At 61.5% G+C, this 54,861-nt stretch carries 55 protein-coding genes and 2 pseudogenes (2 of these 57 only partly in view); 30 read left to right on the top strand and 27 right to left on the bottom strand.

The window, feature by feature from the left end; genetic code table 11:
- The 11 genes from hiuH to ACK3SD_RS19890 all read left to right on the top strand — a co-directional run.
- Positions 1-131: the 3' portion of a hydroxyisourate hydrolase gene (gene hiuH, locus ACK3SD_RS19840; protein WP_481128037.1), read on the top strand. 280 nt of this gene lie to the left of the window's left edge; the window shows 131 of its 411 coding nt (coding positions 281-411); the start codon falls outside the window, past its left edge; the stop codon is at positions 129-131.
- A gap of 398 nt (positions 132-529) precedes the next feature.
- Positions 530-994, top strand: a complete 465-nt coding sequence (locus ACK3SD_RS19845; RefSeq protein ID WP_481128038.1) for a PTS sugar transporter subunit IIA — start codon at positions 530-532, stop codon at positions 992-994.
- A gap of 49 nt (positions 995-1,043) precedes the next feature.
- Positions 1,044-1,325, top strand: a complete 282-nt coding sequence (locus tag ACK3SD_RS19850; RefSeq protein ID WP_481128039.1) for a PTS sugar transporter subunit IIB — start codon at positions 1,044-1,046, stop codon at positions 1,323-1,325.
- A 13-nt stretch (positions 1,326-1,338) separates the two neighbouring features.
- Positions 1,339-2,730, top strand: a complete 1,392-nt coding sequence (locus ACK3SD_RS19855; protein ID WP_481128040.1) for a PTS galactitol transporter subunit IIC — start codon at positions 1,339-1,341, stop codon at positions 2,728-2,730.
- A gap of 67 nt (positions 2,731-2,797) precedes the next feature.
- Entirely contained in the window at positions 2,798-4,315 is a 1,518-nt protein-coding gene (locus ACK3SD_RS19860) for an FGGY-family carbohydrate kinase (protein ID WP_481128041.1), read from the top strand.
- A complete protein-coding gene (locus ACK3SD_RS19865) occupies positions 4,290-5,321 on the top strand; it encodes a zinc-dependent dehydrogenase (RefSeq protein ID WP_481128042.1) in 1,032 nt (343 codons plus the stop codon). The genes ACK3SD_RS19860 and ACK3SD_RS19865 overlap by 26 nt, the downstream gene beginning before the upstream one ends.
- 173 nt (positions 5,322-5,494) lie before the next feature.
- Positions 5,495-6,238: a GntR family transcriptional regulator gene (locus tag ACK3SD_RS19870; protein ID WP_481128043.1), complete on the top strand. Its 744-nt coding sequence runs from the start codon at positions 5,495-5,497 to the stop codon at positions 6,236-6,238.
- Positions 6,239-6,243: 5 nt separating this feature from the next.
- Positions 6,244-7,083, top strand: a complete 840-nt coding sequence (locus ACK3SD_RS19875; protein ID WP_137765197.1) for a class II aldolase — start codon at positions 6,244-6,246, stop codon at positions 7,081-7,083.
- A gap of 29 nt (positions 7,084-7,112) precedes the next feature.
- Positions 7,113-7,382: an HPr family phosphocarrier protein gene (locus ACK3SD_RS19880; RefSeq protein WP_481128044.1), complete on the top strand. Its 270-nt coding sequence runs from the start codon at positions 7,113-7,115 to the stop codon at positions 7,380-7,382.
- A gap of 70 nt (positions 7,383-7,452) precedes the next feature.
- A complete protein-coding gene (gene surE, locus ACK3SD_RS19885; RefSeq protein ID WP_481128045.1) occupies positions 7,453-8,130 on the top strand; it encodes a 5'/3'-nucleotidase SurE in 678 nt (225 codons plus the stop codon).
- On the top strand, positions 8,087-8,224 hold the full coding sequence (locus tag ACK3SD_RS19890; protein WP_481128046.1) for a hypothetical protein: 138 nt from the start codon (positions 8,087-8,089) through the stop codon (positions 8,222-8,224). The genes surE and ACK3SD_RS19890 overlap by 44 nt, the downstream gene beginning before the upstream one ends.
- Before the next feature lie 45 nt (positions 8,225-8,269).
- Here ACK3SD_RS19890 and ACK3SD_RS19895 read toward each other — a convergent pair whose 3' ends face one another.
- From ACK3SD_RS19895 to glnT, 4 genes are read right to left on the bottom strand one after another with little or no spacing between them, the layout of a single operon-like run.
- Positions 8,270-9,595: an FMN-binding glutamate synthase family protein gene (locus ACK3SD_RS19895; protein WP_137765200.1), complete on the bottom strand. Its 1,326-nt coding sequence runs from the start codon at positions 9,593-9,595 to the stop codon at positions 8,270-8,272.
- 16 nt (positions 9,596-9,611) lie between these two features.
- Positions 9,612-10,295, bottom strand: coding sequence for a GltB/FmdC/FwdC-like GXGXG domain-containing protein (locus ACK3SD_RS19900; protein WP_137765201.1), 684 nt, complete (start codon positions 10,293-10,295; stop codon positions 9,612-9,614).
- Positions 10,295-11,218, bottom strand: a complete 924-nt coding sequence (locus tag ACK3SD_RS19905; protein WP_481128047.1) for a class II glutamine amidotransferase — start codon at positions 11,216-11,218, stop codon at positions 10,295-10,297. Before ACK3SD_RS19905 ends, ACK3SD_RS19900 begins: the two co-directional genes overlap by 1 nt.
- Before the next feature lie 29 nt (positions 11,219-11,247).
- Positions 11,248-12,582: a type III glutamate--ammonia ligase gene (gene glnT, locus ACK3SD_RS19910; protein ID WP_481128048.1), complete on the bottom strand. Its 1,335-nt coding sequence runs from the start codon at positions 12,580-12,582 to the stop codon at positions 11,248-11,250.
- 521 nt (positions 12,583-13,103) lie between these two features.
- On the opposite strand from glnT, the gene purU reads away from it, so the two are divergent.
- Genes purU through ACK3SD_RS19950 form a run of 8 tightly spaced genes read left to right on the top strand, consistent with a single transcriptional unit; the run spans position 13,104 to position 21,454 of the window.
- Positions 13,104-13,970 carry a formyltetrahydrofolate deformylase gene (purU, locus tag ACK3SD_RS19915; RefSeq protein ID WP_481127845.1) on the top strand — a complete coding sequence of 289 codons (867 nt, stop codon included), beginning with the start codon at positions 13,104-13,106 and terminating at the stop codon, positions 13,968-13,970.
- The gene (folD, locus tag ACK3SD_RS19920) at positions 13,967-14,869 is read left to right on the top strand and encodes a bifunctional methylenetetrahydrofolate dehydrogenase/methenyltetrahydrofolate cyclohydrolase FolD (RefSeq protein ID WP_481127846.1); all 903 of its coding nucleotides are present in this window, start codon (positions 13,967-13,969) and stop codon (positions 14,867-14,869) included. Before purU ends, folD begins: the two co-directional genes overlap by 4 nt.
- A gap of 10 nt (positions 14,870-14,879) precedes the next feature.
- Positions 14,880-16,121 carry an FAD-dependent oxidoreductase gene (locus tag ACK3SD_RS19925; RefSeq protein WP_481127847.1) on the top strand — a complete coding sequence of 414 codons (1,242 nt, stop codon included), beginning with the start codon at positions 14,880-14,882 and terminating at the stop codon, positions 16,119-16,121.
- Positions 16,122-16,131: 10 nt separating this feature from the next.
- Entirely contained in the window at positions 16,132-16,455 is a 324-nt protein-coding gene (locus tag ACK3SD_RS19930; RefSeq protein WP_481127848.1) for a sarcosine oxidase subunit delta, read from the top strand.
- Positions 16,452-19,403 (top strand): 2Fe-2S iron-sulfur cluster-binding protein, encoded by a 2,952-nt coding sequence (locus ACK3SD_RS19935; protein WP_481127849.1) that lies wholly within the window; start codon positions 16,452-16,454, stop codon positions 19,401-19,403. Before ACK3SD_RS19930 ends, ACK3SD_RS19935 begins: the two co-directional genes overlap by 4 nt.
- Before the next feature lie 2 nt (positions 19,404-19,405).
- A complete protein-coding gene (locus tag ACK3SD_RS19940) occupies positions 19,406-20,008 on the top strand; it encodes a sarcosine oxidase subunit gamma (RefSeq protein ID WP_481127850.1) in 603 nt (200 codons plus the stop codon).
- Positions 20,009-20,030: 22 nt separating this feature from the next.
- Entirely contained in the window at positions 20,031-20,834 is an 804-nt protein-coding gene (locus ACK3SD_RS19945; protein ID WP_481127851.1) for an IclR family transcriptional regulator, read from the top strand.
- Positions 20,831-21,454 (top strand): helix-turn-helix domain-containing protein, encoded by a 624-nt coding sequence (locus ACK3SD_RS19950; RefSeq protein WP_481127852.1) that lies wholly within the window; start codon positions 20,831-20,833, stop codon positions 21,452-21,454. Before ACK3SD_RS19945 ends, ACK3SD_RS19950 begins: the two co-directional genes overlap by 4 nt.
- 149 nt (positions 21,455-21,603) lie before the next feature.
- On the opposite strand, the pseudogene ACK3SD_RS19955 reads toward ACK3SD_RS19950, so the two are convergent.
- From ACK3SD_RS19955 to ACK3SD_RS19975, 5 genes and pseudogenes are all read right to left on the bottom strand, one after another.
- Positions 21,604-21,702: pseudogene (locus tag ACK3SD_RS19955) on the bottom strand (DUF202 domain-containing protein); the annotation flags it as partial.
- The gene (locus ACK3SD_RS19960) at positions 21,699-22,076 is read right to left on the bottom strand and encodes a YidH family protein (RefSeq protein WP_481127853.1); all 378 of its coding nucleotides are present in this window, start codon (positions 22,074-22,076) and stop codon (positions 21,699-21,701) included. The gene ACK3SD_RS19960 and the pseudogene ACK3SD_RS19955, both read right to left, overlap by 4 nt.
- On the bottom strand, positions 22,060-22,941 hold the full coding sequence (locus tag ACK3SD_RS19965) for a MurR/RpiR family transcriptional regulator (protein WP_137765213.1): 882 nt from the start codon (positions 22,939-22,941) through the stop codon (positions 22,060-22,062). Before ACK3SD_RS19965 ends, ACK3SD_RS19960 begins: the two co-directional genes overlap by 17 nt.
- 143 nt (positions 22,942-23,084) lie before the next feature.
- Entirely contained in the window at positions 23,085-23,855 is a 771-nt protein-coding gene (locus ACK3SD_RS19970) for an aldose epimerase family protein (RefSeq protein ID WP_481128054.1), read from the bottom strand.
- Positions 23,856-23,897: 42 nt separating this feature from the next.
- A pseudogene (locus ACK3SD_RS19975) lies at positions 23,898-24,170 on the bottom strand (PTS transporter subunit EIIC); the annotation flags it as partial.
- 336 nt (positions 24,171-24,506) lie between these two features.
- On the opposite strand from ACK3SD_RS19975, the gene ACK3SD_RS19980 reads away from it, so the two are divergent.
- Both ACK3SD_RS19980 and ACK3SD_RS19985 read left to right on the top strand, forming a co-directional pair.
- Complete coding sequence (locus tag ACK3SD_RS19980; protein WP_481127854.1) at positions 24,507-24,761, top strand: biofilm development regulator YmgB/AriR family protein; 255 nt, start codon at positions 24,507-24,509, stop codon at positions 24,759-24,761.
- A gap of 221 nt (positions 24,762-24,982) precedes the next feature.
- On the top strand, positions 24,983-25,285 hold the full coding sequence (locus ACK3SD_RS19985; RefSeq protein ID WP_481127855.1) for a hypothetical protein: 303 nt from the start codon (positions 24,983-24,985) through the stop codon (positions 25,283-25,285).
- 79 nt (positions 25,286-25,364) lie between these two features.
- Here ACK3SD_RS19985 and ACK3SD_RS19990 read toward each other — a convergent pair whose 3' ends face one another.
- Positions 25,365-25,598, bottom strand: coding sequence for a YgdI/YgdR family lipoprotein (locus tag ACK3SD_RS19990; protein ID WP_481127856.1), 234 nt, complete (start codon positions 25,596-25,598; stop codon positions 25,365-25,367).
- A gap of 450 nt (positions 25,599-26,048) precedes the next feature.
- Here ACK3SD_RS19990 and ACK3SD_RS19995 point away from each other — a divergent pair, with 450 nt between their 5' ends.
- Entirely contained in the window at positions 26,049-26,780 is a 732-nt protein-coding gene (locus tag ACK3SD_RS19995; RefSeq protein ID WP_481127857.1) for a YoaK family protein, read from the top strand.
- 59 nt (positions 26,781-26,839) lie between these two features.
- Here ACK3SD_RS19995 and ACK3SD_RS20000 read toward each other — a convergent pair whose 3' ends face one another.
- The 5 genes from ACK3SD_RS20000 to ACK3SD_RS20020 all read right to left on the bottom strand — a co-directional run bounded on the left by ACK3SD_RS20000 (position 26,840) and on the right by ACK3SD_RS20020 (position 33,346).
- The gene (locus ACK3SD_RS20000) at positions 26,840-27,928 is read right to left on the bottom strand and encodes an acyltransferase family protein (protein ID WP_481127858.1); all 1,089 of its coding nucleotides are present in this window, start codon (positions 27,926-27,928) and stop codon (positions 26,840-26,842) included.
- Between the two features lie 376 nt (positions 27,929-28,304).
- Positions 28,305-29,771 (bottom strand): pyridoxal phosphate-dependent decarboxylase family protein, encoded by a 1,467-nt coding sequence (locus ACK3SD_RS20005; RefSeq protein ID WP_481127859.1) that lies wholly within the window; start codon positions 29,769-29,771, stop codon positions 28,305-28,307.
- Positions 29,772-29,789: 18 nt separating this feature from the next.
- On the bottom strand, positions 29,790-31,172 hold the full coding sequence (locus tag ACK3SD_RS20010) for a diaminobutyrate--2-oxoglutarate transaminase (protein ID WP_137765334.1): 1,383 nt from the start codon (positions 31,170-31,172) through the stop codon (positions 29,790-29,792).
- Positions 31,173-31,816: 644 nt separating this feature from the next.
- Positions 31,817-32,362, bottom strand: coding sequence for a YfaZ family outer membrane protein (locus ACK3SD_RS20015; RefSeq protein WP_137765223.1), 546 nt, complete (start codon positions 32,360-32,362; stop codon positions 31,817-31,819).
- A 120-nt stretch (positions 32,363-32,482) separates the two neighbouring features.
- Positions 32,483-33,346 carry a DMT family transporter gene (locus ACK3SD_RS20020; RefSeq protein ID WP_481127860.1) on the bottom strand — a complete coding sequence of 288 codons (864 nt, stop codon included), beginning with the start codon at positions 33,344-33,346 and terminating at the stop codon, positions 32,483-32,485.
- A 123-nt stretch (positions 33,347-33,469) separates the two neighbouring features.
- Between ACK3SD_RS20020 and ACK3SD_RS20025 the strand changes: the two genes are divergently transcribed.
- From ACK3SD_RS20025 to ACK3SD_RS20040, 4 genes are all read left to right on the top strand, one after another.
- On the top strand, positions 33,470-34,855 hold the full coding sequence (locus tag ACK3SD_RS20025) for an aminotransferase-like domain-containing protein (RefSeq protein ID WP_481127861.1): 1,386 nt from the start codon (positions 33,470-33,472) through the stop codon (positions 34,853-34,855).
- 233 nt (positions 34,856-35,088) lie between these two features.
- The gene (locus ACK3SD_RS20030; RefSeq protein ID WP_481127862.1) at positions 35,089-36,297 is read left to right on the top strand and encodes an aldose 1-epimerase family protein; all 1,209 of its coding nucleotides are present in this window, start codon (positions 35,089-35,091) and stop codon (positions 36,295-36,297) included.
- Positions 36,272-36,502, top strand: coding sequence for a hypothetical protein (locus tag ACK3SD_RS20035; RefSeq protein ID WP_481127863.1), 231 nt, complete (start codon positions 36,272-36,274; stop codon positions 36,500-36,502). The genes ACK3SD_RS20030 and ACK3SD_RS20035 overlap by 26 nt, the downstream gene beginning before the upstream one ends.
- Positions 36,503-36,612: 110 nt before the next feature.
- A complete protein-coding gene (locus ACK3SD_RS20040; RefSeq protein ID WP_481127864.1) occupies positions 36,613-37,305 on the top strand; it encodes a MerR family transcriptional regulator in 693 nt (230 codons plus the stop codon).
- Between the two features lie 190 nt (positions 37,306-37,495).
- Here the strand turns inward: ACK3SD_RS20040 and ACK3SD_RS20045 are convergent, their stop codons facing one another.
- Positions 37,496-38,458 carry an apurinic/apyrimidinic endonuclease family protein gene (locus tag ACK3SD_RS20045; protein ID WP_137765228.1) on the bottom strand — a complete coding sequence of 321 codons (963 nt, stop codon included), beginning with the start codon at positions 38,456-38,458 and terminating at the stop codon, positions 37,496-37,498.
- A gap of 188 nt (positions 38,459-38,646) precedes the next feature.
- Between ACK3SD_RS20045 and ACK3SD_RS20050 the strand changes: the two genes are divergently transcribed.
- Positions 38,647-39,846, top strand: a complete 1,200-nt coding sequence (locus ACK3SD_RS20050) for a multidrug efflux MFS transporter (protein ID WP_481127865.1) — start codon at positions 38,647-38,649, stop codon at positions 39,844-39,846.
- 47 nt (positions 39,847-39,893) lie between these two features.
- Here the strand turns inward: ACK3SD_RS20050 and ACK3SD_RS20055 are convergent, their stop codons facing one another.
- The 6 genes from ACK3SD_RS20055 to ACK3SD_RS20080 form a co-directional block, all read right to left on the bottom strand.
- Positions 39,894-41,288, bottom strand: a complete 1,395-nt coding sequence (locus ACK3SD_RS20055; RefSeq protein ID WP_481127866.1) for a purine-cytosine permease family protein — start codon at positions 41,286-41,288, stop codon at positions 39,894-39,896.
- 154 nt (positions 41,289-41,442) lie between these two features.
- On the bottom strand, positions 41,443-42,909 hold the full coding sequence (locus tag ACK3SD_RS20060; protein ID WP_481127867.1) for an aldehyde dehydrogenase: 1,467 nt from the start codon (positions 42,907-42,909) through the stop codon (positions 41,443-41,445).
- Positions 42,910-42,917: 8 nt separating this feature from the next.
- Positions 42,918-43,958 carry an LLM class flavin-dependent oxidoreductase gene (locus tag ACK3SD_RS20065; RefSeq protein WP_481127868.1) on the bottom strand — a complete coding sequence of 347 codons (1,041 nt, stop codon included), beginning with the start codon at positions 43,956-43,958 and terminating at the stop codon, positions 42,918-42,920.
- Between the two features lie 17 nt (positions 43,959-43,975).
- Complete coding sequence (locus tag ACK3SD_RS20070) at positions 43,976-44,905, bottom strand: flavin reductase family protein (RefSeq protein WP_481127869.1); 930 nt, start codon at positions 44,903-44,905, stop codon at positions 43,976-43,978.
- Positions 44,892-45,737 (bottom strand): alpha/beta fold hydrolase, encoded by an 846-nt coding sequence (locus ACK3SD_RS20075; protein ID WP_481127870.1) that lies wholly within the window; start codon positions 45,735-45,737, stop codon positions 44,892-44,894. Before ACK3SD_RS20075 ends, ACK3SD_RS20070 begins: the two co-directional genes overlap by 14 nt.
- A complete protein-coding gene (locus ACK3SD_RS20080; protein ID WP_481127871.1) occupies positions 45,709-46,311 on the bottom strand; it encodes an amino acid synthesis family protein in 603 nt (200 codons plus the stop codon). The genes ACK3SD_RS20075 and ACK3SD_RS20080 overlap by 29 nt, the downstream gene beginning before the upstream one ends.
- A 499-nt stretch (positions 46,312-46,810) precedes the next feature.
- Here ACK3SD_RS20080 and ACK3SD_RS20085 point away from each other — a divergent pair, with 499 nt between their 5' ends.
- Both ACK3SD_RS20085 and ACK3SD_RS20090 read left to right on the top strand, forming a co-directional pair.
- Positions 46,811-47,488: a GntR family transcriptional regulator gene (locus ACK3SD_RS20085; RefSeq protein ID WP_137765236.1), complete on the top strand. Its 678-nt coding sequence runs from the start codon at positions 46,811-46,813 to the stop codon at positions 47,486-47,488.
- A gap of 3 nt (positions 47,489-47,491) precedes the next feature.
- Positions 47,492-47,782, top strand: a complete 291-nt coding sequence (locus tag ACK3SD_RS20090) for a DUF1330 domain-containing protein (RefSeq protein ID WP_481127872.1) — start codon at positions 47,492-47,494, stop codon at positions 47,780-47,782.
- Positions 47,783-47,875: 93 nt separating this feature from the next.
- On the opposite strand, the gene ACK3SD_RS20095 is transcribed toward ACK3SD_RS20090, so the two are convergent.
- The 5 genes from ACK3SD_RS20095 to ACK3SD_RS20115 are packed head-to-tail and all read right to left on the bottom strand — an operon-like array spanning position 47,876 to position 53,527.
- Entirely contained in the window at positions 47,876-49,483 is a 1,608-nt protein-coding gene (locus tag ACK3SD_RS20095) for a dipeptide ABC transporter ATP-binding protein (protein WP_481127873.1), read from the bottom strand.
- Positions 49,480-50,313 (bottom strand): ABC transporter permease, encoded by an 834-nt coding sequence (locus tag ACK3SD_RS20100; protein WP_481127874.1) that lies wholly within the window; start codon positions 50,311-50,313, stop codon positions 49,480-49,482. The genes ACK3SD_RS20095 and ACK3SD_RS20100 overlap by 4 nt, the downstream gene beginning before the upstream one ends.
- Positions 50,310-51,311 carry an ABC transporter permease gene (locus ACK3SD_RS20105; protein ID WP_481127875.1) on the bottom strand — a complete coding sequence of 334 codons (1,002 nt, stop codon included), beginning with the start codon at positions 51,309-51,311 and terminating at the stop codon, positions 50,310-50,312. Before ACK3SD_RS20105 ends, ACK3SD_RS20100 begins: the two co-directional genes overlap by 4 nt.
- Before the next feature lie 10 nt (positions 51,312-51,321).
- Positions 51,322-52,932 carry an ABC transporter substrate-binding protein gene (locus ACK3SD_RS20110; protein ID WP_481127876.1) on the bottom strand — a complete coding sequence of 537 codons (1,611 nt, stop codon included), beginning with the start codon at positions 52,930-52,932 and terminating at the stop codon, positions 51,322-51,324.
- 31 nt (positions 52,933-52,963) lie between these two features.
- Positions 52,964-53,527, bottom strand: a complete 564-nt coding sequence (locus ACK3SD_RS20115; RefSeq protein WP_481127877.1) for a GNAT family N-acetyltransferase — start codon at positions 53,525-53,527, stop codon at positions 52,964-52,966.
- Between the two features lie 231 nt (positions 53,528-53,758).
- On the opposite strand from ACK3SD_RS20115, the gene ACK3SD_RS20120 reads away from it, so the two are divergent.
- Positions 53,759-54,861, top strand: the 5' portion of a protein-coding gene (locus ACK3SD_RS20120; RefSeq protein WP_481127878.1) for an NtaA/DmoA family FMN-dependent monooxygenase. Its footprint extends 169 nt past the window's final position; 1,103 of the gene's 1,272 nt are visible here — the first part of the coding sequence; its start codon is at positions 53,759-53,761; its stop codon lies beyond the right edge, outside the window.

The raw sequence follows: 54,861 nt of genomic DNA on the forward strand, positions 1-54,861 counted from the left end.
TCAGTGAGCAAAAGCAGGAGAGCTTCTTCCCCGAGATCCCGGTGGAGTTCCACATCAGCAATACGCACGAGCATTATCATGTGCCGCTGCTGCTGAGCCAGTACGGCTATTCAACCTATCGCGGCAGCTAACCGCGTCAGAATCGGTGCCTTGCACTGCACAGGCACCGTAACAGATGCGCCACAGCCTGTGGCGGCATCTTCTCCCATCTCAACGTGATCTGCCTTCTCGCTCCCCCTGCCTCGCTTTTCGCTTTCCGTGGCAGCACTCCGCTCATCTCGAATAAACCGTTTACTAAACAGTGAATTAATACGAACGACTGGCTGACTCAAGCATGGCAAACGCTGGCTGCGCTAATAATTTTATGTGAAGCCAAACACAATTCCCGCCAACAGAAATTGCCCTTGGCAAGGTTTGAAGAGTAGTTTTTGTACAAGTTGGACATGGTTGTATATAGACAACTATGCCTGATTCTAACTCGGTAGGCAGGTCTGCCGAATAATCACTACGGAGAATTGGGGAAAACAAGATGGCATTAAATAACACCCTGGAGCCGGGGCTGATCTGGCTCAACCCAACGGCCGCCGATCGCAACGCTCTGTTTGACCAAATCAGTGAGGCGCTGCTGGCAAAGGGCATCGTTGAGCCGAGCTACCTGCAAGCGCTGCTGTTGCGCGAGCAAAATCACCCCACCGCAATGCAACTGGAGAGATTGGGCGTGGCGATCCCGCATGTGGACATTGAGCATGTGCGTGAGGAGCGGCTGGCGGTGGTGACCTGCCCGGAAGGCATGGTGTTCAATCAGGCGGAAGATCCTGATTTGACCATGAAGGTGCATGTCATCTTCTTCCTGTTGCTGAAGGAGAAGGATGCCCACCTTGAGTTCCTGATGAAACTGATCGCCCTGTTCCAGCAGAGCGACGACATGGAAAAGATCCTACATGCCGCCTCGCCAGAGGAGGTGATACAGGTGCTGGCCGCCCACCTCGACTAACCGTGCCCCAACGCGTTCCACCATCCGATTACACCTTGTGGAGTCTGAAATGAATAAGAAAATTATCTTTGCCTGTACCAGCGGAATCGCCACCTCAGCCGTCGCCACAGAAAAAGTGGTCAACTACTGCAAAGAGCAGGGCATCAATGTGGAGGCCATCCAGTCCAACATCGGCACCATCGCCAGCCAAGATGGGATAGCGGACATCATCATCGTCACCTCGGCGGTAAAAATGAACCTGCAAACCCCGGTCATGAACGGCCTGCCGCTGCTGACCGGGTTTGGGGAAGAGGCGCTGCTGGAAAAAATTGTCGCCACGCTCAAGGGCTGATGAGGATACGACCATGCTCGAAAAATTCTATGGCGGGGTACAGTATCTGCTGGGGCTTGGCCCCACCATCATGTTGCCCATCATTATCTTTATCATGGCGCTCTGCCTGCGCACCGGCTTTAGCCGGGCGCTGCGCTCGGCGCTGACCATTGGCATGGGGTTCATCGGCATCTTTCTGGTGTTTGGGCTGCTGCTGGACAACCTCGGCCCGGCCGCCAAGGATATGGTGCGCCATACCGGCATTAACCTGCCGGTGGTGGATCTGGGCTGGACACCGCTGGCTGCTATCGCATGGGCCTCGCAGGTGGCGCCCTTCGTGGTGCCGCTAACGCTTGGCATCAACGTGCTGATGCTGACACTGCGCTGGACGCGCACCGTCAATATTGACGTCTGGAACTTCTGGCACTTCTCGATGGTCGGCGCGATGGTCTACAACGTGACCGGCAATTTCCTGCTGGGACTGCTGATCGCGGGTATCACCTGCGTCATCACCCTGCTGCTGGCGGACTGGTGCGCGCCGATGATCCAGAAGTACTTCAACCTGCCCGGTATCTCGCTGCCGACGCTCTCCTCAGCGATCTTTTTCCCGATTGGCCTGCTAGGGAACCTGATCCTGGACAAAGTGCCCGGCATCAACCGGCTACATGCGGAGCCGGAGAGTATCCAGAAGCGGTTTGGCATCTTTGGGGAGCCGATGATGCTCGGCGTGATCTTGGGTGCTGGCATCGGCTTGCTGGCCCGCTATGACGTCAAGGGCGTACTGACGCTGGCGATGAGCCTCGGGGCAGTGATGCTGATTATGCCGCGCATGGTCAAGCTGCTGATGGAAGGGCTGCTGCCGCTCTCGGACGCAGTGCGCTCCTATCTGCGCAAGCGTTACCCAGACCGGGATGACCTCTACATCGGGCTGGATATCGCCGTGGCGGTCGGCCACCCCTCGGTGCTCTCCACCGCGTTGCTGCTGATCCCGGTTGGCGTGCTGCTGGCGGTGATCCTGCCGGGCAACCGCCTGCTGCCACTCGGCGATCTGGCGAATATCTGGGTGCCGATCTCAATGGTGGTGCTGGCCTGCAAGGGCAACATTGCGCGGGCGTTCATCATCGGCATCCCTTGTCTGGCGATGAACCTCTATGTGGCTTCGGCAGCGGCCCCCATCCTGACCGCCGTGGCGAAGAGTATCCACTTCCCGATGAACACCGACAGCGAAATCTCCAGCCTGCTGGATGGCGGCAACCCCTTCCGCTTCTGGGCCGTCAAGGTGTTTGAGGGCAATGCCATCGCGCTGATCCTGATCCCGATTGTCGCCATCACCTGCCTGCTGCTCTACCGCATGACGCGGAAACAGCTGCAACAGGAGGAGCAGGAAGAGGTGCGTGCCGCGCAACAGAGCGTGGTGACCAAATAACCCATACCTGCCACGGAGGGGGGGCCGCGCTGGCTCTCCCAGGTGATGTGCCCTGACGGGGGGAGCTATGTACTCAATTGGTATTGATGTCGGGACGACAAATTGCAAAGTCTGTGTATACCGCCTGCCGGACTTCGCGCTGGTGGATAAACAGAGCTTTCCCACGCCGAAAATAGAGACGGAGTATGGCGCTGACTTTGACATCCACGCCCTCTGGCAGGGTGTGGTCGCGAGTCTGGCCGCGGTGGCCGCCGCCGTCGATGCGCCGCAGGAGATTGCCTCGATAGCCGTCGCCAGCGTCGGTGAGGCGGGGGTGCTGTTGGATGCAGAGGATCAGATCATCGGCCCAGTGATGACCTGGTATGACAGCCGTACCCAGCCGCAGCATGAGGCGGTGGTCAATCGCCTCGGCGAGGCCAATCTGTATGAGGTGACGGGCATCCCGGCGCACAGCAACTACAGCCTGAACAAGATCCTGTGGCTGCTGGCGCATACGCAGACCACGTCGGCGGCGAGCTGGCTCTGTCTGGCGGAGTATCTGGCATTCCGCCTTAGCGGGGTGAAGCGCGCGGAGTACTCGCTCGCCTCGCGCACGCTGGCCTTTGATATGCAGGCTGGCGAGTGGTCAGAGAAGATCTGCCACGCGCTGTCGCTGCCGATGGGGCTGTTCAGCCCACTGGTCAACGCCGGTGAGCCAATGGGCACCCTGCTGGCGGGACTGGCGGAACAAACGGGCATCCCGGCTACGGCGAAAATTGCCATCGCGGGCCATGACCACATGTGTGGCTCGGTGGCGGCCGGTATTCGTGATGAGGGGCAGATCCTCAACTCCACCGGCACCACCGAGGGGCTTCTGGTGGTGCGTAGCCAGCCCGCCACCACGCCCGACTACTTCCGCGCGAGGGTGTCGAATGGCCGCCATGTGCTGCCCGGCGCCTACACCTTCTACGCCTCGCTGCCGTCGGCCGGGTATGCGATCGAGTGGTTTCGCACGCTGTTCGGCCTGAGCGCGGCGGAGTTCAGCGCCATGACCCAGCGGCTAGTGCAGGCAGGGGCGGCGGAGCGGCCGCAGGAGCGTTTCCTGATCCCGCACCTGCGTGGCAGTGGGCCACCGAAACGCAGCATTTTTGCGCGCGGCATGATCTACGGCATTGATGAGCACAGCGGGCCAGAGGCGCTGCTCAGCGCTCTGTTCCACGGCCTCTGCTTTGAGCTGAAGCTGCTGCTGGAGACCTATGAGTCGCTGACCGGCCACCACTGGCCAGCCATCATGGTGATTGGCGCAGCCTGCCAGAACCCCTACTGGCTCCAGTTAAAGGCCAATATCCTCAACCGGGAGATTGTGGCCTGCTCCCTGCCGGAGGCGGTCAGCCTCGGGGCGGCGATCATCGGCGCCCGCGGTGCCGGGCTATGGGCGGGGGAGCACCACCTACCGGAGGGGGCGCTGATCCGCTACCGGCCAGACAGCAGCGTCTCGCGTTTCCAGGCGATCTACACGCGCCTCTATCTGCCGCTGTATAACGCAAAAAGCCATATTGAAACCCCAACAGGACAAGATGATGAAATCCAGCGTCTATTACCGTAAAGATGTGATCCGCTATGAAGAGGTGCCACTCCCTGAGCTGGGGGAGGGCGACATTCTGGTGGAGATGAAGAGTTGCGGCCTGTGCGGGACGGACATCCACAAGGCACAACACCAGACCGTCACTGGCCCGGTGGTATTGGGGCATGAGGTGGCGGCAGAAGTGGTGAAGGTGGGCCGCCGCGTGACCCGTTTCCGGCCGGGCGACCGCGTGGTGACCGCCATCCACGTCCCCTGCTTTACCTGCCACGACTGCAACCGTGGTCACTTCACGCTGTGTGAGCAGTTCAAGCGCACCCACATTGAGCCGGGCGGCTTTGCCCAGTACATCCGGCTGCCGGAGCTGCACGTCAACCACCTGACGCACCTGATCCCGGAGGGCATCTCCTGGGAGAAAGCGGCGATGGTGGAGCCTATCGGCTGCTGCCTGCACGGCCTGAAACGGGCGGCCATCACACCGGGGTGCAGCGTGCTGGTGATGGGGTCGGGCACCATTGGCCTGCTGAGCGCGCAACTGGCGGCGATGATGGGGGCCGGGCAGGTGATGGTCTCCGATCTTTCGCCCTTCAAGCTAGATTTAGCGCTGCAACTGGGCATTGACCACGCCATCAACCCGGCGGAAGAGGATCTGGAGGCGCGTGTCCGTGAGGTGACTGGCGGGCTGGGGGTGGATGTGGTGGTGATCGCCGCCGGGGTCTCCGCGCTGCTGCCACAGGCCATCTCTTTGCTGCGGCGCGGTGGGCGGGTGGTGGTCTTCTCACCGTTCGATCACCTGCCGATGGTCAACATTGATGCCGGCCGTTTCTTCCGCGATGAAATCTCGGTCATCGGCACCTACTCCCTCTCGCCCTATGAGATGCCCGAGGCAGTGGAGATCATCCGGCGCAACCGCATCAACGTTGAGGCGATGATCACCCACAGCTATCCGCTGTCGCAGCTGGAGGAGGCGATTGCGTTCGCCGCCAACCCCCAAAATAACGTGCTGAAAGTCATCATAAAAATGGAGTGAACACGGCGGGTTTTTCTGCATGACCATCCCCGGCGTACCGTCGCTGGACAGGGAAAAGTTGCACGGGAATTGTGAGGCAGATCGTTTGTGAATGGCAGGAAATCGGGGTATGTTCGGGCGATACTTGTGCATAGTCGTACATAGACGATCTTAACTACCGAGGGAGTATGGGGATGAATACCGTTTTGAAAGATTCTGAAGTGCCGCTCTATCTACAGGTGTCCGAATGGATCCGGGGCAACATCTATAAAGGCGACCTCACCACCGGCGATCGTGTGCCGTCCGAGAACCAGATCATGGAGATGCTGGGTGTCAGCCGCGGCACGGTCAAAAAGGCGGTGACCATGCTGGTCAAAGAGGGGCTGTTGGTGCAGGTGCAGGGGAAAGGCACCTTCGTGAAGAGTGAAAACATCTCCTATGCGCTGGGCGAGGGGCTGCTGTCGTTTGCCGAGTCGCTGGAGAGCCAGCACCTGAAGTTCAGCACTGAGGTGATTGAGTGCCAGACCGAGGCCGCCTCCAAGCGGGTGGCGTCCAAGCTGAACATTGCGGTGGGCGCGCCCATCCTCTACCTGAAACGGGTGCGCAGCGTGGAGGGAGAGAAGGTGATGCTGATTGAGAACCGCATCAACCTGGAGCACTGCCCCGGCATTACCGAAGTGGATTTTAACCATCACAACCTGTTTCCTACTATTGAAAAGCTGTCCGGTAAAAAGATCAGTTTTTCGGAGAGCCGCTACGCCGCCAAAATTATTGGGGCCGAGCGTGGGCACTATTTGGATGTGTATGAAGATGCGCCAGTGCTCCATCTTGAACAGCTGGTGTTCTTTAAGCAGGACATGCCGGTGGAATTTGGCAATGTCTGGCTTAAGTCAGATAAATACTATTTAGGTACTGTACTTCAACGAAGAGAGAGATAACCATCATGCCATTAGTCAACGGTAATATCCTGCTTGACCGCATCCGTGAAAAGCGTGTTTTGGCCGGGGCATTTAATACCACCAATCTGGAAACCACCCTCTCTATTTTGGACGCCATTGAGCGTTCAGGGTTGCCGAATTTTATCCAGATCGCCCCCACCAACGCGACGCTGTCGGGTTATGACTATATTTACGAGATTGTGAAAAAGCGCGCCGCCGTCATGGATGTGCCGGTCAGCCTGCATTTGGATCACGGCAAAAAGCTGGAGGATGTAAAAAACGCCGTCCGGGCTGGCTTTACCTCGGTGATGATTGATGGCGCGGAATTACCGTTTGAAGAGAACATCGCCTTTACCAAGGCGGCGGTGGACTTCTGCAAATCCTATGGCGTGCCGGTGGAGGCGGAGCTGGGGGCGATACTGGGCAAGGAGGATGACCACGTCAGCGAGGCAGACTGCAAAACCGATCCCCGGCAGGTGCTGCGTTTTGTCCAAGAGACCGGGTGCAGCATGTTGGCGGTCTCCGTTGGCAACGTACATGGCCTGGAGGATGTGCCGCGCATTGACATCCCGCTGCTTCAGGACATTGCCGCAATCTGCCCGGTGCCGCTGGTGATCCACGGCGGCTCTGGCATTGATGAGGCGATTATCCGCAGCTTTGTGAAATATAACGTCGTGAAAGTGAATATTGCCAGTGACCTGCGCAAAGCCTTTATTACCGCCGTCGGCCGGGCGTGGACGGAAAATAATAATGAGGCCAACCTGGCGCGCGTCATGACCAGCGCCAAAGCGGCCGTGGAGGAGGATGTTTTCAGCAAAATCCAGATGATGAATCGCGCCTCTTAATCAATACCGCCTGCCAATTGGGATGAAAAATGATTCGAGAAAGCATACGTGTGGTTAATAGCACGGGGCTACACGCACGCCCGGCCGCCACCCTGATTAAAACGCTGAAGAAATATGAATCCTCTATGACGGTGGTTAATAACGGCAAGGAGGTGGTAATAAAAGGGCTGATGAGCGTCCTGGGCGCGGGGGTAAAAGGTCACTCCCATATCGACATTATTTGCGATGGCGTGGATGAGCAGGATCTGATGAGCGAAATAAAAGGATTGTTTGCCGACGGGTTCGGCGAAAAAGAGTAATTCACCCCTTTTCATTAATCATGAAGCCTATGCTTCAGGATGCCCCGCACCCTGAATAAGGAGAAACCGAGTGAGTGAAAAACCATTGCGCCGCGTCCTACTCTCCAATGATGACGGCATTGATGCCCCCGGCATGGCGCTGCTGGCAGAAATTGCCGCCCTCCTGGCCGATGAGGTCTGGATTGTCGCCCCCGCCACCGACAAGAGCGGCGTCTCCAATTCGGTGAGCCTGCGCGAGCCGGTGCGGGTGGAGCGGCGCGGCCCGCACCGCTATGCCGTGCATGGCACGCCCGCGGACTGCGTGACGCTGGCCGTCAGGCACCTGATGAAAGACACCCCGCCTGATGTGCTGCTCTCCGGCATCAACAGCGGTTCGAACATCGGCTTTGAGACGGTGCTCTCCGGCACGGTCGGCGCGGCCATCACCGGCGTGCTGCTCGGCATTCCCTCGGTGGCACTGAGCCAGGACAAGCCACAGGACGTCGCGCCGGAGTGGCAGGTGGCCGAGCAGTTCTGCCTGCCGGTGCTGGCGCGGCTGCTGGAGGGTGGGCTGCCTGAACGTCAATTTCCCCCGCCTGCCGGTGGAGGCGATCAAGGGGGGCAAGGTGAGTCGGCAGGGAATTGGCAAGGTCAAAGGGCTGTTCGTCACGCCCACCACCGACCCGCACGGAGAGGAGTACTTCTGGATCCGCGTGGAGCACGGTGTGACGGCATTGCCAGCGCACAGCGAGGTGGCGGCCGTCGCTGACGGTTACATCTCCGTCACGCCGCTGACCTTCGAGCGCACTGACCGTGACGCGTGGAACAAACTGGCGTCGCGTTTCACTCAGGGAGAGCCATAAAAAAAGCCGCCACTTGGCGGCTTATCACTGGATGGCAGGGATGGCCTATTTCAATCCTTGGCCGGGGATCCACTGGGTGCCAGCCAGTGGCACGCGAGCCATTGCCGCCGCCTCGACGGTCAGGGCCACCAGATCCTCTGGCTCCAGATTGTGCAGGTGGGACTTGCCACAGGCGCGTGCCAGCGTCTGCGCCTCCAGCGTCAGCACCCGTAGGTAGTTGGCCAGCCGCTTGCCAGCGGCCACCGGATCAAGGCGCTGGCTCAGCTCTGGGTCTTGGGTGGTAATGCCCGCCGGATCTTTCCCCTCCTGGAAGTCATCATAGAAACCGGCGGCGGAGCCAAGCTTCTCATATTCGGCCTGATAGCGCGGGTGGTTGTCGCCCAGCGCAATCAGCGCCGCCGTGCCGATTGCCACCGCATCCGCGCCCAGCGCAATCGCCTTCGCCACGTCCGCGCCGTTGCGGATGCCGCCGGAGACAATCAGCTGCACCTCGCGGTGCACGCCCAGCTCCTGCAACGCCTGCACCGCCTGCGGAATGGCCGCCATGGTCGGGATGCCCACGTGCTCAATAAACACATCCTGGGTGGCGGCGGTGCCGCCCTGCATCCCGTCCACCACCACCACGTCTGCCCCGGCGTGCACCGCCAGCTTCACGTCGTAGTAGGTGCGGGTCGCGCCCACCTTCACGTAGATCGGCACCTGCCAGTCGGTGATCTCACGCAGCTCGGCAATCTTGATTGCCAGATCGTCCGGGCCTGTCCAGTCCGGATGGCGGCAGGCGCTGCGCTGGTCAATGCCCTGCGGCAGACAGCGCATCTTGGCGACGCGCTCGGAGATCTTCTGCCCCAGCAGCATCCCGCCGCCGCCTGGTTTTGCGCCCTGTCCCAGCACCACCTCAATGGCATCCGCCTTGCGCAGGTCATCCGGGTTCATGCCGTAGCGGGAGGGCAAATATTGGTAGACCAGCTTGCTGGACTGGCCGCGCTCCTCGGGCGTCATGCCGCCGTCACCGGTGGTGGTGGAGGTGCCGACCGCCGAGGCACCGCGGCCCAACGCCTCCTTGGCCTGTGCGGAGAGCGCGCCGAAGCTCATGCCCGCGATGGTCACCGGTGTGCTAAGCACCAGTGGCTTCTTAGCGAAGCGGGTGCCAAGCACGACTTCCGTGCTGCACTTCTCGCGGTAACCCTCCAGCGGGTAGCGCGACATGCTGGCCCCCAGAAACAGCAGGTCATCAAAGTGCGGCACTTTGCGCTTGGCACCCCAGCCACGGATGTCATAGATGCCGGTTTCGGCGGCGCGCTGGATCTCGGCGATGGCCGCGCGGTCATAGGTGGCTGACTCTCTCAGCGTCGGGTTGTATTTTTCGCTCATATTCTGCTCCTGTGCCTTAGTACGCTGAGGCGTTATCCACTTTGAAGTTATACAGCGTGCGTGCCGAGCCGTAGCGGGTGAATGCCTCCGGCGACTCGTCGGTGAAACCGGCCTGCTCCAGCAGGGCGGCCAGCTCGCTCAGGTGCTCTGGCCGCATCTCTTTCTGCACGCAGTCCGCGCCCAGCGAGGCCACTTGCCCCTTAACGTAGATGTGCGCCTCATAGAGCGAGTCGCCCAGCGCCTCACCGGCGTCGCCGCACACCACCAGACAACCGGCCTGCGCCATAAAGGCACTCATCGCGCCAATATTGCCCTTCACCACGATGTTGATGCCCTTCATTGAGATGCCACAGCGCGCCGAGGCGTTGCCCTCAATCACCAGCAGGCCGCCGTTGCCGGTCGCCCCGGCAGACTGGGAGGCATCACCCTTCACCCGCACGCTGCCGGACATCATGTTCTCCGCCACCCCTACACCGGCATTGCCGTGGATGGTGATGTCGGCGCGCTGGTTCATGCCAGCGCAGTAGTAACCGGCATGGCCGTCGATGTCGATGGTCACCGCCTCATTCACGCCGCAGGCGATGTTGTGCTGCCCCTGCGGGTTGACCACCCGCCAGGCGTTGATCTCGCGGCACTGCGCCGGGTCATGCAGCGCTTGGTTGAGTTCGCGCACCCCGGCGCTCAGATCGTAGGTTTTCATCAGCGCTGGCTCCCCGTGGCTGGTTGGTTAAGGCGTTCCCATACATAAATTTTGGCTGGCTCCGGCTCCCAGACCCGCGCGTCATTGATGCCCGGCAGGTGGGCGAGGGCGCGGTACTCCGAGGCCATCGCCACGTAGTCGTCGGTTTCGGCGATCACCGCCGGTTTGCAGGAGATAGGGTCACGCACCACGGCAAAGCCGTCATGGGTGCCGATGGTGAAGGTAAAAAAGCCATCCAGATCCTTCAGCGCGTTCTGCAACGCCGTGGTGAGGCTGTCGCCCTGACGCATCCGCCAGGCGAGGTAGCCCGCCGCCACCTCGGAGTCATTGTCGGTTTTGAAGCTGATACCGGCGCGCTTGAGCTTCTCGCGCAGGCGGTTGTGGTTGGAGAGTGAGCCGTTATGCACCAGACAGAGATCCATCCCGGTGGAGAATGGGTGGCTCCCTTGCAGCGTTACCGCACTTTCGGTCGCCATGCGGGTGTGGCCGATGGCGTGGCTACCGGCCATCTTCTCCAGCCCAAAGTGGGCGGCCACCTCGCCCGGCAGCCCGACCCCCTTCAGGATCTCGATGCTATGGCCCGCGCTCAGCACGTCCACTTCCGGTGCCTCGCTGGACAGCCACTCCAGCGCCAACGCCTCGGTGGTGGGCAGCTTGAACACTGTGGCATCGGCCAGTGGGAACCACTCATCCACCCGGCCAAAGGCAACGCCAAAGCGCTCCGCCAGCGCTGGCCAGTTGTAATTCTCCTGATCGCTGCGCAGGGTCAGCTTGATGCCGTCATGGTACTCATCGCCATAGACGGCAAAACCCGCGCTATCCGGGCCACGGTCGGTCATCGCCATCAGCATCGGGGTGAACAGTGCGCCCAACTGCGGCTCCAGCGCGGCATTTTTAAAGTAAAGTCCAACGATCCCACACATAAGTATCCTCGTGATTCAGCAGCTGGTAGTTAAAAGAATTCGAGATAGCGACGGGTTTCCCATTCGCTGACGTGGCGGTGGTACTCGTGCCACTCCTGACGCTTGACGCGGATGAACTCATCCACCAGCGCCACGCCCAGACTCTCGCGCAGCAGCGCATCGGCCTCCAGCGCATCGACCGCCTCTTTCAGGTTTTGCGGCAGCAGGGAGATGCCCTCCTGCTGGCACATCGCGGGCGTCATGGCGTAGAGGTTGCGGTTCTGCGCCTTGCCCGGATCGAGCTTGCGGGTGATGCCATCCAGCCCGGCGGCGATGATCGCCGCGTGCACCAGATAGGGGTTGGCGCCGGTATCGGGCAGGCGTAGCTCAAGGCGGCCATAGGGTACGCGAACCATTGCCGAGCGGTTGTTATCGCCATAGGTGATGAACACCGGTGCCCAGGTCGCGCCGCTGTGGGAGCCGCCGCTCACCAGCCGCTTGTAGGAGTTGACGGTCGGGGCGGCCAGTGCGCACAGCGCGCCCGCGTGGTGTAGCAGCCCGGCGAGGAAGTGGTAGGCGGTGGCCGACAGCCCCAGCCCCTGCGCATCCTGATCGTCGAAGAACAGGTTTTTGCCCTGCCCATCGGCCATGGAGAGGTGGAAGTGCATACCGTTGCCGGGCTTGTCGGCGCAGGGCTTGGGCATAAAGGAGCAGAGCAGCCCACGTTCGTGGGCAATCTCCCCGGCGGCCATGCGCACAAAGGTGAAGCGATCGGCAGAGGTGAGGGCGTCGCTGTAGCTGTAGTTGATCTCAAACTGGCCGTTGGCGTCCTCGTGGTCAATCTGGTAGACGTCAAAACCCACCGCTTGCAGCGACTCGGTCAGCTGTTCAAGGAAGCCACGCGCCCGCGACAGCCCCTTGTAGTCATAGCAGGGCTTGGCCAGCGTATCGCTGGGATCGGCGGGCAACGCTTCGCCCCCCGGCCCGCGGCTGAAGAGGGAAAACTCCGGCTCCAGCCCGCTGTTCAGCACCCAGCCGCGCTCTGCCAGCCGGGCGACCTGCTTTTGCAGCACCACCCGGCTGTCATAGGGGTGGGGCGCACTGTTGACATAACCGCTACAGACAATGCGGGCGTAGCCGGGCTGCCAGGGCACCAGCGACAGGGTGCTGAGATCGCCCCGGGCGTAGAAGTCTGGCCCCTGCGGCTCCATCCCCATGCCGGAGATGGCAAAACCGGCAAAGCCCGCGCCCTTCTCGACGATATCCATCAGGCACTTGGCCGGCACGGCTTTGGTCTTAGCCGCCCCGTGGATATCAACAAACTGCGCCAGCACGTAACGGATCTGGTTCTCTTGTAAAAACTGTTCGGCTTGTTCAGGTGACATAGTTTTCTCTCAACAGCGATGGAAGGGCGATGTCAGCACTGTCAGGTGGTCGGGGCCGTTCCTGACAGGAATAAATTTTTACTGTTGGGCAAAAGCAGGTTCCGTGCCAATTTCCTGCATTTATCAGGATGAATAGCATTTTCAATGGCTTAAAAAAGCGAGTGGCGAATATCGGGCGGAGTTTGCCCACAAAATAGGGCCGGGCAGCGACAAATAACGCTGGAATTAATGAATCATTCCCTAAGATGGTGCCCCAAAATAACCATCATCCTCACGTAATAAATACGGGCTTGCGCGGGTGAAGATATTTGCGGAAAATGTTTGCCGGTAAACCGTTTTCTTCATCTGCCAAATAAAATAGCGCCAGAAAGCGGAATGAATAAAATTTTAATTTATCTATCGACACGGCGATTTTTTTGAATTAAAAGTTTTAAGCACCAGCCTGTCTAAATGAAAATCAGCGTTGCGCCGGCCATTTATATTTGCCGGCAAACCTTTTACTTTATCTGTGTGGAGACGCCATGTCTGCGAATACTCATGATTACGTTATGATGGCCAGCTGCCCTGCGCGCTCAGGGATTATTGCTGCCGTTGCCGGGTTCCTCAGCAATAACCAGTGCTATATCAGTGAGCTGTCACAATATGATGATGAGCATTTGGGGCACTTCTTTCTACGCGCCCGTTTCCGTTTTAATGAGCAGGTAACGCCAGATATTGCCTCGCTGAAACGGGACTTTTCCGCCGTAGCGGAGGGGCTGTCGATGCAGTGGCAGGTATTTGACCGCGCAGTGCCAATGCGCGTGATATTGATGGTCAGTAAATTCGACCATTGCCTGCTGGATCTGCTCTACCGGAAAAATAAGGGCGAATTGCCGATTACCATCAGCGCAATTGTTTCCAACCACCTTGATTTACGCTCGATCGCCGAGCGTGACGGCATCCGCTTTATTTACCTGCCAGTGACCAAAGAGAATAAGGCGCAGCAGGAGGCGGAATTAATGAAGGTGGTGGAGGAGACGCAGGCAGAATTGGTAGTGCTGGCGCGCTATATGCAAATTCTCTCCGATACCCTGTGCCGCAAGCTGGCCGGGCGCGCCATCAATATCCACCACTCCTTCCTGCCGGGCTTCAAGGGGGCGATGCCCTACCATCAGGCCTACCACCGCGGCGTCAAACTGATTGGCGCGACAGCGCACTACGTCACCTCCGATCTGGATGAAGGCCCGATCATTGAGCAGGAGGTGCAGCGCGTAGACCACACCTACCGCCCTGAGGATCTGGTGGCCGTGGGCCGCAACACCGAAACCATCGCGCTGTCGCGTGCCGTGAAACTGCACGCCGAGCACCGCATCTTCCTCGACGAAAACAAAACGGTGATCTTCCGATGACGGCACAACCCCACACTGCCCGCCTGATTGATGGCAAACAGAGCGCGCAGCGGCTGCTGGCCGAGGTGGCGCAGCAGGTGCAGGCCAGCCGTGCCGAAGGCGTGACGCCCGTGCTGGCCGTGGTGCTGGTGGGCGATGACCCGGCCAGCCAGGTCTATGTGCGCAACAAACTGCGCGCCGCCGAACAGGTCGGCATCCTCTCCCATGAGTACCGCTTCCCGGCCACCCTCAGCGAGCAGCAATTGCTGGCGACCATCGACAACCTGAACCGGGATGAGGCGGTGAACGGCATTCTGGTGCAGCTCCCGCTGCCCGCGCACATTGATGAGGGGCGGGTGGTGCGTGCCATCTCCCCACTGAAGGATGTGGATGGCTTCCACCCGGAGAACGCCGGTGGGCTGGTGCAGGGGCAGCGCGTGCTGACGCCCTGTACGCCGCTCGGCTGTATGCGTCTGCTGGCGGAGTATGGCGGCGATCTGGCCGGTAAACACGCGGTGGTGGTGGGGCGCTCCAACATTGTTGGCAAGCCGATGGCCGCGCTGCTGTTGCAGGCGCACTGCTCCGTCACCACGCTGCACTCGCGTAGCCAAGACGCCGCCCGGCTGGCGCGACAGGCGGACATCCTGATCGCCGCCGTCGGGCGGCCAGGGATGATTGATGCCAGCTGGATCAAGCCGGGCGCGGTGGTGATTGACGTCGGCATCAACCGGATCACGCAGGACGAGGGACGCAGCCAGCTGGTGGGGGATGTGGACATTGCCAGCGTCAGCGCGGTGGCCGCTGCCCTGACGCCGGTGCCGGGCGGCGTCGGGCCGATGACCATCGCCTGCCTGATGCAAAACACCGTCACCGCCACCCAGTTGCAGCAACAGGCCGCCGCGCTCCAGTGCGCTGGCTAAGGGGAAGATCATGCCGTTTGCCTTGCTGAAGTATGGATTGTCGTCGCGCTACCCGGCGGAGGTGGACATCCCGCCGCCGCGCGATTTGAAAGCACACTATGACGTAGTGATCATCGGCGGCGGCGGCCACGGGCTGGCTACCGCCTACTATCTGGCGAAGTACCACGGCATCACCAACGTCGCGGTGCTGGAGAAAGCCTATCTGGGCGGCGGCAACACCGCGCGCAACACCGCGGTGATCCGCTCCAACTACCTCACCTCCGAAGGGGTGCGCTTCTACAGCGAATCGGTGAAGCTGTTTCAGGGGCTGTCGAATGAGTTCGACTTCAACATCATGTACTCAGAACGCGGCCAGTTGACGCTGGCCCACACTGACGCCACGGTGCGCGCCTTCCGCCAGCGGGCGGAGGTCAACAAACACTTTGGCGGCCGTACCGAGATGATCGATCGCCAGCAGATCCGCGAGCTGGTGCCGACCCTCAACCTCGACCCGGCCAATTTGCCAGTGCTGGCCGGGCTGTGGCATATCGACGGTGCCACCGCCCGCCATGATGCGGTGGCGTGGGGCTATGCCAAGGAGGCGGCCAAACGCGGCGTGGAGATCCACCAGCTTACCGAGGTGCAGGATCTGGTGGTGACCGAGGGGCGCATCACGGCGGTGAAGACCAACCGTGGCACCATCCGCTGTGGCTGCGCGGTGCAGGCGGTGGCGGGCTACAGCTCGCAGCTGGCGCAGAAGGCCGGTTTCCGCCTGCCGGTGGTGAGCTACCCATTGCAGGCGATGGTTACCCAGCCGGTGAAACCGTTCCTTGACCCGCTGGTCAGCTCCTCGGCGCTGCACTGCTACGTGCAGCAGACCAGCCGGGGCGAGGTGGTGTTCGGCGGCGGCTCCGATCCCTATCCGCTCTACAGCACCCGCTCGACCCTCGACCTGAAGGAGAGCCTGATCGCCCACGGCATTGAGATGTTCCCCTTCCTCGCACAGGCCAAATTGATGCGGCAGTGGGCGGGCATCACCGACATGACGCCGGACTACAGCCCGATCATGGGCGAAAGCCCGGTGAAGAACTACTACCTGGACGCCGGTTGGGGCACCTGGGGCTTCAAGGCGACGCCGATCTGCGGCAAGACGATGGCGGAACTGGTCGCCAGCGGCGGCAAGACGCCGGATCTGATCGCACCATTCCGTCTGGAGCGTTTCATGCAGTTCCGGCAGGTCAATGAAATGGGCGCCACGGCGGCCAGCCATTAGGGGATAACCGATGAAAGTGATGAACTGCCCGCTCAACGGGCCACGCAATATCAGCGAATTTGCCTACGGCGGCGAACTGAAGGCGATCCCCGACCAGGTGGGGTGCAGCGACCGCGACTGGGCGGATTACGTCTTCTACAGCGACAACACCGCCGGGGTGGTCACCGAGTGGTGGTTTCACCAGCCCTCCAGCTACTGGTTTTTGGCGGAGCGCCACACGGTGACCGACGAGATCCTGCGCACCTTTGATCCCGCCGAGCGCTTCCCGCACCCGGCGCGCCAGAGCCGCCCGGCAACCGCCCCGCAGCCTGACAGCCTGGAGGTGGCGTCATGAATGAGATCATCCTGGGGGAGCTGGACAGCCCGGCCAGCGCGGCGGAGGCGGCCCGCCTGCCGGCGCCGATGGGGCGGCTGATTGACCGTGGTCAGGCCATCACTTTTCACTTCGAGGGCACCGCCTACCGTGGCTACGCCGGTGACACCCTCGCCAGCGCGCTGCTGGCCCACGGGCGGCTGATCCTCTCGCGCTCCTTCAAATACCACCGCCCGCGCGGCGCGCTGACGCTGGCAGGGCAGGACGCCAACACGCTGGTGCAACTGCCGGAGGAGCCGAATGTGCTGGCGGACACCTTGCCGATCGCCGGTGGACTGCGCGCCAGCGGGCAGAACTACAGCGGCTCGCTGGAGAACGACCGCGACGAGAAGCTGCAACTCTTCTCGCGCTTTATGCCGGTCGGCTTCTACTACCGCGCCTTCTACAAGCCCAAGGGGATGTGGAAGCGCTGGGAGCCGCTTATCCGCCGCAAGGCTGGGCTGGGGGTGCTGAATCTGGCGGTTAAGCCGGGCTATTTTGACAAGGCTTATCTGTTCTGCGACCTAATGGTGATCGGCAGCGGGCCAGCCGGGTTGCAGGCGGCGCTGACGGCGGCGGATGCCGGTGCGGAGGTGCTATTGGTGGAGCAGCAACCGCTGCTGGGCGGCGCGCTGAACTGGGCGCGCTTCGGCACCGACACCCAACCGGCGGAGGAGGCGCTGCTGGCGCTAACCCAGCGTGCCAACCGCCACCCGCGCATCCGCGTAATGATAGGGGCCACCTGTAGCGGCTGGTTCCAGGATCACTACCTGCCGGTGATTCAGGGCGCGCGGATGTTTAAGGTGCGCGCCGGGGCCTGCGTGGTGGCGGCCGGTGCCTATGACCAGCCGGTGATCTTCCGCAACAATGACCTGCCGGGGGTGATGCTGACCAGCGCGCTCCAGCGGCTGATGGCGCTCTACGGGGTGCGGCCCGGCCGCCGGGCGCTGCTGCTGGCTGGCAATGATGACGCCTATCTGGCGGCACTGACCCTGCTGGAGCAGGGCGTGCAGGTGGCGGGAGTGGTGGATCTGCGCCCCGGCCCGAGCGATGCGCAGTTGGCGGCACGCCTGAAACAGGCCGGGGTGCCGCTCTGGCGGAACGCGACGGTCTGGGAGGCGCAGGCCGATAACCGTGGCTGCCTGCGACAGGTACAGGTGCACCGCATCACCGCGCCGGGCGAGGTGGCCCCGCAGGGCGAGGCCGTGACGTGCGACGTGCTCGGCATGTCCGCTGGCTACATGCCCGCCTGGCAGTTGCCGTGTCAGGCGGGCGGCAAATTGCACTACGACGACCAGACGGCCAACTTCTCCCTGAGCCACCTGCCAACCGGGTTGTTCACCGCCGGTTCGATCAACGGCTGGCACTCGCTGGAGGCGGTGCAGGAGGATGGGCGGCGGGCCGCGCTTCTGGCGTTGCGGCAACTGGGCATTGACGCGCCCGCGCCGCTGCCCGCCAGCCGTCCGCTGCCGCAGGTGAACCACCCCTGGCCGATGTTCCCGCACCCCAAGGGCAAGGAGTTCGTGGACTTCGATGAGGATCTGCAAATCAAGGACATCATCAACGCCACCCGCCACGGCTACCGCGACGTGCAGTTGGTGAAGCGCTTCTCCACCGTTGGCATGGGGCCATCACAGGGGCGGCACTCCGCCCTGCCGACGGCGCGGCTGGTGGCGCAGGCCACCGGGCGCAGCGTCAGTGAAACGGGCGTCACCACCGCGCGGCCGCCGTTCAGCGCCGAGAGTCTGGCGCATCTGGCCGGGCGCGGCTTCGACCCGTGGCGCGTCACGGCCATGCACGCGCGCCACCTGGCGTTGCAGGCGCAGATGATGCCCGCGGGCAACTGGCTGCGGCCGGGCTGGTATCGCCGCACGCCGACCCATGACAAGGCCAGCGCGGTGCAGGCCGAGGTGATGAACGTGCGCAACAATGTCGGGCTGATTGACCTCTCGACCCTCGGCGGCATCGAGCTGCGCGGCCCGGACGCGGCGGAGCTGCTCAACCGCCTCTACACCTTCGCTTTCCTTAAACAGCCGGTGGGGCGCACGCGTTACGCGCTGATGGCCAATGAGCAGGGGGTGATCATTGATGACGGTGTGGCCTGTCGGCTGGCGGAGAACCACTTCTACGTCACCGCGACCACCAGCGGCGTGGCGCGCGTCTACCAGTCGATGCTGTGGTGGAACACCCAGTGGCGGCTGGATGTGGACATCGCCAACGTCACCTCCGCCTGGGCGGCAGTCAATCTGGCCGGGCCGCGGGCGCGCGAGGTGTTGGCGCGGGTCTGCACCGGCGTGGATCTCTCGAATGAGGCATTCCCCTATCTGGCGTGTCGGCAGGGGGAGGTGGCGGGCATCCCGGCGCGGCTGCTACGCGTGGGCTTCGTCGGCGAGCTGGGCTATGAGATCCATGTGCCGACCCGCTACGGCGCGGCGCTCTGGGACGCGCTGATGGCCGCCGGTGCGCCGGAGAACATCCAGCCCTTTGGCGTCGAGGCGCAGCGCCTGCTGCGACTGGAGAAGGGGCATGTGATCATCGGGCAGGACACCGACGGCATGACCCACCCGGCGGAGGTATCGATGGGGTGGGCAGTGAACCGTGCCAAACCGGCCTTTGTAGGCCGCCGGGCGATTGACATTCTGGAGGCGCAGCCGCCGGTACGCCGCTTGGTGGGCTTTACCCTGCCCGCCGGATCGCCACAGCCACTGGAGGGGCATCTGGTGCTGGAGGGTGACCGCATCACCGGCAGCGTCACCTCCTGTGAGTTTTCTCCCACGCTAAATACCATCATTGGCATGGCCTATGCATCCTTTGAACAGTCACAGCCGGGCGCGCGCCTCACCTTGCGGGTAGAGGGCGGTGTGCAGCTGGAGGCGCAGGTGGTGGCCTTGCCCTTCTATGACGCGGATAACCAACGACAGGAGCTGTAACCATGCAGGCACAACCCTCTTACCCGCTGGCGCACCTGACCGCTGGCGTCTCTCCCCTGACGGCGGGCCATGCGCTGGTGACGCTGGTGGACTGCTCGCCGCGCGCCCGCGTGGGCTTTCGTGGCCGTGAGGCGGCGCAGTGGCTGGCCGGGCGCGGCTACCAGTTGCCCACCGCGCCCAATCTGGCGCTCTGGCAAGCGGATGGCACGCTGGTGGCTCGGTTGTCGCAGACCGAGTACCTGCTGCTGGCACCCGAGGCAGTGGGCGGCGATCGGCTGTGGCGTGAGGAGGCGGCGTGGCAGTTGGATGACACCGCCTGCTACCTGCTGCCCCGACAGGACAGCCATGCCTGGCTGGCGCTCAGCGGCGAGGCCGCCGCGCTAGTGATGGCAAAACTGTGCGGCGTTGATCTCACCGAGCGTGCCTTTGCGCCGGGTGCCATCGCCCAGACCTCGGTGGCGCGCGCCAGCGCGATAGTGATCAACGCCACCCGGCAGTCGCAGCCCACCTTTTGGCTGCTGATGGACAGCGCCACCGCCGCCTACTTCTGGCCGGTGCTGACCGATGCGATGGCCGAATTTGATGACGCGCACCACTCCCGTTAACCCCTGATTGGCGGAGGAACCGATGCCTGTGGCAACCGCAACCGACAATGACTATACCGTCCCCGCGCTGTTTCGCGGCCTGACCATTCTGGAGATGTTCAACAGCCGCGACCGCGTGCTGACGGTGCAGGATTTCGCCGACCGCTTGGGCATTACCATCTCGGCGATCTACCGCATCGTCACTACCCTTACCGAGATGAACTATCTGGAGAAGGTGGCGAAAAACACCTACCAGCTGGGGCCGCAGGTGATCTCCAACGGCTTCAGTTATCTCGCCAGCCGCGACGTGGTGGACATCGCGATGCCGCACCTGACAGCGCTGCGCAACACCGTGTCGATGTCCTGCCACCTCAGCATCCGCGAGGGGAGTGATGCGGTCTATATCTACCGCTCCTTTGCCGCCCAACGCCTGTCGGTGAACGTGCCGGTCGGCACCCGCATCCCGTGCCACTGCTGCGCGATGGGGCGGGTGCTGCTGATGGGGTTGACCGACCTGGAGCTGGAGCGCCTCTACCAGCATGTGCGGCTGGATGGCTACTCGCTGCCCGCGCCGCGCACGTTGCCGGAGCTGAAGGAGACCATCGAACAGGATCACGTGCGCGGCTGGGTTGAGCACCGCTCGGACTACGCCACCTCCATCGCCATGCCGCTGCGCGACCACCACAACCAGATTGTGGCGGCGATCAATATCTCCGGCCCGGACGCGCTGATGTCTGACGAACGCCAGAAACAACATGCGCGTGAGGCGCTGTTCGCCAGCGCGCAACGCATCTCTTTCGAGCTGGGCAACCTGCGCAAAATGTCGGAGAAAATCACCTGCCGATGACCAGACTCCCTCCCGCTAAGCGCGGCAGCCCGCTCAGCCTCGAGCAGCACATCGCGCGCGCCATCAAGCAGCGCCGCCTCTCCCAGCGCTTTAAGATCTCAGACGTGGCACGCATCGCCGGACTTAGCCCCGGCATGGTGAGCAAGGTGGAGAACGCACAGGTCTCCACCAGCCTCGATACCCTCAGCCGGCTGTGCGACGCCATCGGCCTGCCCATCTCTCGGCTGTTCAGCGACTACGACATGGGGCGGCGCGGCGCACAACTGGTGAAGGCGGGTGAGGGGATGGAGGTGGTGCGCTCCGGCACCGAGGTGGGGCACTCCTACCAACTGCTGCGCTACGCCCAGGGGCCGGTGAAGGTGTATGAGCCGTTTCTGGTGACGATGGACGACGCCAGCGAGGAGTTCCCCAACTTCAGCCATCCGGGACAGGAGTTTCTCTACCTGCTGGAGGGGGAGCTGGTCTATCGCCACGGCGAGCGCCTCTACCCGATGTCCGCCGGTGACAGCCTCTCTTTCGACGGCATGGTGCCGCACGGGCCAGAGACCCTGACACAGGTGCCGATCCGGCTGCTGTCAGTGATCCACTATGAAGAGGGGGATGACGGGTCGCTGGCTTAGCGGAGGGAGAGCAACAGGGCGCTGGCGCTGACCAGCGCTGCCGCCAGCCAGAGGTGACCGCGTAACAGGCCGGTGTAGAGGCCCGCGGCCCCCAAGGCCAGCAGCAGGCCGCCCAACGCATACTCCCACTAGTCGTGGCGACCCCAGCCGCGCAGGCAGAGCAGGGCAACAATCGCCATCGACCAGCCGGTGCGTCGGCGTGACAGGGTGGTGCGCTCCGGTTGCAGGCCGGGATCGCGTGCGCTCACGGCTGCCCCTGCCAGATAAGCAGCCCGAGCAGCAGCGCCAACAGGGCCATCAGCGCGCTGGCCAGTGGCAGGGCTGGCGAGCGGGGCAGGTCACGCCCTAGCCGCATCGCATACTCATTGTGCCGCCAGCGCCGCCAGGCCAGCACTCCCATGATGGCCGCCGTGATAAGCAGCCCCTGCGCCAATGCCATGCGCAGGGCGGGCGAGGCGAATGCCGGGGAGAACTGGTCAATGCCCACCGCCGCGGCCATCAGCGCCAGCGCGGTACGCAGCCAGGCCAGAAAGGTGCGCTCATTCGCCAACGTAAAGCGGTAGTCCGGCGTCTTGCCAGCCAGCCACCACTTGCCGCTGGGCACGTCACTCGGGTTCCTCATGCTGGATCCTCTCCTTAATCAGCAACTCCCTGATGGATAACCCGGCCGCCGCGCGGTCACGCAGGTTGTGGCGGGTGATCTCGGTACAGAGAAATTCAATCATAAACAGTTGCGAGAGCCGGGTTTCAATTGAGTCCCCCTGCTGTGGCCCGGCGCTGCCGCAGGTCAGCAGGAAGGTGTCGGCCAGCGCGGTCAGCGGCGAGTGCGGGCTATGGGTAATGGCGAGCCGCTGCGCGCCAGCGCGTTCCGCCAGCCGGAAGGCGTTGACCACCTCCGGCGTGGCGCCAGAGTGGGAAAAGGCTACCACCAGATCGTCCGGCTTCAGATTGGCGAGTTTCAGCGTCATGCTGAAGCGGTCACAATAGGCTTCGGCATCAATGCCGAGCCGGTTCATCTTGTCTCGCGCCTCAAGGGCGGAGAGGCCGGACGCGCCAAACCCGACAAACAGCACCCGGCTGGCGCTCAGGAACCGCTCGACGACGGGCTTCACCACCCGCATGTCCAGCAGATCGATGGTCTCTTGCAGCGTCGCCCCGGCCGCCAGTGCGATCTTCTGCGCCACCTCCTTGCGGCTGTCATCCAGAAAAATGTCGGGCGAGGCGGGCAGTGGCTGGTCGCTCTCCGCCAACAGTTCGCGCTTCAACGCCGCCTTCAGGTTGAGCAGCCCACCGTAGCCCACCTTTTTGCAGAAGCGGACGATGGTCGCCTCGCTCAGTTGCAGCGCTGCCGCCAGCTGCTTCACCGGCATCTGGGCCACCTGTGCCGGCTGGCGCAGGATAAACTCCGCGATGCGGCGATCGGTCTCCCCCAGCCCACCCATGATGTTGTGGATATAGACCCTGACGTTCTCCCGGTTCACGCTCATTCTGGCTTCCTCTGCAATCATTCTGGCGGCTATTCTGGCCCCGGTGGCGTCAGGCGTCCACTGCCATGCGCAGCCGCACGTCAAACGCCCGCGATGCGCCCGGCCGCAGGCAGTGGATACCGCGTTTATGCGCCAGGCGGCCATCAAAAGGCCGGATCGTCGGTGGTGCCAGCCAGCGGCTCCAGACAGAGCAGATCGGCACCCGGTACGCCCCACAGCGCCAGCCACGGCTGGGTGCCGGTCTCCAGCGCCATCACCTCCCGCCCGGTCGGCGACAGCACCGCCATCCGCCGCTGGCGGCACCTGCCGAAATAGAGCGCGCCATGCCGGAAAACCTCTGGCGTGAGCCGGAAATTGTGGGTGGAGGGGGTCTCCACGGGCAGGCTCAGGGTGCGGTCGTGGGTCGGGAAGGGGCCAGCCACCGCCCGCGAAAACGCGATGCGCCACCCCGGCTGCGAGGCCACTGGCAGGGCGAAACCGGGGTGCCAGCCAAGGGAGAACCACATCGGCCGGTGGTCGCGGTTGATCACCTGCTGCCGCAGCGCCAGCCCATCCCGGTGCAGCACCCAGTGGGTGGTGACCTGCCAGCGCCACGGCCAGCACGGCGGTGCACTCCCATCGGCGCTGGCCGCCAGTACCAGCCGATCCGCCTGCCGCGCCAGACAGGTAAAACGCTGGTAGCGCAAAAAGCCGTGCGCCTCCAGCGGCCAGAAGTGCCCCTCCGCCCGCACCCCGCCCTGCACCAGCCGGCCGACCACCGGAAAAAGTTGGGTGGCGGAGTGCGCCCAGATACCGGGCTGCGGCTGCCAGATCCATTCGCGTTGCAGTTGCTTGTCCCACAGGCTGACCAGCTCGCCGCCCTGCGCCATGATGTGCGCCCGGAAGCGCCGGTTCTCCAGTTGAAAGCCAGCCATCTCAGGCTGTCCGCAACAGCAGGCGCGACTGGTAGAGCAGCGCCCGGCGGTGCCTTTGTCATTGCGCGCCAGCCCGACCGCGATGCCCACCGCGAACAGCAGCGGCAGATGGTCAAAGACCACGCTGCCGCACAGCTTCATAACCGTAAAGGTGGCCTGAAGCACGCCGTGCGTCAGGATGGGATAGGTGGTCAGGGTCACCGGGTTGGTCAATACGCCCCCGATCCCCAGTAGCAGCCCGGCAGTGGGCAGCAGGGCGATCGGCAACATAAAGGACTTTCCCAAATTTTGTGCGCCGGCAAACAGTGTGCTCATAACGGCTCCTGTGATCATCGGATGAAGTTTAAATTTCACTGTATAGTTTTTATTATGAAATCTATATTTCGATCGAATGCCAGCAAAGTCAAAAGCGGATGCAGGAAGGGTGAGCTGCATCACCTACTTTTTTTGTGGTTAACGGGTTGGGGAAAAATGCGGAGTAAGACAGAAGATCCAGCCAAAACAGCGCTGGATTTGATGTTATTTTACTCGAACGCGGCCTAATCAGTGGATTCCTATCTAAAAATTAGTTGTACAACAATCTCTGATTTGTATAATTTCCCTTTGAACGAAAAGTCGCTTATTTACTAACCAGATTTTTGGGGCTTAAAGATGCAACGGCAACAACGGACGCCAGTCACAAAGCGTGAAATCAAGCCTTCTTTCCGGTCAAACGCTCCCGGCGTACCCACACAAGAGGAGAGCCTGGGACAGGTTGTGGCGGAGATATTGCGTGCCGGTGAGGCTGTAACGCGTACATCCATCTGTACCAAATTGCTGGCAAAGCTGGATCAGACCCCTGGGGCCGACATGGAAAAGCATTATCATGCTTTGCTTGCGTTGGTACTGGGTCGGGAAGAACGATAAATAATTTGTATCACGCTGGCTCCGGCCAGCTTTTTTTCATCCGCGTTTTGAAATTCCCAAGTCATGATGACCCATATCAGCGCCTCCTGATCCCGGCAGACATGGCGTCAGCCACTCTGCCCATAAGCCGCCTACCATGCGGCTGTATCGCTTTGCGCCTTGCCGGGCGCCGCCATCCAGCTGCATGACAGGCATTTCTCATTAACAACACAGGAGAGGGTTTGAACAACGACGATAACGTAAATAATATGCACAAACTTTTGGGAGAGGCAGTGATGTCCCTCCTTGAAGACCAGGGTGCTGTAAACAACCACACCATACTGGAGAGGCTGACGCAGCTTGCCGAGGGTGAGTCTGATGAGGACGTCATCATGGCGTACTGGCAAGCCAGAAAGGCCTTTCGCCAGTCTGCGTCGTCAGCGGCGGCCCGTCAGGCTTTAGACGATGGCTTTGCTGACACCAATATGGTCAGGCTTCACTCCCACCGAGTTAGATTGAAACAATCCTCGGATGAGAAGGAGTAACGCCCTGGCCCATTAAGCAAACCGGTGGCGCGCAGATGAAGGCTGTACGCCACCGGTTCTTACCCCCGTTTCCCCAGCGTCAGTTGTCCAGTTCGCTCATGTTGCTGATCTGGTCACGGTTGGTCTGCTCGGTGCGGCCCGTCTGCGCGTCGCGATAGGAGACCAGCCCGGTGTCATTATCAATCTCTGGTTTGCCATCAGTCACGATGGTTCTGCCGTCAGTGGTTTTGATGGCCTGATTCGATGAACAGCCCGCCAACGCTGCCAGTGAGGCTGTTGCCAATACCAGCGCCATTATGGTTTTTTTCCGCATCTTCACTCCTTGGTCACGTCCGGAAATATGCCGCCCTCCACAAGAGGGATCTTTAACCCTTAAAACTATACCAAGCGGAATAGTTTTCCTCCCTCAGGCCGGGTTTTTATCAGAAAAAGTATGAGAAATCATGAATGTAATTGTTTTTCATAAGCTTATTGTGATTTCTCTTATCAGGTGAATAGATGACCACAATTAGCGCGGGGTTATATTTTCCTGATGTAAATAGTTAAGTGAAGTAAAGTTTTGGCCAGCCCACCATGTTTTCCGGCGATTTTTACATTACTAGAGAAAAAACCGCCGCAACTATAGAAATGACAGACTTATTAACAGTTTGCCTGAGCCAGATCGCGGCTTTCCCTCCCAGATTGGCCCCCAGCATATATGCTTAAACTGTGACACCCGTCACCCCTGCTGTTTTCATCCACTTTGATGCTATTGGTGAATAATGTGCTGATCAAAAAGAAGAAGACCCGATCCCACACAGAAGACCGCTACCTGGCGCTGATTTTGGCAACCACCGCGGGCATCCTGAATGCCATGGCGCTAGGCGCGTTTGGTTTTTTTCCCTCCCACATGACCGGTAATGCCTCCCAGATCTCTTCGGAGGTCTCCAGCTCTGACCTGAATGATCTGATCTTCCTCGCTGTCCTGATCGGCGCGTTTGTGCTTGGCTCCACCACTGCCCGTTTCTCGGTGATTGCCGGACTGAAGAACAATATCCGCACCATTTTTTGCCTGATTATTTTGGTCGAAGGGGTGGCGCTGACCTTGATGTCGGTGTTTGAGACCTTCTCCTACTCGCCACGGCATAACCGCGAGATTCTGGTGCTGCTGGGGTTCCTGATGGGGCTACATAACTCCACCTCCACCCAGCTCTCCAATGGCCGGGTGCGGTCAACCCACATCACCGGCACCCTGACCGACGCGGGCATCGCGCTTGGCTCGTTCTTCTCGTCGTTTGTCACCGGCACTGCCTCCAGCGATCGCCATTTCCATCGCAAGCAGCTTTATACCCACCTCACCACGGTCTTCTCCTTCCTGACCGGCTGTATCGTCGGGCTGATGTTGTTCAATGAGTATGGCTTCAACGCGATGATTGGGCTGGGCATCTTTTTGATTATGGTTTCGCTGGTGTCGGTGGCCGCCACCCTGCGGATGGCACGCAAAGCCTTTTACTGAACGCCATGCGGACATAAAAAAGCCGGTAACGCACGTTACCGGCTTTTTAGTGGGCTGGCTCAGGCCGCCACTTGTCGCGGCGGGCGGGGGGCAGTGTTTACCTCGCTCAAGCCAAACAGGAGACGCAGGAGTTTATAGCGCGTCATCTGGTAACCCAGCGCCACACTCAACAGGCAGGTTGAGGGAATAACAAACAGCATGAAGTAGTAGGGATTATGCGAGCCTCCCACGGTCATCCACATCCACGCCAGCAATAACAGTACCGGCAGATGCACCAGATAGAAGGGCAGGGCGATGCTGGTCAAAAAGGTAACGCCAGCGGAGGCATTCATCTTCAGGTTTTTAAATACGAAGAAGATACCCAGGCAGATTAACAGCGCGCACAATCCCTTTGAAACTTTGCTGACAAAGGCCAGCACGGCAATATCCGCCTTGAACAGCAGATACCACAGGATATAAATCCCGGCGAACGCCACTGACCATCCCAGCGTAATACGCTTCTCCAGATAATAGAGCACCATGCCGATGAAATAGAAGGGCAGGTAGTTAATCAACTGGTTAATTTGCAGCAGCGAGAATATCTCATGGTTCCGCTGGAGGGGTGCGGTTAGCGAGTTAAACGCCATGCAGCCATACACCAGACAAGCCATCGCCGGCAGCAGCAGCAACCACGGCAGCGCGTTGAGGCGGCGCGCCACGGCGGCAATCGCGTTGCTAAGCGTAACCGGGGCCAGCATCACCAGCAGGCTGATCATCGACAGCGTCACCAGGAACCAGAGGTGCTTATAGCTGAGGTAGTCCGCCCACTGCCGATCGGCAAACAGCGCTGACATCTCCAGAGAGATGAGCGGCAAGATAATGGCGATGGAGGCCAGGGTGGGAACAATAATCCGCTTCACGCGGTTTTCCACAAAACGCCCCCACCCTTTTTTCGTAATCACCAGCGCAGAGAAAAAGCCGGAGATCAGGAAAAAAAGCTCCATACGGAAATAGTGGGTGAAGTCGAGTGCCGCGTCCAATTCACGGGCATATCCAAAGCTATATTCAAATCCCCATGCGCCAGTCAATAACATTGAGGCATGGAATGTTGGGCCAAAAAACATAATGATAGATCTTAACAGGTCAAGACCTATTAGGCGCTCTTTCATCGCAATTACCAAATATTAATCAGAAGGTAATAATTATCTTATGACGAGTTTTTCATTGTCAATTATAAGTTGGCGGCGGAAAATTATGCTAGTTGCTGATTATTCCGTGATGAATTAAGAGAAAAAGATAAATTAAGAGCAATCCTAAATATAAGTCGTTGCCAATTGAATTACACAATAAATCTATCGGAATAATTGGAAATTTTATCGTTGTTTTTAAAAATTTACCGGCGCTTCGGCGGTTTAATAAACGATGGTACGAATAAGCGCCATTAGGGGGGCACACTGCGTTTTAGGATTAATGCCAGAGAGGTGATGGCAATAAAAAAGCCGATAACCCAAGGGTTATCGGCTTTTATCTGCCAGTGACCGGAGATTACGCCAGTTGTGCGGCGGTCTTCTCAACCAGTGCCAGCAGCACTTTGATGTCTTCCAGCGTCACGACCGGGTTCAGCAACGTCATTTTCAGGCAGGTAACGCCATCAAATTCTGTCACGCCGACGTTGGCGCGGCCGGAGTCCAGCAGCGCGTCACCGATCTTCTGGTTGAACAGCGCCACGGCAGCATCGCCCTGCGCTGCCAGGTGCTCTGGACGGAAGCGGAACAGCACGCTCGCCAGTTGCGGCTCCATCACCAACTCGAGAGCCGGCTGCTCAGCCACATACTGCGCCACTTGCTGTGCCAGGGTGACACCGTGGTCGATGATCTCGGCATACTGCGTCTTGCCCAGCGCTTCCAGACCCATCCACAGTTTCAACGCATCGAAACGGCGGGTGGTTTGCAGCGATTTAGAGACCAGATTCGGTACGCCCTGTGCCTCATCGAACTCAGAGTTCAGGTAAGCCGCCTGATAGCGCATCAGCTCGTAGTGGCGTGCCTCTTTCAGCAGGAACGCGCCACAGCTGATGGTCTGGAAGAACTGCTTGTGGAAGTCCAGGGTAATGGAGTCCGCCAGCTCAAGGCCGTCCAGATAGTCACGGTACTTCTCGGACATCAGTAGCGCGCCGCCCCAGGCCGCATCCACGTGCATCCAGATCTGGTGCTCAGCCGCCAGCGCCGCAATGGCACGCAGCGGGTCAATGGCACCGGCGTCGGTGGTGCCGGCAGTGGCAACAATTGCCAGCACCTGCTCACCGTTGGCCTTGGCCTGCGCCAGTTTCTCCGCCAGATCGGTCACGTCCATGCGGGCGAAGCGATCGGTTTTCACCAGCGTGACGGACTGGTAGCCCAGACCCAGCAGCGCCATGTTCTTCTGCACGGAGAAGTGGGCGTTCTCAGAGCAGAACACTTTGATCTTGCGCAGGTTGCCGATCAGACCATCCTGCTGGATGGAGTGACCCTGACGTGCGAAGAAGGCGTCACGCGCCAGCATCAGGCCCATCAGGTTGCTCTGGGTGCCGCCGCTGGTGAACACGCCCGCATCGCCAGCCTGATAGCCAACCTGGCCGCGCAGCCACTCAATCAGCTTCATCTCAATGATGGTCGCGGAGGGGCTTTGGTCCCAGGAGTCCATGCTCTGGTTGGTGGCGTTGATCATCACCTCTGCCGCCTGGCTGATCACCAGACTCGGGCAGTGGAGGTGCGCCACGCACTGCGGGTGGTGTACCGACAGGCTGTCTTTCAGGAAGAACTCAATCGCGCGCTCAATGGCGGCCTGGTTGCCCAGGCCCTCCGCATTGAAGTCCAGCGCGATGCGCTCGCGCAGTTCCGCGACGCTTTTCCCTTGATACATTTCTGGCTGTTTCAGCCACTGCACCACCGCCTCGCTGCTCTGGGCGATGGCCTGCTGGTATGCCTCAGTGCTTTGCGCGGAGGCCGCCAGAATCGGGTTTGACTTGGACATTAACTCTTTTCGCTCTTATCAGACCGGCTTGATGCCGGCAGCCACCAGGGCGTTTTCAAATTTATCCAGGAAGATCCCCAGCTCTTCATTGCTGATCAGCAGGGACGGCAGCAGGCGCAGCACGCTACCGTGACGGCCGCCGCGCTCCAGAATCAGGCCATTCTCGAAGCATTTCTTCTGCAGAAGTGCCGAAAGCTCGCCATCCGCCGGGTAGCAACCCATGTGGTCTTTCTCTTCGTGCGGCTTGACGATTTCGATGCCGATCATCAGGCCCAGACCACGTACGTGGCCCAGCACCGGATAGCGCTTCTGCATCTCGGCCAGTTGGCCCTTCAGCCACTCGCCCTGCGCAGCCACTTTGTCAGCCACATTGTTGTCTTTCAGGAATTTCAGCGTGGTCAGGCCGGTCGCCATCGCCAGCTGGTTACCACGGAAAGTACCGGTATGGTGGCCCGGTGCCCATGCATCGAACTCTTTCTTAATGCCCAGTACGGCCAGTGGCAGGCCACCGCCGACGGCTTTGGACATCACGATGATGTCCGGCTCAATGCCCGCGTGTTCGAAGGCGAAGAACTTACCGGTACGCGCGAAGCCAGCCTGTACTTCGTCCAGGATCAGCAGGATGCCGTGCTCTTGGGTCACTTTGCGGATGCGTTGCAGCCACTCAACCGGGGCCGGGTTCACGCCGCCTTCACCCTGAACGGCTTCCAGGATAACCGCAGCCGGTTTGCGCACGCCGCTCTCAACGTCGTTGATCAGGTTTTCGAAGTAGTAGGTCAGAGCCTTCACGCCAGCTTCGCCACCGAGGCCCAGCGGGCAGCGGTAGAGGTGCGGGTAAGGCATGAACTGCACTTCCGGCATCATGCCGTTGACCGCTTCTTTCGGCGACAGGTTGCCGGTCACGGACAGCGCGCCGTGGGTCATACCGTGGTAGCCGCCGGAGAAGCTGATCACGCCAGAACGGCCGGTGTGCTTTTTCGCCAGCTTCAGCGCTGCTTCCACCGCGTCCGCACCGGACGGGCCGCAGAACTGCAGGCAATACTCTTTGCCTTCGCCCGGCAGCAGGGAGAGCAGGTACTCAGAGAACCCATCCTTCAGCGGCGTGGTCAGATCGAGGGTATGTAACGGCAAGCCGCTGGTAATGACATTTTGGATGCTCTGCAATACGTCAGGGTGGTTGTGGCCCAAAGCCAGCGTGCCCGCCCCTGCCAGGCAGTCAAGGTATTGTTTATTCTCGACATCCGTGATCCAGACGCCCTGCGCCTTGGCGATCGCCAGTGGCAGCTTACGCGGATAACTCCTGACATTTGATTCAAATTCGGCTTGGCGCGCCAAATAAGTTTCATTGTTATTGTCTGATGAATTCGCACCTAAAGTATCAATACGGACTTTATCCGTCATCATATCTCTCCTACAACCAGGGTTATTGGCAACGCCTGATTGGATAATTGAATTAAAAGTAATCACTGGTTTTTAAAGCGCGGCTAATATATGGCTTTTTAGCCCTCACCTCAATGATTAATTTTGTGTAGATTTGTATATGCATTTATCTATAGAGATCAATGCCTTGTTTGTTTATTAACCGCCCCGGTTTAGCAGCGGGCGTGACAGTGTCACCCCACAGGGCGCAAAACCGGGTTACTGCCGCTCTTTTCAAGGCATTTCGGTGGGTCGGCAAGGGGGAAAAATGGCGCTGGAGGCACTCCATGGTCAGGGGGGGATCGGCAAGTTTTGGTAAAAAACTGGATGCCCTTAGCCATAATTCCCAGGCGCGTCTTATTCTCAGTAAGAAATAATGCCGCTGTCTGTGATTCGTTCGGTTACGTTTATTGTTGGGAAGTCCCTGATGGGCGTCTGGATATTTGGTGTTACACCGCGGCGTAATAACCTCAGTGGCGCTTAGCGGTAATCTGTTAATAAGCGCCCACGCGTCGGTATCGCTTTGCGAGAAGCAAAAGAAGGCTCAAGGGAAAAGCAGCGAAATCAAGGGATAAGGCGGGGATGGGCATTGATTCTGGGGCAGCCGTGGCCGCCCCAGAGAGGCATTAGAAACGCACGGAGGCGCCGACGTACGGGCCGTCCACCAGCACGTTGTCTTTGCGGCCGCCCTTGTTGTCCAGTTCGATGTACTGGTAACCCACGCGCACGTTCAGCAGGGAGATCGGCGTGAAGCTCAGGCCGCCCGCCGCTTCCTGGTAGCTGTCCAGGTGATCGGAGAAGGCTTCTGGCGCGTAGTAGTACTCGCCATACAGACCCCACATGTCGTTAAAGGTGTACTGTGCGCCCGCGCCCACTGCCACGGCGAAGCCATCCTTGCCATCTTCTGGGTGAGTGAACAGCGCTTTCGCCGTCGGTGCCACGCGCAGCGGGCCAGCATCGATGTTGTAGCCCAGACCCAGACCATAGGTGCTGCCGTCATGATCGCTACGCAGCCAGTTGCCCTTCAGGAACAGCCCTGATGTATTGGTGCCGAGGCCCACGTTCAGGTTGGTGTTGTGCTCGCCCACATCCACGCTGCCTTCGATTGCCTGTGCCGCGCCGCTCATCAGCACCAGCCCCATTACGCTTCCAGTCAAAAGTTGCTTAAACATCATCCAGCTCCATATAAAGCAATAAATACATTGGGCAAAAAGGGTAAACAGCCACGCCCCAGCAAACAACTAAATTCAACAACCTTTACGTAATGATATGTTTCCCTAAGGAATTCGTGCTCAGGATGCGTACTTTTTCGCCCCTGCGACGCAGACTACTGCCGCCAGTGTTACCACGAGCATCGCCCCGCTGATGCGCTCATGCAGCAGCAGCGCCGCCAGCGCCAGCCCGAAAAAGGGTTGTAACAGCTGCAACTGGCCGACGGCGGCGATCCCGCCTTGCGCCAGCCCGTGATACCAGAAAATAAAGCCAATCAACATGCTGAACAGCGACACATACAGGAAGCCCAGCCAGGCCGCTGTAGGCACAAGGGTGAAGGTAGCTGGCTGGGTCAGCAGCGCGGCTGGCAGCATAATGGGCAAGGCGGCCAGCAGCGCCCAGCTGATCACCTGCCAGCCGCCCAGCCTCCGCGATAACCGTGCGCCCTCGGCATAACCCAGCCCGCACACCACCACGGCCGCCGTCATCAATAGGGTGTCTTGCAGGCTGCCCCCGTGGCTGGTGCTTAGGGCATAACCGGCGACACAGCCGCCCCCGGCCAGCGAGAAGAGCCAGAAGGCCGCGCGTGGGCGCTCGCCGCCGCGTAGCACCGCAAACAGTGCCGTGCAGAGCGGCAGCAGCCCGACGAACACCATTGCATGGGCGGAGGTCAAGTGCTGCAACGCCAGCGCCGTCAGCAATGGGAAGCCCACCACCACGCCCAGCGCGGTCAGCGCCAGTGGCAGCACATCCTGCCGGTTGGGCAGGGGCTGGCGTCGTCCGGCCAGCAACAGTGCCCCCAGCAGGGCCGCCAGCGTGGCGCGGGCGCAGGTCAAAAACAGTGGGTCAAAGCCAGCCACCGCCACCCGGGTGGCGGGCAGTGAACCGGCAAAAATCATCACACCCACCATGCCGCTCATCCAGCCACGGGTCTTTCTCTCCATCTCATGCTCTCCTGAAGGGTTGGCTCCCAGTAAAGCACTGGCAACTTGCCGCCAGCCAGATACAATCCAGTACACTCTGCCAGAACTGTACTGCCCTCAGTTCCCCTACAGTAAGGATCTTTCATGTCGCGCCCCCAGACCCGTATCGCGTTGCTGATGGAGCACATTCGCGCCCAAATCGCTGCCCGTATCCTATTGCCGGGTGCGCGCCTGCCCTCAGTGCGCCAGCAGGCCGGGCTGGCCGGGGTCTCGGTATCAACGGTGGTGGAGGCCTATGAGCGGCTGGCGGCGGAGAACCTGATCGTCTCCCGGCCGGGCGCGGGCTTTTTCGTCAGTGGGCCGGTTGCGCCGCTGGATTTGACGCGCATGTCAGCGGGAGTTGACCGGGCGATCGATCCCCTCTGGATCTCGCGCCAGTCGCTGGACGCGGATGACCAGGTGCTGAAGCCGGGCTGCGGCTGGTTACCGGAGTCATGGATGTATGAGGAGGGAATGCGGCGCGCCTTGCGTCGGGCAGCGCGGGCCAGCACCCCGCTGCTCACTGATTACGGCACGCCAGCGGGCCACCCCGGCCTGCGCCACTTCCTGTTGCGCCGGATGGCGCTGGCGGGCATCCATGCCACGCCAGCGCAGATCATGCTGACGGAGTCCGGCACGCAGGCGATTGACCTGATCTGCCGCTTCCTTCTCCAGCCGGGGGAGTGCGTATTGGTGGACGATCCCTGCTATTTCAATTTCCATGCCCTGCTGCGGGCGCACCGCGTCAAAGTGATTGGCGTGCCCTATACGGCGACCGGCCCCGATCTGGCGGCCTTTGAAGAGGCTCTGCACCTGCACACGCCGCGCCTTTACATCACCAATGCCGGTATCCAGAACCCGACCGGGGCGACGCTCTCGCCCGCCACCGCCCATCGGTTGCTCAAGATGGCGGAGGCCTCAGATCTGGTCATCGTTGAGGATGACATTTTTGCGGATTTTGAGCAGCAGCCCGCGCCGCGGCTGGCGGCCTTCGACGGGCTGTCACGGGTCATCCAGATCGGCAGCTTCTCCAAGAGCATCTCGGCATCCGTGCGGTGTGGGTACATCGCCGCGCGACCCGACTGGATCGACAGCCTGATTGACCTCAAGATCGCCACCAGCTTTGGTGGCGGCGGACTGGCCGCCGAAATTGTGTTGGCGACGCTGACCGACAGCGGCTACCGGCGGCATATGGAGTCGGTACGCGGGCGGCTGGCGGTGGCGATGCAGGCCACGCTGGGGCTGTTGGCACAGGTGGGCATTACCCCCTGGCACACGCCGCAAGCGGGCATGTTTCTCTGGTGCCGCCTGCCTGCTGGTGCCGAAGCCACGGTAGTCTCCCGCGCCTGCCTTGAGCAGGGGATTATTCTCGCGCCAGGCAACGCCTTTAGCCAATCCGGCACCGCCAGTGACTTCCTGCGCTTCAATGTCTCACGTTCCACCGATCCGAAACTTATCACGGTGCTGAAAGGGGTACTGGCGGCAGTGTGAACGTCCGGCTTTAGCTGAATCGTTTTTACATTTTTGGCGCGATAGGTGAGTTTACTCCTGAAAAATCGTGCAAATTAACGCAAATTTTCATCAATCTGTGACCAATTCCACGAATACACCGACCAATAGGCACGAATCTTTCAGCGGTGATAAGCATCACGTTTTCATTTGTTAGCAATTTGTAAGCTACCTGCCACTTAAGCTAAATCAATTCAGCAACAGGAAGGGAACAGATGAAAAAGGCTTTTCTGGCAGGGATGGTAGCGGCATTGGTCAGCGGGCAGGCGGCGGCGCAGAGCTGGGTGCTGACGGATGCTGAACAGGGCGTGGAGCAGGGCAACTGGCAGGTAAGCAGCGAACAGCTGAAGCTGTCAGGCGCGCGCTTCAGCCTGGAACAGAAAGTGCTGCATGGCGGTAAGCAGGAGGGCAGCAAGGTATTGACCCTGACCAGCCCGGATGGCCTGACCATTGCCCTTAGCCCCTCGCGCGGCATGGATCTGTTGCAGGTTAACGGCCACGGCGTGCGCCTCGGCTGGGACTCCCCGGTCAATGAGGTGGTCAACCCGGCCTATATCAACCTGGAGAGCCGCAACGGCCTTGGCTGGCTGGAGGGGTTCAACGAGATGATGGTGCGCTGCGGCTTTGAGTGGACCGGCCACCCGGTGACCAAGGATGGCATGATCTACACACTGCACGGCAAGGCGGGCAACACCCCGGCCTCAAAAGTTGAGGTGGTGGTGGACGATCAGGCACCCCATGAGATCCGCATCCGTGGCTTGCTGAAAGAGAACACCTTCAAAAAGGCCAATCTGGAGACCTGGACGGAGCTGCGCTATGTGCCGGGCAGTGACAGCTTCACGGTGCATGACGTGCTGACCAACCATGCGGACTACCCGCACGACTACCAGATCATCTACCACAGCAACTTTGGCACGCCGATTCTGGAGAAGGACGCGCGCTTTATCGCCCCGCTGAAATCCGTCTCGCCGTTCAATGACTATGCGAAAAAGGGGCTGGAGGGCTGGAATACCTACGGCGCGCCAACCAAGGACTTTGACGAGATGGTGTTCAATCTGGTGCCCAAGGCAGACAGCAACGGCAAGACGGTGGCCGCCGTGATCAACAGCAAGGGTGACAAAGGGGCGGCGATTGAGTTTGATACGCGCCAACTGCCGCTGCTGACGCTGTGGAAAAACACCGATACCCTGAAACAGGGCTACGTCACGGGCATTGAGCCGGGCACCAACTACGCCTACCCGGTGACCATTGAGAAGGAGCAGGGGCGCGTGAAGCAGTTGCAGCCGGGGCAGAGCACCGAATTTGTGCTGACCTACTCGCTGCTGAAAGATGCGGACGCGGTGCAGAAGGTAGAGGCGCGCGTGAAACAGATCCAGGGCGACGAGCGCGTGGCCGTGGATGAAAAACCGATCGCGGTCGAATAATTTCTGCAGCGCCGCCAAAACCGGGCAGCTCGCCGCGCCCGGTTTTTTTGCCCGTTTGTTAAGCAGTGGGCCAGTTCTTGTTAATGAATACCAAGCTATACAAAAAGGCGCGAGATTTTTTGTTGTGCGTAATCCGGTAGATAGCGACATCAGCCCGACGATAGGCGCGCTCTTTGTTAAAGAGGCGTTTATTTATTGCGCCTAAAAGCGCATGCTGGGTCTCCATCCCCGGTAACCCGGCGGCCATTTCTTCTCCCCAGGTTTTCCGTTATGACACTTTATTCGACCGACACTGTATGCAGTGTTACGGGCGTTTTGCCCACGACACTACGATGCTGGCGCCGCGCCGGCCTGATAGCCGCCCCTGCCAGCAAGCGCGGCTACACCGGCAGCCAGCTGACCCGTATCCTGACCGTGCAGATCCTGACCCACGCTGGCGACACCCTGCAAGAGGTGCACACCCTGCTGACACAGCCCGATGCCTACCGTCACAGTGGTTGGGCCTGCCGGGAAGAGGAGCTGCTCACGCTTCTAAATCAGGATGATACCCAATTTGATGACCGGCTATGGCAGATGGGCCTGGAGTACAGCAGTGATGCGTTCGTCCACCACTGCCTGCGGCCACTCAATCTCTGGCTGCGTAGCGACTTCCATGTTGGCGCAACCTGCCTGCTGACACGCTTCCATGCCGCCATGGTTGACCACGCGGGCCGCATGATGAACAGCGCCTACCACCGGAAAACCGTGCCGCTGTTTCTGGAGGCGGTGAGCGTCACGGATGCGACCGAGATCTGGCTGGAAGCGATTCGGCTGACCGGGCAGGGGTTCCGCGTGGAGCTGTCGCCAGACGTTTCCGCCTTACCCGCGACGGCGCTCAAAGAGTATGAGCACCATGTGATGTGGTGTGGCGCAGGCATCAGCCACACGAAACACGCCCATTTCCAGCAGCGGCTGGAGGCGGGTGATATGGTGATGCTCTCCGGCCCGGACACCCGCCTGGTCTCCTGACTGCCGCGCGATTAGCGCGGCATCTTGTACAAAGTGCGTTCATTGCACAAATATTGAACCCTCCCTTCCTTTTTCATTGCCCTTCGGCCACAAGCCGCCTAGGGTGAATGGGCATGGATGACCAAACCCTAAAAGAGCATTCCTGTGGAATTGCCGCCTGGCCCCTCAAGTGGCTTTTTTAATTTGGCCCTCAGCGTTTGCCAAACAGGGCATAGGCATAGAGACGGTCACGGGCAAGGTTCTTCATCTTCACTTCGCACATGATGTCAAACTGCTCAAAGGAGAGCGCCCAGTCATTGAGCGCCTTGTTGAAGTAGTAGTCAGAGTGGGCGCGCAGTTTGGTTTTCGGCACGCCGAGGCTGGCCTGATCGGGCAAGCCCTGCTCCGGGATGATCCCCTCCTGGGAGATGGAGTAGTGCAGCACCGGCCGCACGCCGCGCCAGGAGGCGATGACCCGCTCAATGCGCGGATCGTCAGGCGTGATGAACTCCGCCTCTTTCACCCAGTGGTGGTGGATGTCGAGCACAATCGGGCAGAGCGCCTCCGCCTGCAAGACGTCGTCCAGCGAGCAGGAGATCTCATCGTTCTCCACGGTCAGCATCCGCTGCGCCTCCGGCGAGAGCCGGGCAAACGCCTCCTTGAACCCCTCAAACCCCTTTTTGCCATTCATATGGATGTTGATTTTGAAATCTTGGAAGGTCTGGCCGTAGCCCATCAGCACCGCGCACAGCGCGTGGTACTCAATGTCTTCCAGTGCCCGATCCACCACCTGCGGGTTATCCGAAGCCATCACCGAGTACTGGCCGGGGTGGAAAGAGAGCCGGATGCCCTTCTCCCGCGCAAACTCCCCGCAGCGGGTGAACAGCGGGTGCAGATCCGGCAAGAAGGTCTGATAGAGCTGTGTCGCCTCCGGCACGGTGTAGAGCGGCAGCAGGTCACTGCCAATACGCATCATCCGCATCGCCTCTGGTAGCGAGGCGAGCTGCTCAAAGATCAGGTAGAGGTTGGTGAGGTTGGTCTTGGCAAGCCCATAGATCAGCGCCGTGCGCTGTTCGTCGTCCAGGCTAAGGAAGCGGGTTCGGGTGGTGGCTTTAAACGGATAAAGCTGCTTGAGTTCTGAGTTAAGGTATTTACACGCAAAGCCTAATTTCATGGTGACTCCTGTTGTTCCGCGTTGTTTAAGCTTAGCAACGAATGGCGAAACCCGCGGCGCAGGGCGGCCGGGCCTGCCTTTTGAAGGCGGTGCATGTCGTTGAAACTAACAAAAATCTGCGTGACTCCACGGCGCTTTGCTGAATACTGGCATGACCGCTTCTCTCACAAAGGTCAACACACTCCGTCATGGAATCCTGGAAGGTCAACCTTATCTCCATCTGGCTCGGCTGCTTTTTTACCGGGCTGGCCATCAGCCAAATCCTGCCGTTCCTGCCACTCTATATTGAGCAACTGGGCGTGCACTCGCCGGACGCGCTGCCGGTCTGGTCAGGGCTGACGTTTAGCGTCACCTTTTTGGTTTCGGCGCTGGTGGCGCCGCTGTGGGGCAGTCTGGCCGACCGCAAGGGGCGCAAGCTGATGCTGCTGCGCGCGGCGCTGGGCATGAGCGTGGTGATCTTCCTTCAGGCATTCGTCACCCAGCCGTGGCAACTGCTGCTGTTGCGCGGCCTGATGGGGCTGACCTCCGGCTACATCCCCAATGCGATGGCGCTGGTGGCAACCCAGTCGCCGAAGGATCGCAGCGGCTGGGCGCTGAGTACGGTGGCGACCGGCCAGATCAGCGGCGTGATTGCCGGGCCACTGCTGGGCGGGATGTTGGCGGATTGGATTGGCCTGCGCGCGGTGTTCCTGTTCACCTCCGGCCTGCTGTTGGTCTGCTTCTTTATTACGCTGTTCCTGATCAAGGAGAGCGGGCACCGCATCGTCAGCAAGCAGGAGCGGCTGAGCGGCAAGGCGATCTTCCGCACGCTGAAAAATCCGGCGCTGGTGGTTTGCCTGTTCTTTACTACGCTGACCATCCAGCTCTCCAACGGCTCCATCAGCCCGATTCTGACGCTGTTCGTGCGGCACCTGGCGCCGGATATCCAGAACATCGCCTTTATCAGCGGCTTTATCGCCGCGGTGCCAGGGGTTTCCGCGCTCTTCTCCGCGCCGGTGCTGGGCAAGCTTGGCGACCGCATCGGCACCGGGCGGATCCTGGTGGCGACGCTCTCGGTCTCAATCCTGCTGTTTATCGGCATGTCCTTTGTCACCAGCCCGACCCAATTGGCGGTGCTGCGCTTCCTGCTCGGTTTCGCCGATGGCGCGATGATGCCAGCGGTGCAGACGCTGCTGCTGCGCCAGAGCAGTGACCAGACCACTGGGCGGATCTTTGGCTACAACCAATCCTTTATGTATCTGGGGAACGTGGCGGGGCCGCTGCTCGGCTCAATGATCTCGGCAATGGCAGGCTATCGCTGGGTATTTGCCTGCACGGCGCTGGTGGTGCTGGTCAACACGCTGGTATTTGTCAGCATCAGCCGACGGCGGGAACGGCACGCGGAATGATGTTTTTGATGGATGCGGCCCCTGATGGGGCCGCAGTGGTTTCTGGGCTACGCCTGACTGCCGCTGAGCGCTGGCAGGGCGTGGCGGCGGACGCAGAGCGGGTAGGCGATGGCGGTCACCACCAGACTGATTACCCAGGAGATGTCCGCGCCGGGGATCAGCTTCGCGTAGGGGCCGGTGAAGAAGGCGTTCTCCACGAAGGGGATCTGCACCACGATGCCGCCGAAGTAGACCAGCAGCGCCCGCCCGTTCAGCCGCCCATAGCGGCCGCCGTCGGCGCTGAAGATGGCGTTGATGTCATAACGCTGCTTGTTGATCAGGTAGAAGTCGAGCAGGTTAATCACGCTCCACGGGATCAGCACCGCAATCAGCGCCAGAATCAGGTTGAGGAAGAAGGCGACGAAATTCTCCGAGGCGGCCAGCGCCACCAGCACCGAGGCAACCAGCACCAGCGTTGAGAACAGGATGCGCACCCGCGCGCCCGGCGTCCAGCTTGGACGGAAGGTCTGCACGGCGGTGATCAGGGAGAGCACCGCGCCATACAGGTTCATTGAGTTGTGGCAGATGATGTTGATCAGGAACAGCACCATCAACACCGGCCCCAGCCAGCCGGTGGCCTGTCGCACCGCCGCCATCGCGTCACTGCCATCCGGCACCATGTTGACCGCCACCATGCCGAACACAAAGGCCAGAATGGTGCCGCAACAGGCCCCAAGATAGGTGCAGAGGAAGGGGCGGGCGATGCCGACGCTGGCTGGCAGGTAGCGCGAGTAGTCGGAGGTGTAGGGCGAGAAGCTGATCTGCCACACCGCGCCGATGCAGAAGGTGGCGAACCAACCGGCCAGTGAGAAGCTGCCGCGCTGCCAGAAATCCGCTGGGAAGGGCTGGCCGAGCATCAGCGCCAGCCCGAGCAGCAGCGCCGCGCCCATCACCCAGGCCCCCACCTTGTTGATGCGGTGGATAAAGTGGTAGCCCACCACGCCAATCAGGGTGGCGGTGATCGCGCCGACCAGCGTGGCGCTTGGCAGCGGCAGTGCCGGGATGACGTTATTGATCACCTTGCCGGAGAGCGAGATGTTGGAGATAAAGAAGCCGAGGTAGATGACGGTGGTGAAGGCGATCACCAGCAGCGAGCCGTAGCGGCCAAACTGCGCGCGGCTCTGCACCATCTGCGGGATGCCAACCTGCGGCCCCTGTGCGGAGGTGAGCGCCAGAAACAGCCCGCCAAACAGATGGCCAGCGACGATTGCCGTCAGGGCGGAGAGAATGTTCAGGTGGAACGTCTGGGTAGAGATGGCACCGGTCACCACCGCCAGCGGCGCGATGTTGGTGCAGAACCACAGGGTGAACAGGCTGCGCGCCTGCCCGTGGCGCTCATCGGGCGGCACATAATCCACGGACTTGTTCTCAATCAAAGGGTTCTGCTCTGGCTGACTCTTCATTGTATCCTCCGGCATGACATCAAAAGGGGTCGCGTTGGGGTCGTGTTCCTGAAAAAAGCGCATGGCCATCCGGACAACATCACGGGTGTTGTCTTGGATACGATCTGGCGTGGTGGTTCCCGGAACCGGCAGGACAGCCCTGCCGGTGGGTGGCTTACCGCATTACAAAGGGATCATCGATCGGCTCGTCACTGGTGCGCAGCCACACGGTCTTGGTGGTGGTGTACTCCAGCGCGGCATCGATGCCACCCTCGCGGCCAAAGCCCGATTTGCCGTAGCCGCCGAATGGCGCCAGCGGCGAGACGGCACGGTAGGTGTTGAGCCACACCACGCCACAGCGCAGGCGGCGCGTCACCCGGTGGGCGCGCGTCAAGTTCTGGGTGAAGACACCGGCGGCCAGCCCATACTCGGTAACGTTCGCCAGCGCGATGGCCTCCGCCTCATCGCGGAAGGTCAGCACCGACAGCACCGGGCCAAACAGCTCCTGCACCACGCTCTCCGCCTGCGGCACGGCGGCGCAATCGAGAATGGTCGGCGGGTAGTAGAAACCGGGGCGATCGAGGGCGTAGTGGCCGGTCACCAGCCGCGCGCCCTGCTCCAGTGAGCGGTTGACCACCTGCTCAATCAGGTTTTTCTGCCGCTCGGTGCAAAGTGGGCCAAACTGGGTCTCCGGCTGCTGCGGGCAGCCAATCACAATGCCGCTCACCTTCTGGGTCAGCTTCTCAATAAACGCCTCTTTGATGCCCTCGGCCACCAGCAGCCGCGAGCCAGCCACGCAGCTCTGCCCGGAGGCGGAGAAGATGGCGGCGACCTGTGCGTTGGCCGCGCTCTCCAGATCGGCATCCTCAAAGACGATAAACGGCGACTTGCCACCCAGCTCCAGCGAAGTGCGCGCCAGGTTCTCCGCGCTGTTGCGGATGATGTGGCGGGCGGTCTCCGCCCCGCCGGTGAAGGCGATGTGGTCAACGTCGGGGTGGGTGGTCAGCACGCTGCCGCACTCATCGGCGAAACCGGTGATGATGTTGCACACCCCCGGCGGGAAGCCAGCCTCATCGATCAGGCGGGCGAAGGCCAGCAGCGGTGCGGGCGCGGCCTCCGAGGCCTTCACCACCACCGTGCAGCCGGCGGCGATGGCCGGGCCAATCTTGACCGCCGACAGGAACAGTTGGCTGTTCCACGGGATGATCGCCGCCACCACGCCGACCGGTTCGCGCTTGATCCAGGTCTCCATGTCCGGCTTGTCGATGCTCAGCGTCGTGCCATCCATCTTGTCGGCCAGCCCGGCGTAGAAGCGGTAGTACTCCGCCACATAGCCGACCTGCGCCCGCGTTTCACGGATGATCTTGCCGGTGTCCAGCGTCTCCAGCCGCGCCAAGTGGTCGGCGTGCTGCTCCACCAGATCGGCTAGCCGCCACAGCAGCCTGCCGCGCGCGCTGGCGCTCATGGCGCGCCAGGCGTCCGAGTGGAAAGCCCGGCTGGCGGCGGCCACTGCGCGGTTCACCTCGTCGGTGCGCGCCTCGGCCATCTCCGCCCACGGCTCGCCGGTGGCAGGGTTCAGTGAGGCGAAGCGGGCCGCGCCCTCATTAAAACGGCCATCAATATAGAGTGCGAACGATTCCATCTCTCCCCCTAGTCACGAAATTCAGGCATAACGTAGCGAATGAAGCGCTCCAGCGATGCCTTTTTCCGTGCAAAGGTCATGCCGCTGTCCAGCCACAGGGAAAACTCCCCATAACCCATCGCCTCATACTGTTTCAGCCGGGTGATCACCTCATTCGGCGTGCCGATTGCCAGGTTTTTGCGCATCATCTCCGGCGTGTAGTAACGGTTGGCGGCGATCTCCTCGTCGCTCAGGGGCGCGATCAGCCCTTGCTCCACCGGCCGCTCATTCTTAAACCATGCGCCGAAGTAGTTGTAGAAGCGGTTAAGCTCCTCTGCCGCCTGTTGCGCGTCGGCCTCATCTTCCGCCACGTAGCCGTGTTGGAGCAGCATGATCTTCAGCGGCTTCTCGGGCGCGAACTGCTGGCAGGCCGCCTTGAAGCACTCCACCAGCCGCACGATCTCCTCCTCGCCTTGGTGCAACGGCGTCACCTGCACGTTGCAGCCGTTCTTCACCGCAAACTCATGGCTGTTGGGGTCACGCGCCGCCACCCAGATGGGCGGGTGGGGCTGCTGTTTCGGCAGCGGGGCGGAGGTGGTGGAGGGGAATGACCAGTACTCGCCCTGATGGGCGTAGTCGCCCTCCCACAGTTTTTTCACCGCAGGCACCAGTTCGCGCATCCGCTGGCCAGCGTCCCAGGCGGTAAGGCCCGGCATCAGGCGCTCATACTCATAGGAGTACGCGCCGCGGGCGATGCCCAGCTCCAGCCGGCCGTTGGTTATCACGTCGGTCATCGCCGCCTCGCCCGCCAACCGGATGGGGTGGGTGAAGGGCGCGATGATGGTGCCGGTGCCAAGTCGCACATGCTGGGTGCGGTGGGCGATATCCACCAGATTGATCAGGGGGTTCGGGGCGATGGTGAAGTTCATGCCGTGGTGCTCGCCCGTCCAGATGGCGTGCATCCCGCCCCGATCGGCGATTTCACAGAGCTGCATCATCTCCTCATACAGCTGCTGTTGGGACTCCTCGGGCGAGGTTCTTTCCATATGGAGGAACAGGGACATTTTCATGCGGTTATCCTCGTAGGTTAGCTGGCGAACTGCCTGATTGAGCCGCTTTGCTCATCGCCGTAATAGATGCCGTAGTTGCCGACCGCGTGCTCGCGCACAAAGCGGTTGAGCAGGGATTTCAGCGCCGAGTCAGAGAGCGGCAGCGCGGCGGCGCGGCTCAGGTCAAACCACTCCCCGCCGCGTGGCGTCGGCAGCGGGTCGGCGGCCTCCGTCGGCATGGCGCACAGGAACACGATGTGCTGGCGGTTCTGCTGGCGGTCGTCATACACCGAGTAGACCACGCCGGGGCTGGCGCAGATGTCGAGATCGGCCAGCAGCGCCTTGAGCGTGTCACTGACGCTGTGCTGGCCGACGCGGCGTGACGGCAGCGCCGGGCCGCCGGTGGCCTGATCCACCATCACCGTGTGCCCCTGACACTCGATCAGGGCGCTCACCACCACCTCCGGGCCTGCCAACAGCGATTCGGCGCTGCGGGCCGGGGTGAAGTAGGCACCACGGTAGTAGCCCAGCCCGGCGGTGCCGCAGGAGTCAAACTGCTCCACGCGGCCAATCAAAATGGCGTGGTCGCCCGCATCCACCACTTGGTGCAGCGCACAGTCAAACCATGCCGAGCTATGGTCAATCAACGGTGCGCCAGAGAGCGCTGGCCGCCAGCCGATCAGCGAGAAGCGATCCTCAATCTTCTGCGCGAAGATATTGGAAGTCTCTTGCTGCTGCTCCGACAGGATGTTGATGGCGAAGTGCGAACAGCCGGTGAAGTTGCTGAAGTTGGCCGAGCGCTTGTCGATGCTCACCAGCAGCAGCGGCGGATCCAGCGACACCGAAGAGAAGGAGTTGGCGGTAAAGCCGATCGGCTGCCCCTGTGGGTCGCGGCTGGTGACCACTGTCACGCCGGTCATAAAGGCGCCGAAGGCGTCACGTAACTGTCTGCGTTTATCTGCGTCCATCTGCCACTCCTTCAGGTGTGGGGGATAAAGAGCGGGAACCCCCCGCCGGGCGGAGGAACATCAGCAGCTCCTCATTGACCCGCTCGGCATCGGTTAGGTTCACCATATGTTTCGCATTCTCGATAATCACGGCGCGCCCGTGCGGGGCGGCCTGCGCCATCTGCCGTGCCATCGCCGGGCTGGAGTTAGCATCGAACTCGCCGGTCATCACCAGCACCGGGCAGCGCATCGCCTGCCAGCGATCGGCATAGGTGCGGTCGCCGCCAGCAAAGGCGCGGTAGGCGCGGGCGTAGCCCTCTACATCCACCTGTTGCAGCCACTCGCCAACCTGTGCGCGCAGCGTCTGCTCCTCTGGCGTGTCGCTGAACCAGCGTTCCAGCGGTGAGTCGAGGCGGGCATGGCCGGTAGCCAGCTCCTGCGCCCGTTGCAGCACCGCCTCACGGGCGGCGTCATTGCGCTTGAACACGCCGCTGATCACCACTGCGTGGCTGACCAGCGCCGGATAGTCAATCGCCAGCCCGGCGGTGATCAGCGCACCCATCGAGTGACCCGCCACCGCAAAGCGCCCCTCCGGCCGCGTCGCCAGCAGGGCGGCCAGCCAGCGCACATAGTCGGGCAGGGTGGCGTCGTGCTGGAAACCCTCGCTCTGGCCGTGGCCCGGCATATCGACGGCAATCACCTTGAACGTGCGGCTCAGCCACTCAATCTGCGGATACCACGCGGCGGCATTCATGCCGACGCCGTGGATCAGCACCAGCGGCGGGCCATCACCGGCCTCCAGATAGCTGGCGCGCAGGTTGCACTCAGACAGCAGCAGGGTTTTTCGGATCATGGCCCAATTCCTTCAAATCCAGGTAACGGTTGCCGATGCGGTGGTGCGGACGGCCGCCCAGCGCCGCGCCGAGGGCAATCACAATCTCATCGTTGAACGGCGCGTCGTTAATGTTGAACTGGAGGGTCAGGTAGTGCTCGCGGCTGCCTTCGTCGTTCTTGCCCATCATCGGGATCAGGATCGGTGAGTTGGCCGGGCCACGGGTATTGTTGAAGGCGAGGTAACTTTTGCCCTGTACGGCGGAGCGGTAGTGGTTGCCGAAGTGTAGGGTATGGATCAGCGCCGAGGCGTGCTCCAGTTCACCATCCAGCCCGACCACCGCGCTCTTGCCAAACGCCTGCACCCGCTCGCCGGAGCCAGCCTCCTTGATGATTAGCCCGGTAAGCAGTTCGCCCAGCACCGGTGCCATCTCACGGATTTTCGGCGCGAGATCTTCCACGAAGCCCTCACCGGCCCACGGGTTCTTCACCACGGCGGCGGCAGCGATCATCACCAGAGGGGAGCCGGCGGCCTTGCCCCCGTCGCTGTAGATCGTCTCAGTGGAGACCACGGTTTTGCGGATAGCTGGATGCATGTCATCACCTCAATTAAGTAAATAAAATGTTAATGTGAAGTCTCAGGTCGGGATATAACATTGGGTCTCATGGTATGTCAAAATGTGGTATACCATCATACGGAATACTTATTGAGCAGCGTGCAAGGCGCGGTTGCTGACAAATAGATGACATTTTTCAAGCACTTTTATGACGCATGAAAGGGAAAGAAAACGCCCTGATGCCTCTGAGCCAACAAGGGCCGGGCAAAAGCCGGGCGAGGGAAGGGCAGTTATACAACTCACTGATAAGCCTGCTTTAAAAGCGGAACTTCTGGCAGCGGTCAGTAATTGGCAGCACCATTTTTGGCAATGTTACGAAATTGTGAGCCACCGCTGATTTAGCGAGGGCAGCCGATAGGGCAGGCGAGCCAGCCTTTGAAGGAGGCATTGGGTGACATTGCCTGACATCCGGCGGGGTGCTAATAGTACCCAAGGCAGGCGTTAACGACGCGTTTTTCACTCTGGCACAAGGATACCCATGGCCCAACACCACACACTTAAAATCGACAACACCCCCATTACCCTGCGTGAGCTGGCGCTGACCAAGGTGCGTCAGGCGATTATCTCCGGCTATTTTGGTGCCGGTGACCGGCTGGTGGAGCGCACCCTCAGTGAGGAGCTGGGCGTCAGCCGCAGCGTGGTCAGAGAGGTGATCCGCTATCTGGAGGCGGAGGGGCTGATTGAGAACGTGCCAAAAAAGGGGCCGATTGTCGCGGTGCTAACCTGGCAGGCCGCTGAGCAGATCTACAACATCCGCCAGTTGCTGGAGCAGGAGGCCGCACAGGATTGCGCCCGGCTGGCGACCGACGCCGACAAGCAGCGGCTGCACCGCAACCTGATGCAGATCGCCCAGGCCTCAAAAGAGCAGGATGACATCAAGCGGGTGGAGGCGTCGCAGGCTTTCTACGAGTCACTGTTTCTGGTGGCGAACCACACCATCGCCTGGGAGATTGTGCAGCGGCTCAACAGCCGCATCAGCCGCCTGCGAGCGCTGACGCTGAAATACCCCGACCGGCAGATCGCTGGCTTTGAGCGCATGTCACGGATCTATGACGCCATCGAGAAGAACGACCCGGCGCTGGCGCGGCAACGCGTCTCCGAGCACCTGACCGAGGCCGCCGCGCTGGCGCGCCACATCCTAACCCACGAGGAGTAAACCATGCCTGCCTATTGGATTGCCCATGTCACCGTCAAAGACCCGCAGCAGTACCAGCACTACATGGATCTCGCGCCCCACGCCTTCCGCCAGTACCACGCCCGTTTTCTGGCGCGCGGCGAGCAGGCCGAGACCCTGGAGGGCACTGCCTACACCAAGCATGTGGTCATCGAGTTTGCCGATTACCAAACCGCGCTGGCCTGCTACCACTCAGATGCCTACCAGCAAGCCAAGGCACAGCGCGCCAACGTGGCTGAAGCGATGATCACCATCGTGGATGGATTGCCAGGCTAATAGCGCAGTTAAAGCAGCATAAAAAAAGCACCATTAAGGTGCTTTTTTAGTACCTTCATGGTGCCGTTAATGTGCTGTTTTAGTATAAGGGCACTACGCCGCGTGACCGGGTAGGGCGGCGAGCAGATCGCGCGTCCACGGGTGTTGGGGCCGGTGGAAAACCTGATCCACGTCGCCACTCTCCACCGCTTCTCCGTCCCGCATCACCAGTACCCGATCAGCCAGGTGGTGGATGACCCCGAGGTTGTGGGAGATAAACAGCAGCGCGGTCTGGTGTTCCGCTTGCATGTCAGCCAGCAGGTCAAGCACCTGCGCCTGCACCGAGACATCCAGCGCGCTCACCGGCTCATCCGCCACCAGCAGCGCCGGATTGGGGGCGAAGGCACGCGCGATGGCGACGCGCTGTCTCTGGCCGCCAGACATCTCGCGCGGATAGCGGTGCAGGAACCCGGTGCCCAACCGCACCTCATCAAGCAACTGCCGCACCCGCTGACGCCGCGCCTCGCCAAAGATGCCCGCGCTGTCAAGGCTTTCGCCAATGATCTTCTCCACGGTGTAACGGGGATCGAAGGAGCTGAGCGGATCTTGCGCAATGAACTGAAGCAGGTGGCGATGCGGGCGCCGCGCCGCCTCCTCCATCCGGCTCCAGGGACGCCCACCGAGGGTAATCAGGCCGCTGTCCGGCTCCGTCAGCCCCAGCACCATGCGGGCCACCGTGGTTTTGCCCGAGCCGGACTCGCCGACGATGCCGAGCGTCTCACCTGCGGCGAGCTGGAAATTGACATTGTGCACCACGTGGCGATCGCCATAGTGCTTGTGCAGGCCCGTCGCAACCAGCAGCGGCGTCGCGGGCGGTGGCCGCCGTGCGGGCAGCGGCTGCGGCTCTGGCGAGGAGAGGCGGAAACCGCGCGTCGCGGGCGTGGGCACCGCCTGCAACAGTTGCCGTGTCCAGGGGTGACGCGGCTGGCGCAGCAGCGACGCGGCGTGGCCCTCCTCGACCACCTCGCCGTCACGCATCACCAGTACCCGGTCAGCCAGTTCACTCACCACGGAGAGGTCATGGCTGATCAACAGCAGTGACTGCCCGGCCTCGCGCCGCCGCCGCAACAGCGCGAGAATTTGCTGTTGCACGGTCATGTCCAGCGCGGTGGTCGGTTCATCGGCGATCAGCAGCGAGGGGCGGCCCGCCAGCGCGGCGGCAATCAGCGCCCGCTGGCGCAACCCGCCAGAGAGCTGGTGGGGATAGAGTGCCACCCGCCGCTCACCATCGGGGATACCCGCCTCCGCTAGCAGTTGCAGGCTGCGCGCCGGGATCTCGCGCCGGTCACCCGGAGCCGCGGCACGCAGCGCATCCGACAGCTGCTGACCAATGCGCCGCAATGGGTCGAGGGAGACCAGCGCGTCCTGCAACACGTAGCCAATCTCCTTGCCGCGCAGCGCACGCCACTGGCGCTGGCTGGCGTGGCGACGATCCTGACCATTGATCAGCAGGCGGTCTGCGCTGACGTGGGTGCGCCGGTCATGCAAGCCGAGCAGCGCCCGCGCCGTGACGGTCTTGCCGGAGCCGGACTCCCCCACCAGCGCCACCGATTCGCCGGGGCGGATCTGGAGATCCAACCCCTTGACGGCCACGGCCCGCCCCTGCGCGGCGGCAAATTCAATCCGCAGGTTCTGGATGTCGATCACCAAAGGTGTGCTCATGCTGTTCTCCCTTCAAAACGTGCCTGCCAAACGCGGCCAACGCTGTTGACCGCCAACACCGTCAGGGTGATCGCCACCCCCGGCCAGACGCCAACCCACCACGCGTTGCGCAGGTAGTTACGCCCCTCGGCCAGCATCAGGCCCCACTCGGCCGTGGGCGGTTGCGGCCCCATGCCAAGAAAACTCAGCCCAGCCGCGCCAATGATGGCGGAACCCAGCCCAAGGGTCGCCAGCACCGGCACATGGGCGATGGCGTGCGGCAGCACGTGCCGCCATACCAGCCGTTGCGGCGACAGGCCAAAGGTGCGCGCCTGCTCCACATAGCCGGAGGCGGCAACCACAAAGGTCTGGGCGCGCACCACCCGCGCAAAGCGCGGCACGGAGGCCATGCCGAGCGCAATGATCAGGTTGGGAGTGCCGGGGCCGGTGAAGGCGATCAGCATCAGCGCCAGCAGCAAATCAGGGAAGGCGGAGACCACATCCAACGCCCGGCTGATGAACTCATCCAGCGCGCCGCGCGCCAGCCCGGCCAGCAGTCCAAGCAGGGTGCCCGCCACTACCGCTACCCCCATCGCCGACAGGCTGATCAGCAGTGAGTAACGGCTGCCATGGATGACGCGCGCCAGCACGTCACGCCCCAGTTGATCCGTACCGAGCCAGTGGCTGGCCGAAGGCGGTAACTGGGCATGGAGCGGGTCGGCGGCCAGCGGGTCATAGCTGGCGAGCCAGGCCGGGAACAGCGCCGCCAGCAGCACCAGCGCCAGAAAGGCCAGTGCTGGCAGCAGCCCAAGGGATGGCAGGCGGCGTGACAGCCGCAACGCGTGGCTCATGGCTGCGCCTCCCCAGTTGGGCGCGGCGTGCGCAGGCGTGGGTCAATCAACAGGTAGAGAATATCCACCAGCGTGCTCATCACCACGTAGATAAACGCCGAGAAGATGGCGACGGCCAGCACCACCGGCAGATCCTTGCCCAGCACCGCATCCACCGTCACCTTGCCAAGGCCGGGTCGGCCAAACACCTGTTCGGTGATCACCGCGCCGCCCAGCAGCCCGCCTACCAACCAGCCGGTGAGGGTGACTGCAGGCAGTGCCGCATGGCGCAAGCCGTGGCGCAGGCGGATGGTCAGGTTGCTGACGCCCCAGGCGCGCAGCGTCAGAGCGAAGGGTTCCGCCAGCGCATCCTCCAGCCCGCGCCGCAGCACCTGCGCCACCACGGCCCCCTGCGCCAGCCCCAATGACAGCGCTGGCAGCACCAGCGCCGCCAGATTGCGGTCACCGGCCACCGGGAACCAGCGCAGGGTAAAACTGAAGATAAACAGCAGCACGATCCCCAGCCAGAAGGAGGGGGTGGAGGCCAGCAGCAGCTCCAGCGCACCGGCCACCCGGCGCCCCAGCGGGCGCCCGGCGGTCAGGGTGGCTACCGTCACGGCAAACAGCAGGCTCACTCCCAGCGCCGCGCCCGTGAGTTTCAGGGTCGGCCACAACTGCGAGAGCAGCAGCGTGCCCACCTCACTGTTCAGCAGGTAGGAACGGCCGAAGTCGCCATGCAGCACCCGCCACAGGTAGTGCAGGTATTGCAGCCACAGCGGCTGGTCTAGCCCCCATTCAGCTCGGATGGCCGCCTCAATCTCCGGCGTGCGCAACTGCTCGCCCACCAGCAGGCTGACGATGTCACCCGGTGCCAGATAGAGACTGAGGAAGGAGAGGCTCACCGCCGCCCACAGCACCAGCACCCCACTGCCCAGCCGGGCGACAATCTTCCTCGGCAGGGCGCTGCGCCCGGCGCGCTTGCGGCGGTGCGGCACACTGACACTGCTCTCAAGGCTCATGATGGACTCCTCAATGATCGCTCAGCCAGACGTCGTAGGCATTTTCTGGCATCTGCTTAAAGGGGCGGAACCCGACGCCGTGTACATAGGAGGCAGCGGCAATCTGGTCTTCCGGCTCATACAGCGGCACCGCCACGGCCTGTTGCAGGATGGCAAACGACTGCAAACGGCCATAGAACGCCTTGCGCTCGGCGTTATCCAGCGTTTGCGAGGCCCCTTTCAGCAACGGGATGATCTCCGGCGCGTCGGTACGGCTGTAGTTGATGGAGCCGCCCGCATTGACCGGCAGGTAGTGGTTTTCAATGTCAATGCCGTCCGTCTCGGTGTTGGAGTTGGCGATGGAGCCGAACTGGCCGCTATTGCGCAGATCGGCGTAGGTGCCAGCATCCACATAACGGATCTTCAGCTCCACCCCCAGCCGCTGCCGCGCCTGCGCCTGAATGGCCTGCAACAGCTCGTCACGCTGATCGCGCACCGTGGCCTGCGCCTGGATGATCTCAATACTCAGCCGCTGCCCCTGCTGGGTGCGGAAGCCCTCGGCATCACGCGTCGCCCAGCCCGCTTCATCCAGCAGCCGGTTGGCCAGTGCCGGGTTGTTGCCATATTTGCCATCAAGGCTGTTGTCATACAGCGGATCGACCGGTGAGGTGATGCCCCAGGTGCGGGTGCGCTCACCGCGGTAGATGGAGTCAAGCAGCGGCGCGATGTCCAGCCCCTGTAGCAGCGCCTGCCGCACGTTGAGCGATTGGGTAGGGCCATATTTCACATTCAGGAACAGCGAGTAGGGGGTGCCGGGATTCAGGGCGTGCTGGTAGCTGAAATCCGGGTTCTCCTTGAACTCACCGGCATCATTGCCGGAGATGCCCTCAATGACATCCACCTGCCCGGAGAGCAGCGCGCCGGTACGTACCGAGGACTCCGGCAGGAAGCGGTAGGTGACGCCCTCCAGATAGGCTGGCCCCTGGTGCGCAGCGTTGGCAGAGGCCCAGCGGTAAGCCGGGTTGCGTACAAACTCAATCTGTTGCCCCTTGTCATAGCGCTTGAGGATAAACGGCCCGGTGCCAGCAATCTCCGGCCCGCCGGCCTTGAGTTGCGGTGAGGCCCAGGCCGCTGGCGAGAGCAGCTTCAGCCCGGCCGCGAAGGAGAGGAACGGCGAGTAGGCCTCTTTTAACGTGATGCGTACCGTCCCGTCATCGGGCGTCTCCACGGTGGCGATGTGCCGCCCCAGCGCACAGAGGCTGGAACCGGCGCAGTAGCCCGGCTGCTGGGTATGGCGGAAGTTCTCCGCCACCGCCTGCGCGTCCAGCTGGCGGCCATCGGAGAAGGTGACGTCTGGCCGCAGCGTGAAGGTGTAGGTTTTGCCATCCTCCGAGACCTGATAGCCGGTCGCCAGCCACGGGATAAACTCGCCATTCGCTTTGCGCGCCAGCAGCGATTCGTAGGCGACGCGCAGGATCAGCTCCGCCTTGGACTGGCCATTCAGCTGCGGGTTGAGGGTATTTGGCTCGGTTTCCACCCCCCAGATGAGGTTGCCTCCCGGCTGTGGCGTGTCATTGGCGGCGTGGGCGGCGAAGGCCAGCAGCAGGGCGCTAGCCGTGATCGGTAGGTGCGTTTTATTCATGGTGTCCCCGGAGGTGGTGATAAGTCTGGCGTCAGGTGACCAGGTGGGTATCGGGCAGCGTGCGGACGAACTCCTTCTGCACCTGCGCCTGATAGCGCGCCGGATCCAAAATTTTTCGCAGGTAGACCAGCTCCACGCCCAGTGGGTTGGTGGCGGTGTGGAACGGCTGGTAGCCGCGCCGCTGGTAGAGGCCGGTCAGCCACGGGTGGCGGATGGCGGTCGCCAGATAGACCGCCGGGCTTTTCAGGGTGTCGCGCAGGAAGGTCTCCTCGACATGCCCCATCAGCCGGCTGCCGACACCCTGATGTTTGGCCTGCTCATCCACCGCGAACCAGTGGAGGAACGGCCAGGGGGCGAGCGCCTTATCGACGGGCGTGGCCCAGCTAAAGCGGGCGCTGAGGGTGGCGATCGGCTGCCCGGCGCGCTCCAGCACGAAGGTGGTCTCTTGGCGGATCACCTCACGCACCTCCTCCACCGTTGCACGGGTAATGGTGAAGTGGATACCGTGCTGGCGCAGCGGCTTGTAGGCGCGTTGCAACAGGGCGTGCAGCTCGGCCGCCTCCTGTTCGCGGGCAATGCGGATGATCTCTGTCATGGTGTCCCTCGGGTGACCTGACGGTGTCGGATGTGCGGCGATTATTTAATTTGGGGAGAAGGGAAGTAAAACAACAATAATTGCTATCCTGTTGCGTCCGGTGAATTAGCAACCTATTTCCCGCCGCGTTATGCGTCACGCTAAATATAAAATGCGTTTTTGTTGCTGGTATAAATCACCCTGCCCGCTATGGTGATTCCTTTCCATTACGGTAACGATAAGGAGAGGCATTTGGCTGCCCACAACCCACGACGCCTAAAAACATTGGTCGGTGCCGGACCGGTTATTTTCGCCGGTAACGATCAGGAGCCGGGTAAAGGTATCCGGCGTGCGGCCGCACTGGCGAAAATTGCCGAGCGTGAGAAGATCACGGGCCTGTTTACCGCTGACCTGCTACAGCCCGATCCCGATGGCCCGACGGGTAGCCAGGAGCCGATTGTGGCGCTGGCGGCGCTCAGTCAGGCGACGGCGCAGATTGGCCTGATCGCCACCGTCTCCACCACCTACCAGCACCCTTACAATTTGGCGCGCATGATCGGCACACTGGATCACGTCAGCGGCGGGCGTGCAGGCTGGAACGCCGTGACTTCGTCGGTGGGCGAGGAGAACTTTGGCGGGCCGGGCCTGCCGTCCCCGGAGTCGCGCTATGCCCGCGCCGCCGAGTTTATCGCGGTGATGAACGCGCTATACGAGGCCAATGACCCGCAGGCGGCGCAGCGCAAGCCGGGTGGCGGCATCACGGTGGATACGCGCAAGTTGCACCCGATCAACCACCACGGGGATTTCTTCCAGGTGGCCGGGCCACTCAACGTGCCGCCCTCGCCCCAGCGGCGGCCGGTTCAGTTTCAGGCCGGGCAGTCTGAGGCTGGCGTGGCGCTGGGCGCACGCTATGCCGAAGTGATCTACACCTCCCAGCCCACCTTTGAGGATGCGCAGCGCTTTGTAGCGGGCGTACGCCAGCAAGCGCAGGCGCTGGGCCGGGCGGTGATGCCGTTGATCATGAACTCATTCCATTCAGTGATTGGCGACAGCCCGGATGACGTCGCGCGCCGTTTGCAGGAGAAGCATGAGCGCATTGACTATGAGCGTGGCCGGTTAAAGGTAGCTGACATGCTGGGCGGCGACCTGGATCTCGCCCACCTGCCGCTAGACAAGCCACTGCCTGCCGCGCTGCTGCCAGATATCAGCCAGGTCAACCGCCGACGCGGCCGCGCGGAGATCTTCAAACGCTTTGCCTTACAGGGACTGACGCTGCGCGAGCTGGTGGTCAAGGCGCAGGAGACCGGCCACTGGTTTACCGCTGGCACACCGGAGTCGCTGGCAGACGCGATTGA

The sequence above is a fragment of the Chimaeribacter sp. YP20170169 genome (assembly GCF_056739715.1).

What these genes read in the sequence shown, in the direction of transcription:
- ACK3SD_RS19845 (WP_481128038.1), top strand. Translation starts at nt 530, where the DNA reads ATGGCATTAAATAACACCCTGGAGCCGGGGCTGATCTGGCTCAACCCA.
- ACK3SD_RS19850 (WP_481128039.1), top strand. Translation starts at nt 1,044, where the DNA reads ATGAATAAGAAAATTATCTTTGCCTGTACCAGCGGAATCGCCACCTCA.
- ACK3SD_RS19855 (WP_481128040.1), top strand. Translation starts at nt 1,339, where the DNA reads ATGCTCGAAAAATTCTATGGCGGGGTACAGTATCTGCTGGGGCTTGGC.
- ACK3SD_RS19860 (WP_481128041.1), top strand. Translation starts at nt 2,798, where the DNA reads ATGTACTCAATTGGTATTGATGTCGGGACGACAAATTGCAAAGTCTGT.
- ACK3SD_RS19865 (WP_481128042.1), top strand. Translation starts at nt 4,290, where the DNA reads ATGAAATCCAGCGTCTATTACCGTAAAGATGTGATCCGCTATGAAGAG.
- ACK3SD_RS19870 (WP_481128043.1), top strand. Translation starts at nt 5,495, where the DNA reads ATGAATACCGTTTTGAAAGATTCTGAAGTGCCGCTCTATCTACAGGTG.
- ACK3SD_RS19875 (WP_137765197.1), top strand. Translation starts at nt 6,244, where the DNA reads ATGCCATTAGTCAACGGTAATATCCTGCTTGACCGCATCCGTGAAAAG.
- ACK3SD_RS19880 (WP_481128044.1), top strand. Translation starts at nt 7,113, where the DNA reads ATGATTCGAGAAAGCATACGTGTGGTTAATAGCACGGGGCTACACGCA.
- ACK3SD_RS19895 (WP_137765200.1), bottom strand. Translation starts at nt 9,595, where the DNA reads ATGAGCGAAAAATACAACCCGACGCTGAGAGAGTCAGCCACCTATGAC.
- ACK3SD_RS19900 (WP_137765201.1), bottom strand. Translation starts at nt 10,295, where the DNA reads ATGAAAACCTACGATCTGAGCGCCGGGGTGCGCGAACTCAACCAAGCG.
- ACK3SD_RS19905 (WP_481128047.1), bottom strand. Translation starts at nt 11,218, where the DNA reads ATGTGTGGGATCGTTGGACTTTACTTTAAAAATGCCGCGCTGGAGCCG.
- glnT (WP_481128048.1), bottom strand. Translation starts at nt 12,582, where the DNA reads ATGTCACCTGAACAAGCCGAACAGTTTTTACAAGAGAACCAGATCCGT.
- purU (WP_481127845.1), top strand. Translation starts at nt 13,104, where the DNA reads ATGTCTGCGAATACTCATGATTACGTTATGATGGCCAGCTGCCCTGCG.
- folD (WP_481127846.1), top strand. Translation starts at nt 13,967, where the DNA reads ATGACGGCACAACCCCACACTGCCCGCCTGATTGATGGCAAACAGAGC.
- ACK3SD_RS19925 (WP_481127847.1), top strand. Translation starts at nt 14,880, where the DNA reads ATGCCGTTTGCCTTGCTGAAGTATGGATTGTCGTCGCGCTACCCGGCG.
- ACK3SD_RS19930 (WP_481127848.1), top strand. Translation starts at nt 16,132, where the DNA reads ATGAAAGTGATGAACTGCCCGCTCAACGGGCCACGCAATATCAGCGAA.
- ACK3SD_RS19935 (WP_481127849.1), top strand. Translation starts at nt 16,452, where the DNA reads ATGAATGAGATCATCCTGGGGGAGCTGGACAGCCCGGCCAGCGCGGCG.
- ACK3SD_RS19940 (WP_481127850.1), top strand. Translation starts at nt 19,406, where the DNA reads ATGCAGGCACAACCCTCTTACCCGCTGGCGCACCTGACCGCTGGCGTC.
- ACK3SD_RS19945 (WP_481127851.1), top strand. Translation starts at nt 20,031, where the DNA reads ATGCCTGTGGCAACCGCAACCGACAATGACTATACCGTCCCCGCGCTG.
- ACK3SD_RS19950 (WP_481127852.1), top strand. Translation starts at nt 20,831, where the DNA reads ATGACCAGACTCCCTCCCGCTAAGCGCGGCAGCCCGCTCAGCCTCGAG.
- ACK3SD_RS19960 (WP_481127853.1), bottom strand. Translation starts at nt 22,076, where the DNA reads ATGAGGAACCCGAGTGACGTGCCCAGCGGCAAGTGGTGGCTGGCTGGC.
- ACK3SD_RS19965 (WP_137765213.1), bottom strand. Translation starts at nt 22,941, where the DNA reads ATGAGCGTGAACCGGGAGAACGTCAGGGTCTATATCCACAACATCATG.
- ACK3SD_RS19970 (WP_481128054.1), bottom strand. Translation starts at nt 23,855, where the DNA reads ATGGCTGGCTTTCAACTGGAGAACCGGCGCTTCCGGGCGCACATCATG.
- ACK3SD_RS19980 (WP_481127854.1), top strand. Translation starts at nt 24,507, where the DNA reads ATGCAACGGCAACAACGGACGCCAGTCACAAAGCGTGAAATCAAGCCT.
- ACK3SD_RS19990 (WP_481127856.1), bottom strand. Translation starts at nt 25,598, where the DNA reads ATGCGGAAAAAAACCATAATGGCGCTGGTATTGGCAACAGCCTCACTG.
- ACK3SD_RS20000 (WP_481127858.1), bottom strand. Translation starts at nt 27,928, where the DNA reads ATGAAAGAGCGCCTAATAGGTCTTGACCTGTTAAGATCTATCATTATG.
- ACK3SD_RS20005 (WP_481127859.1), bottom strand. Translation starts at nt 29,771, where the DNA reads ATGTCCAAGTCAAACCCGATTCTGGCGGCCTCCGCGCAAAGCACTGAG.
- ACK3SD_RS20010 (WP_137765334.1), bottom strand. Translation starts at nt 31,172, where the DNA reads ATGACGGATAAAGTCCGTATTGATACTTTAGGTGCGAATTCATCAGAC.
- ACK3SD_RS20015 (WP_137765223.1), bottom strand. Translation starts at nt 32,362, where the DNA reads ATGTTTAAGCAACTTTTGACTGGAAGCGTAATGGGGCTGGTGCTGATG.
- ACK3SD_RS20020 (WP_481127860.1), bottom strand. Translation starts at nt 33,346, where the DNA reads ATGGAGAGAAAGACCCGTGGCTGGATGAGCGGCATGGTGGGTGTGATG.
- ACK3SD_RS20025 (WP_481127861.1), top strand. Translation starts at nt 33,470, where the DNA reads ATGTCGCGCCCCCAGACCCGTATCGCGTTGCTGATGGAGCACATTCGC.
- ACK3SD_RS20030 (WP_481127862.1), top strand. Translation starts at nt 35,089, where the DNA reads ATGAAAAAGGCTTTTCTGGCAGGGATGGTAGCGGCATTGGTCAGCGGG.
- ACK3SD_RS20035 (WP_481127863.1), top strand. Translation starts at nt 36,272, where the DNA reads ATGAAAAACCGATCGCGGTCGAATAATTTCTGCAGCGCCGCCAAAACC.
- ACK3SD_RS20045 (WP_137765228.1), bottom strand. Translation starts at nt 38,458, where the DNA reads ATGAAATTAGGCTTTGCGTGTAAATACCTTAACTCAGAACTCAAGCAG.
- ACK3SD_RS20050 (WP_481127865.1), top strand. Translation starts at nt 38,647, where the DNA reads ATGGAATCCTGGAAGGTCAACCTTATCTCCATCTGGCTCGGCTGCTTT.
- ACK3SD_RS20055 (WP_481127866.1), bottom strand. Translation starts at nt 41,288, where the DNA reads ATGAAGAGTCAGCCAGAGCAGAACCCTTTGATTGAGAACAAGTCCGTG.
- ACK3SD_RS20060 (WP_481127867.1), bottom strand. Translation starts at nt 42,909, where the DNA reads ATGGAATCGTTCGCACTCTATATTGATGGCCGTTTTAATGAGGGCGCG.
- ACK3SD_RS20065 (WP_481127868.1), bottom strand. Translation starts at nt 43,958, where the DNA reads ATGAAAATGTCCCTGTTCCTCCATATGGAAAGAACCTCGCCCGAGGAG.
- ACK3SD_RS20070 (WP_481127869.1), bottom strand. Translation starts at nt 44,905, where the DNA reads ATGGACGCAGATAAACGCAGACAGTTACGTGACGCCTTCGGCGCCTTT.
- ACK3SD_RS20075 (WP_481127870.1), bottom strand. Translation starts at nt 45,737, where the DNA reads ATGATCCGAAAAACCCTGCTGCTGTCTGAGTGCAACCTGCGCGCCAGC.
- ACK3SD_RS20080 (WP_481127871.1), bottom strand. Translation starts at nt 46,311, where the DNA reads ATGCATCCAGCTATCCGCAAAACCGTGGTCTCCACTGAGACGATCTAC.
- ACK3SD_RS20085 (WP_137765236.1), top strand. Translation starts at nt 46,811, where the DNA reads ATGGCCCAACACCACACACTTAAAATCGACAACACCCCCATTACCCTG.
- ACK3SD_RS20090 (WP_481127872.1), top strand. Translation starts at nt 47,492, where the DNA reads ATGCCTGCCTATTGGATTGCCCATGTCACCGTCAAAGACCCGCAGCAG.
- ACK3SD_RS20095 (WP_481127873.1), bottom strand. Translation starts at nt 49,483, where the DNA reads ATGAGCACACCTTTGGTGATCGACATCCAGAACCTGCGGATTGAATTT.
- ACK3SD_RS20100 (WP_481127874.1), bottom strand. Translation starts at nt 50,313, where the DNA reads ATGAGCCACGCGTTGCGGCTGTCACGCCGCCTGCCATCCCTTGGGCTG.
- ACK3SD_RS20105 (WP_481127875.1), bottom strand. Translation starts at nt 51,311, where the DNA reads ATGAGCCTTGAGAGCAGTGTCAGTGTGCCGCACCGCCGCAAGCGCGCC.
- ACK3SD_RS20110 (WP_481127876.1), bottom strand. Translation starts at nt 52,932, where the DNA reads ATGAATAAAACGCACCTACCGATCACGGCTAGCGCCCTGCTGCTGGCC.
- ACK3SD_RS20115 (WP_481127877.1), bottom strand. Translation starts at nt 53,527, where the DNA reads ATGACAGAGATCATCCGCATTGCCCGCGAACAGGAGGCGGCCGAGCTG.